Below are 56,124 nucleotides of genomic sequence, written 5' to 3'. Positions count from 1 at the left end.
TGCGCGGCACTGTACCCGCAGGGACGTCCCAAAGCTGCCGTATGGTGCAGCGGTGACCAGCGTTCCCACCCTCGATTGGGGGGTTCGGCTGCTCTACCTGCAGAGCGCCGGACTCGCCGCGCTCACCGCGTACCTCGTCGTCCTCGATCTGACCAAGGCCGAGGCCATCGCGATCGCCGCCTCGCTCACCGTGATGGCCGCCCTCGCCGCGGTCGCGGTCTTCTTCATCGCGCGCGCTCTCCGGCGCCGCGCCGTCCGGGCTCGCGGCCCGGCCGTCGTGGTGCAGCTTTTCCTGCTGGCCACCGGCGGGTTCCTGGTCCAGTACGGCACCCTCTGGGCCGGTGTCACGCTGCTCGTCCTGGGCGCGGCGACGGCCGCCCTGATCCTCGTCCCGCCGAGTAGCCGAGCGTTGGGCGTCGATTAGCGGGTCTCCGGAAGCGGATCAGGGCCTAACCTGGACGAGTGACCGGCTCAACGGTGCGCCCACCCGCCTACCAGCAGCTAGCGGACGAGTTGCGTGCGGAGATCACATCCGGCCGTCTGCAACCCGGCGAGCGACTCCCGCCGGAGCCCGAACTGTGCGTCAAGATCGGCGTGAGCCGCAGCACGGTCCGGGAGGCGCTGCGCCTGCTCGCCAGCCAGCACCTCATCGTCACCACACGGGGCGTCACCGGCGGCAGCTTCGTCGCCCATCCCGACGCCGAACAACTCGCCGACGGCCTCTCCACCGGCTTCGCCCTGCTCACCCACTCGGCGGCCATCGGCCTCGCCGACCTGCTGGAGCTGCGGCGCGCCCTCGAGATCCCGGCCGCCGGCCTGGCCGCCGTCCGCCGGGAGGAAGCCCACCTCACCGAGCTCCGCGGCACCCTCTTCGACCCCGACATCGACGACTTCGAAACCATGCTGGCCGCCCACTCCGCCTTCCACCGGGCGATGGCCAAGGCCAGCGGCAACCCGCTGTTCGAGCTGGTCGGAGGCCCGATCTACCAGGTCTCCTACGGCGAGGAGGTGATCGGGTCGCTGCCGGAGGGCTACTGGGCCCACATCGACGCCGATCACCGCGCGATGCTCGACTGCCTGACCGCCCGCGACGCCGACGGCGCCTCCCGGGCGGCGGCCACCCACCTCGACTTCATCGCCGCCGCGGTCCGCTGACGGTTGTCCGATTCCGATAACCCTTCGGCGGTACGCCGTCGGCCGTCCCCGACCGCGACCACAACGCCCGTGGCCGTCGGCGCGAGGGGTTGCCCACTCCCGGCCGAAACGCGCCCACCGGGCTGTATGCGCCACTCACCGGCTCCGCGCACCCTCTCTTTCGCAGCGGCTACCCGTTCGGCGGTGACCGCCGGTCTTGCGGTGACCGCCGGTCTTGCGGTGACCGCCGGTCTTGCGGTGACCGCCGGTCTTGCGGTGACCGCCGGTCTTGCGGTGACCACCGGTCTTGCGGCGACCATCCGTTTGGCGGCGACCACCCCCTTCGCGGCGAATGCCCGTTTAGCAGCGACTATCCCTTTCGCGTCAACTACCTCCTTCACAGTAACCGCCCCTTTCGCGGGTCCACCGTGTCGCGGCGACGACCGAAGGAGCGAAGTTGGCCGGCGGCCTCGGCGTGGTTATTGCGGCAGCGGCGGTGGGGCACAGTTCGGCGTGCGGGAGCTGAGCAGTCGCGGCGACTCATATGCGTGGCCGAGGCAGGCGCCGTTCGCCGGCGGACGTTTCAGCAGTATTGGCGTGGCAATTCATGGCCACGGACCAGGCACGGAGTGCCAGGCGAGCAGCTGAGCCGTGAGCATGGTTCGCGCTGATCGCATTCCGCGTAGATCAGGGCACTATCGGCGCGGCCGCATTTCCGCGAGCGGGGCAATTCTCCTGACCCGGGCGTGCGGCGGTGCCGATTCTGACCGACGCCGTGCTGTTCCGATTCGTGGTCTGCCGCTCGTGCGGAGCCACTGCGCCGACCGGATGTTCGGGCCGTCGAGCCAAGAGAGGGGTACCGGCCGGGTTTCGGCCTTGCTGCCAGGAGGTGGGCCGCCACGTCGTGGTGAGGAGACGGAGCGTCGTCGCGAGAAAGGCGGGGATCGCCCTCGGGAGGTCGGGGTCTCGCCGGGTGGAAGGCAGGATTTGTCCGGGAGGACGGGCATCGCCGGGAGAGGCGGCGCGCCGTTGCGTCTGCGAAGGGGCCCACCGGTGAGGCCACGCCGACCCGGAGGCGTTCGCCCGCGCCCGGTCCGACCGGGGCATCGGCGAGCTGGACAACCTGGGACCGGGTGGGGCGGTGACCAACGGCCTCGGCCCGGCGGGCGCGTGGCGGTCGGGAGTGGGCAACCCCTGGCGCCGGCCACCGCGGGCGGTGTGGGTGTGGGTGGGGGCGGCCGACGGCGTACCCCCAAGGGGGTTAGAACTCCGTGCGGCGGGTGAGCAGGCGGATCGTCGCGTGCCGGCCCGTCGCCTCGGCGGCGGCGGAGGTGGTGAGGGCGGTGAGGACCTTCCACGCGAAGGATGACTCGGAGGGCAGGCGTGCGCCGCGGACGGTGGCCACGGTCACCTCGACGGTGAGGGCGTCGTCGGTCACGGCGAAGCGGCACTCGAGCTCCGCGTTGCGGGTGGCGATGGCCAGCAGCATGGCGCAGGCCTCGTCGACGGCGATGCGCAGGTCCTCGATCTCGTCGAGGGCGAAGTGCAGGCGGGCGGCGAGGCCCGCGGTGGCCGTCCGGAGGACGCCCAGATAGCCGCCGTCGGCGGGCACCGTCAGCAATACGACGTCGTCCCCGACATCCGGCTCCGTCAACTGGGTCACCCGTGCCCTCCTCCCGATGGAGAGACTCTAGCGGCTGAACGGCGCGACCGGGCCATCCGGCCGGTCGCGCCGTCGACGGCGAACGCTCGGTAAGGAGCGGTCAGGCCTGCTTGGTCTCCCAGAAGATCTTGGAGATCTCCTCGATCTTGCCGAGCAGCTGGTCGGCGACCGCCGGGTCGACCTGGCCCTTGGCGCCCGCGGCGCCGGCCAGCTTGGTGGCCTCGTTGAAGAGCTGGTGCAGGTGCGGGTACTTCTCGAAGTGCGGGGCCTTGAAGTAGTCGGTCCACAGCACCCAGAGGTGGTGCTTGACCAGCTCGGCCCGCTGCTCCTTGATGAGGATCGCGCGAGTGCGGAACTCGGGGTCCGTGTTCGCCTGGTACTTCTCGGCGATCGCCTTGACGGACTCGGCCTCGATCCGGGCCTGGGCCGGGTCGTAGACGCCGCACGGCAGGTCGCAGTGGGCGCTGACCACGGTGCGCGGGGTGAGGAAACGCGGAAGTCGCATCAGGACTCCTCCATAGAGTTTGCGATGATCCGAGGTTGACACTACCCCTTACGCCCATGCGGTAACGCGACGGAGGCTTGATGCCGTGCGGTGGCAATTACCACTGTTCGCCGTACTCGTCCGGGGTCCTTCGATGGTCCCCACGCTGCGTGCCGGGGACGCTTTGATCGTCCGGCGCGGCGGCCGGGTGCGGCCCGGTGACGTCGTGGTGGCCGAGTTCCGGTCGCGGCCGGGTCTGCTGGTGGTCAAGCGGGCGTCCGCCGAACGTGACGGAGGGTGGTGGCTGCTGGGCGACAACGAATTCGTCGAGGACGATTCACGTGCTCACGGCGTCGCCGATGTCATCGGGCGTGTGATATTTCGCTACTACCCGAGACCGTTCCGGTTACGTTAGTGTCCTCTGATCCCCAGCGCACACCCGCGCTGGAGGTGGTTGTACCGGGTGATCCCCGCATCGCACCGCGGTTCCGGCGCATACTCGCGACCGGGATTCCAGCAGGTGCCACGTATCAATGTCGATGCAGTGTGGAGTTTCACCGTGTCATTCTTCAGTTTCGAACTCGATCCCGCCCTGGCCGCCGATCCCGTCTTCGACCTGCACCGCCGGGGCAAGATGACGATGAGCGCGACCGTCCCGCTGGCCAGCCGCGACGACCTGTCGCTGGCGTACACGCCCGGGGTCGCCCGGGTCTGTGAGGCGATCGCCGAGGACGAGGGGCTCTACCCCGACTACACCTGGACGTCGAACACGGTCGCCGTGGTCACCGACGGGTCCGCCGTCCTGGGGCTCGGCAACATCGGGCCCAAGGCCGCCATGCCGGTCATGGAGGGCAAGTCGGTGCTGTTCAAGCAGTTCGGCGGCGTCGACTCGATCCCGATCGTCCTGGACACGCAGGACGTGGAGGGGATCATCGCGACGGTCACGGCGATGGCTCCGTCGTTCGGCGGCATCAACCTGGAGGACATCAGCGCGCCGCGCTGTTTCGAGATCGAGCGCCGGCTGGACGCCGCGCTCGACATCCCGGTCTTCCACGACGACCAGCACGGCACCGCGGTGGTCACGCTGGCCGCGCTGCGCAACGCCGCCAAGCTGCTCGGGCGCTCGTTCGGTGAGCTGCGGGTGGTGATCAGCGGGGCCGGCGCGGCCGGTGTCGCGATCACGAACACGCTGATCGCGGCGGGTGTCCAGGGCGCCAACACGATCGTGGTCGACTCGCGCGGCATCATCCACGCCGAGCGCGGCGACCTGAGCGGGATGAAGGCGGAGATCGCGGCCGTCACGAACGTCTCGGGGCGTACCGGCGGCATCGCGGAGGCGCTGATCGGCGCCGACGTGCTCGTCGGCGTCTCCGGCGGAACCATCCCGGAGGAGGCCCTGGCCGGCATGGCGCCGGGCGCGATCATCTTCGCGCTGGCCAACCCGACTCCCGAGGTGCATCCGACGGTCGCGCACCGGTACGCGGCGGTCGTCGCCACCGGCCGTAGCGACTTCCCCAACCAGATCAACAACGTCCTGGCGTTCCCGGGGATCTTCCGCGGGGCGCTCGACGTCCGGGCCAGTACGATCACCGACCGGATGAAGGTGGCGGCGGCCGACGCGATCGCCGCGATCGTCGCCGACGAGCTCCGCCCGGACGCGATCGTGCCGTCGCCGCTGGACCCGCGGGTCGCTCCGGCGGTCGCCGCCGCCGTCGCGGCCGCGGCCATCGAGGACGGGGTGGCACGCCGGGCGGTCGCTCCGGCCACGGCCGTGCCGGCCACCGCCCGGCTCGCCTGACCGATCGACGACCGCCACGCCGCCCGCCCGATCGGTGCGGGCGGCGTGGCGCGTTAACGGTCGCTAAGGTCGGAAGATGCGCGCTGCCTATGCTTCCGCCCTGAACCCGGAGGAGCCGCTCAGCGGCCTGACCGTCGGCGACCTGCCACTCGCCGTGCCGGACGGCTGGGTGCCCGTCGACGTGCGGGCCGCCTCCCTCAACCACCACGACATCTGGTCGCTGCGCGGGGTGGGGCTGCCCGCCGACCGGCTGCCGATGATCCTCGGCTGCGACGCGGCCGGCGTGGACCCGGACGGCAACGAGGTCGTCGTCTACCCGGTGGTGGAGGACAAGGCGGACCCGCGGGGCTTCTCGCTCTTCTCCGAGCGGCATCCGGGCACGCTCTCCGAGCGGCTGGCCGCGCCCCGGGAGAACCTGATCCCCAAGCCCGCCGGGGTGTCGTTCGCCGAGGCGGCCTGCCTGCCGACGGCCTGGCTCACGGCGTACCACATGCTGGTCACCCGGGGCCGGGTCGCCGAGGCCGGCGCGGTGCTGGTCCAGGGCGCCGGCGGCGGTGTGTCGACCGCGGCGGTCGCGCTCGCCGTGGGCCTCGGCAAGAGGGTGTACGCGACCAGCCGCGACCCCGGTAAGCGGGAGCGGATCGCCGGTCTCGGAGCGACGGCGGTGGAGCCGGGCGCCCGTCTGCCGGAGCGTGTCGACCTGGTGATCGAGTCGGTCGGCGCGGCCACCTTCGACCACTCGATGAAGTGCTCGGCCCCCGGCGCGCGGATCGTGGTGTGCGGCGCGACCGCCGGGCACCGCGCCGAGGTCGACCTGCGGCGGGTCTTCGCCATGCAGCTGGAGATCCTGGGCAGCAGCATGGGCACCCCGGACGAGCTGGCCGCCCTGCTGGAGCTGGTGGCGTCCGGCGCGGCCCGCCCGGTCATCGACTCGACGTATCCCCTAGCCGAGGCCGATCAGGCGTTCGCCCGGCTGGCCGGTGGCGAGATCTTCGGCAAGATCGTCATCGAGCCCTAGAAGGTGCTGGTCAGGCCGCTCTCCGGGAGCCGCTGCCGGGCGGCCTGATCACCGTTCAGCGTCCAGCGCCAGAAGTCCGTGGTGGTGGACGCCACCAGGGCCGGCTCGTCACGGTGCGGCAGGTGTCCGGCGTCCGGGAGCTCCAGGAAGCCCTTGGGCCAGGGCACCTCGTTGTAGGCGCCGTACGCCTGCTCGTAGGTGACCGTCTTGTCCTGTTTGCCTTGCACGAACAGCAGCGGGGCGGCCGGCCCGGCGAACGGCGACGGCTGCTCCATCTGCCGGCCGGCGATCAGCAGCCCCGCCTTGAGCCGCACGTCACGGCTGCCGCTGAACAGGCCGACCGTGGTGATCGCGCCGGCCGAGTGCCCGGCCGCGGCGATCCGTTGCGGGTCGACGTGGCTGCCGAGCGACGTCAGCAGCTCGGTGATCACGTATTGCGCGTCGGCGGGCTGGTTGACCACGTCATCAGCGTCGTATTCGGGTGCTTCATACCACGTGTGTGGATATTTCGGTCCGGCCACCACGAAGCCGGCGGCGGCCCAGGCGGCCAGCAGGTCGGCGTAGTCGTTGGGCTGCGAGGTGAGCCCATGACTGAAATAGATCAGCGGGTGCGGGCCGGTCCCGGTGGGCAGCCAGACCCTCGTCGGCAGGGGCCGATCACCGCCACGGTTGAAAGCGAGCTCCGGCACGGGCGCCTTCGACGCCGGAGCCGCGGACTTCGCAGCCGTCGGCGCCGGAGCCGTGGGGGAGCCGGGCGCCGAACACGCGGTCAGGCCGGAGGCGGCGAACAGGGTGAGGAAGGAACGGCGTAACACCCGGGCCATTCTGCCGTCCGAAGATCAGAAATCCCTGGTAGCGAGGGGTTGCCGACATCACATGGGGTCCGCCGAACAGGTGCCGCGCTTAGCGTGTTCCGACCCTTTTGGCTAGGGTCGTGCCCATGTCCGATAACCAGCCCGACCCCAGTGGCAACACCGAGGCGTTCCGGGCGTTCACCCGCACGGGCTCCGACGCCGAGGCGCCCTCCAAGATTCCGTACGTGATCGGCGGGCTCGTCGCTGTCGTCCTCGTCGCGCTGATCGTGGTGTTACTCCTGCGCTGACCCGATCGCCTTCCGCGCCTCCGAGGCGATCTCCAGCTCCTCCTCCGTCGGCACCACGCACACGGCGATCGGCGACCCGTCCGGCGAGATGATCGTCTCGTTGCGCTCGTTACGGCCCGGGTCGACGGCGATGCCGAGCGCCTCCAGCCCGGCCAGCGTCTTCGCCCGGACCGGCCGCGAATTCTCCCCGACGCCGCCGGTGAAGGTGATCGCGTCGACCCGGCCGAGCACCGCCAGGTAGGAGCCGGTGTATTCGCGGATCCGCCGGCAGTAGACCTCGAACGCGAGCGTGGCGTCCGGGTCGCCGGCCTCGTAACGCTCCTGCACGGCCCGCAGATCGTTGTCGCCGGCCAGCCCCAGCATGCCGGAGCGCCGGGTCAGCAGCTCCTCGATCTCGTCGACCGGCATCCCGGCCACCCGGTGCAGGTGGAAGATCAGGCTCGGGTCGATGTCACCCGACCGGGTGCCCATCACCAGGCCCGGCAGCGGCGTCATGCCCATCGACGTGGCCACGCTGCGGCCACCGCGGACCGCTGTGGCGCTCGCCCCGTTGCCCAGGTGCAGGGTGATCACGTTGGTGTCCGCGACCGGACGGCCCAGCAGCCGGGCGGTCTCGCGGGACACGTACGCATGGGACGTCCCGTGGAACCCGTACCGCCGTAGCCCCCATTTCGAGGCCAGCCCCCGGTCGATCGCCCAGAGCGCCCCCTCCGGCGGGATCGTCGAGTGGAACGCCGTGTCGAAGACCGCCACCTGCGGAATCTCCGGCAGCAGGTCACGGGCCACCCGCAGCCCGGTCAGCGCGGCCGGATTGTGCAGCGGCGCGAGCGGGATCAGCTCCTCGATGGTGGCCAGCACCTCGTCGTCGACCACTGTCGAGGCGGTGAACCGGTCGCCGCCGTGCACCACCCGGTGCCCGACCGCGGCCAGGCCGGACAGGTCCAGCTCGTCCATCAGCCGCCGCAGCGCCGCCCCGTGGTCGGCCGCGTCGCCACCCGCCTCGCCGATCCGCTGCACCAGGCCCTTGGCCAGCACCCGCGCGCCGTCGAAGAGCCGGTAGCGCAGCGACGACGAGCCGCTGTTCAGCACGAGTACCCGAGTCATTGCGCTCCCGCCTGGATCGCCGTGATGGCGACCGTGTTCACGATGTCCTTGACGGTCGCGCCGCGGGACAGGTCGTTGACCGGCGCCCGCAGGCCCTGCATCACCGGCCCGACCGCGACCGCGTTCGCCGACCGCTGGACGGCCTTGTAGGTGTTGTTGCCCGTGTTCAGGTCGGGGAAGACGAAGACGGTGGCCTTCCCGGCGACCGCGCTGCCGGGCAGTTTCGCGGCGGCGACCGCCGGGTCGATGGCCGCGTCGTACTGGATCGGGCCCTCGACCGGCAGATCCGGCCGGCGCTCGCGGACCAGCGCGGTGGCGGCGGCGACCTTGTCCACGTCGGCGCCGGCCCCGGAGCTGCCGGTCGAATACGACAGCATGGCGACCCGCGGCTCGATGCCGAACGCCGCGGCCGTCTGCGCCGAGGAGAGCGCGATGTCGGCGAGCTGCTCGGCATCCGGGTCGGGGTTGACCGCGCAGTCGCCGTAGACCAGCACCCGGTCGGCGAGCAGCATGAAGAACACACTCGACGCGACGGTCAGGCCCGGCACCGTCTTGATGATCTCGAAAGCCGGGCGGATCGTGGCGGCCGTGGTGTGGGTGGCGCCGGACACCATGCCGTCGGCCAGGCCCGCCGCGACCATCAGGGTCCCGAAGTAGTTGACGTCACGGACCACGTCGTACGCCAGATCGAGGGTCACCCCGCGATGCCTGCGGATCTCCGCGTAGCGCTCGGCGAACTGCTCCCGCAGCTCGGAGGTGGCCGGGTCGACCAGATGTGCCCCGCCGATCTCCACGCCGATCTCGCGGGCCCGCCGGTTGATCTCGGACGGGTCGCCGAGCAGGGTCAGGTCGGCCACGCCGCGGCGCAGCAGCGTCTCGGCGGCCCGCAGGATGCGCTCCTCGGTCCCCTCCGGGAGCACCAGGTGGCGGCGGTCGGCGCGGGCCTTGTCGATCAGATCGTTCTCGAACATCAGCGGCGTCACCCGGCTGGACCGGGCCACGTCGAGCAGCCGGGACAGCTCCGCGGTGTCGACGTTCTCCTCGAAGACACCGAGCGCCGCCTCGATCTTGCGCGGGGTGCTCAGCTGCGCGGTGATCCGGTCCGCGGCGGCGATCGTGTGGTAGCTGTCGGTCTTGGTGACCAGCATCGCCAGGCCGGTGTTGAGCCGCTCGATCACCCGGATCGCCCGCTCGTCGGCCGGCTCGCCCAGGGTGAGCACCAGCCCGGCCAGCGTGACGTTGCCGGCGGCGTGCGCGGCGCTGGCGGCCACCAGCAGATCGGCCCGATCGCCCGCGGTGATCAGCAGCGCCCCGTCGGTCAGCGCGCCCAGCACGGTCGGCACCTGCCCGGCGCCGACGACGTAGTCGAGCACGTCGCGCTCCAGGGCGCCGGCCGATCCGGACAGCACCGTGGCGCCCAGCGCGGCGGACACCTCACCGACGGTCGGCGCGGCGATCGCCGCGACCTCCGGCACGGCCCAGAACGGCACCGGCAGCCCTTCGGGCCGGGACATCGAGATCCCTTGCGGCACCCGGTTCGCGATCACCGCGGCGACCGTCGCGCCGAGATCCACCAGCGAGTGGTACGCGCTCCGCGTGGCCGCCGCCAGCGACTCCGCCGACCGCCCCTCGCCGCTGACCACCGGGATCACGACACTGCCGAACTCCGTCGCGAGCCGGGCGTTGAAGGCCAGCTCCCGCGGCAGCTCCTCGCGGCCCTCCTCGGGTTTGTCGCTGAAGTCGCTGCCGATCACCACGACCGCGCTGCTGCGTCGCTCGACCTCGCGATACCGCTCGACGATCCGGCCGACCAGCTCCTCCCGGCGGCCGTCGGCGACCAGTGCGGACGCCTCGGCCACGGTGACGCCGGACGACTCCTCGACGCCGACCGGGCCGGGATAGCGCTCGCGCAGGACGGTGATCAGCGGATCGGGCCCGGCCCCGGCGACCAGCGGCCGGAAGACGGCGACCTTGGCCACCTGACGGGACAGCAGCTCGACGATGCCGAGCGCGACGGTCCCCTTGCCGACGGACGGGCCCAAGCCCGCGACGTACACACTGCGTGCCACGCCTTCAACCTACCGGCCCGGAACCTGACGGGCCGGGCCGAAAGTCCCGATCCGTGGATGACCCGGGTCACCGGATCATTCGTCGTCCTCGTCGTCGCGGGCCAGCCAGGTGGCCAGCCGCTCGATCGGGGTCTCGAACTCCGGGTGCAGGTCGACGAAGGTGCGCAGCTGCTCACCGAGCCACTCCAGGGTCACGGTCTCCTCGCCGCGCCGCTGGACCAGTTCCTCGATGCCACGATCGGTGAAGTACATGCCTGGATGGTAAGAGGGGCCGCTCCGGCTTTCCGGAGCGGCCCCTCGTCGATCAGCGCGTCACGGACGCGGCAGCGCGGCCTCGATCAGCGCGGTCTGCTCGGCGTCGTGCATCTTGGCCGAGCCGACCGCCGGGGCGGCCGCGGCCGGGCGGGAGATCCGGCGCAGCCGGACACCCTCCAGGTGCTCCAGCAGGTTGAGCGCCACGAACGACCAGGCGCCCTGGTTGGCCGGCTCCTCCTGGACCCACGCGAAGTCCTCGGCGTTCGGGTACTTCGCGAGCTCCGCCTTCAGCTCCTCGACCGGCTGCGGGTAGATCTGCTCCATCCGGATGATCGCCGTGTCGGTGATGCCACGGTCGGCCCGCGCCTGGAACAGGTCGTAGTAGACCTTGCCCGAGCAGAGCAGCACCCGCTTCACCGAGCCGGCGTCGAGCGGCTGGCCGTTGACCCCGGCGTCGCCGAGCACCGGCTGGAAGGCGCCCTGCGTGAAGTCGCTCACCTGGGACACCGCCAGCTTGTGGCGCAGCAGCGATTTCGGCGAGAAGACCACCAGCGGCTTGCGCTTGCTGGACAGGGCCTGGCGGCGCAGCAGGTGGAAGTAGTTCGCCGGGGTGGTCGGGTTGGCCACGCGCATGTTGTCCTGCGCGCAGAGCTGCAGGAACCGCTCCGGGCGGCCGGACGAGTGGTCCGGGCCCTGACCCTCCATGCCGTGCGGCAGCAGCAGCACCAGCGAGGACTGCTGGCCCCATTTCGCCTCGCCCGACGAGATGAACTCGTCCACGATCGACTGGGCGCCGTTGACGAAGTCGCCGAACTGCGCCTCCCAGAGCACCAGGGCGTCCGGGTTCTCCACCGAGTAGCCGTACTCGAAGCCCATCGCCGCGTACTCACTGAGCAGCGAGTCGTGGACGAAGAACCGGGCGCTGCCGGTGGCCAGCGTGGACAGCGGCAGGAAGTCCTTGCCGCTCTTCGCGTCGACGATCGCCGCGTGCCGGGAGACGAACGTGCCCCGGCGTGAGTCCTGGCCGGCCAGCCGGACGGTGACGCCCTGGCTGAGCAGCGAGCCGAAGGCGATCAGCTCGCCGAAGCCCCAGTCGATGCCGCCGTCGGTGGACATCTTGGCCCGCCGATCGAGCAGCTGCTGGACCCGCTTGTGCGGGGTGAAACCCTCGGGCAGCTCGACGTGCGCCTGGCCGACCGCGCGGACGACGCTCGGGTCGATCGCCGACTCGACCCGCGGCTCCGGCTCCTCCTCGATGATCCGCGGCCGCGGCGGGCTGCCGGCGGCGTCACGGGTGGCCTTGAAGACCTCCTCGAGGCGGCCCTGGTAGTCGCGCAGCTGCTCCTCGGCCTCCTGCACGGTGATGTCGCCGCGGCCGATCAGCTCCTCGGTGTAGAGCTTCCGCACGCTGCGCTTGGTGTCGATGATCTGGTACATCCGCGGGTTGGTCATCGACGGGTCGTCGCCCTCGTTGTGACCGCGGCGCCGGTAGCAGATCATGTCGATCACGACGTCCTTGTTGAACGCCTGCCGGTACTCGAAGGCCAGCTTCGCGACCCGGACCACGGCCTCGGGGTCGTCGCCGTTGACGTGGAAGATCGGCGCCTCGACCATCCGGGCGACGTCCGTCGAGTACATCGAGGAGCGGCTGTACTCCGGGGCGGTGGTGAAGCCGACCTGGTTGTTCACGATCACGTGGACCGTGCCGCCGGTACGGTACCCGCGCAGCTGCGACAGGTTCAGCGTCTCGGCGACCACGCCCTGACCGGCGAACGCGGCGTCGCCGTGCACCAGCACCGGGAGCACCGTGTAGCCGTGCAGGCCGAGGTCGAGGCGGTCCTGCTTGGCCCGGACGATGCCCTCCAGGACCGGGTCGACGGCCTCCAGATGGGACGGGTTCGCCACGACGCTGACGGTCGTCGAGAACTGGCCGTCCGGCGTCGTGTACTTCCCGGTCTGGCCCAGGTGGTATTTCACGTCGCCGGAGCCGTGCGCGGTCTTCGGGTCCATCTGACCCTCGAACTCGTTGAAGATCTTCTCGTACGGCTTGCCGACGATGTTGGTCAGCACGTTCAGCCGGCCACGGTGGGCCATGCCGATCACCATCTCGTCCAGCCCCGCCTCGGCGGACGACTGGAGCACCGCGTCGAGCAGCGGGATCAGCGACTCGCCGCCCTCCAGCGAGAACCGCTTCTGGCCGACGAACTTGGTCTGCAGGAAGGTCTCGAAAGCCTCGCCCGCGTTCAGCCGGTGCAGGATGTGCTTCTGCTCGTCGGCGTCCGGCTTCGCGTACTTGACCTCGATGCGCTCCTGGACCCAGCGGCGCTCCTCCGGGTCCTGGATGTGCATGTACTCGATGCCGATCCGGCGGCAGTAGCTGTCCCGCAGGACGCCGAGCACGTCACGGAGCTTCATCTTCTCCTTGCCGGCGAAGCCGCCGACCGGGAAGGTGCGGTCCAGGTCCCACAGGGTCAGCCCGTGCTGCAGCACGTCCAGGTCGGGGTGCTTGCGGATGGTGAACTCGAGCGGGTCGGTGTCGGCCATCAGGTGGCCGCGCACCCGGTACGCGTGGATCAGCTCGATGACCCGGGCGGCCTTGTCGATCTGCCCCTCGGAGGTCCGGGCCACGTCACGCACCCAGCGGACCGGCTCGTACGGAATCCGCAGCGAGGTGAAGATCTCGTCGTAGAAGCCGTGCTGGCCGAGCAGCAGCTCGTGCATCACCTTGAGGAACTCGCCGGACTGCGCGCCCTGGATGACCCGGTGGTCGTAGGTGCTGGTCAGCGTGGTGACCTTGCTCACGCCGTGCTCGGTGAGGGTCTCGTCGCTCATCCCGGCGTAGGGCGCCGGATACTCCATGGCGCCGACACCGATGATCGCGCTCTGCCCGCTCATCAGGCGGGGGATGGAGTGGACGGTGCCGATGCCGCCGGGGTTGGTCAGCGAGATCGTCGTCCCGGAGTAGTCCTCCATGGTGAGCTCGTTGCGCCGGGCCCGCCGCACGACGTCCTCATACGCCTGCCAGAAACCGCGGAAGTCGAGGGTCTCGCAGTTCTTGATGGAGGGGACCACCAGCGTGCGCGAACCGTCCTTCTTGGCCAGGTCGATCGCGATGCCGAGGTTGATGTGCTCCGGCTGCACCAGGGTGGGCTTGCCGTCGATCTCGGCGTAGGTGTTGTTCATCTCCGGGTGCGCGATCACCGCCCGGACCAGTGCCCAGCCGATCAGGTGGGTGAAGCTGACCTTGCCGCCCCGCCCGCGGGAGAGGTGGTTGTTGATGACGATGCGGTTGTCGACCATCAGCTTGGCCGGGACCGCCCGCACCGAGGTGGCGGTGGGGACCTGGAGCGAGGCCTCCATGTTCTGCACGATCTTGCCGGCCACGCCGCGCAGGGTGACCGTCTTGGCGCCGGCCGGGCTCGAGGTGGCGGCGGCGGCCGGCTTGGCCGCGGGCTTGGCGGCCGGAGCGGGCGCCGGGGCCGGTTTCGCGGCGGGCGCCGGCGTCACCGGCTTGGCCGGGGCGACCGTGGCGGCGGCCGGGGCATCGGTGCCGGCCTTGGCCGCGGTCGCTGTCGCGTTGGCCGCGGTGGCCTCGTCCGGGGTCGCGATCGAGCCCTGGGACGTCGCCGGCTTGTAGTCGGCGAAGAAATCGTGCCAGGCAGGGTCGACACTGGTCGGGTCGGCCAGGTATCGCTGGTACATCTCATCGACGATCCACTCGTTGGGACCGAAGTCCGCGAGTGGATTGTCCTGCGAAGTCTGCTGCGTCGACACTGCCGCGTTCGCCTCTTTCACCGTTTTTGTCATCGCGTGACTGCTCCGTCACGCGGGACGGGTAGGATTCGGTGTCCAGGCTACGCCGTGCACAGGCGCTGTCGGTGCGGACGTCCGCTCTGTGGCCAATCAGACCCACGACCGGCAGCTCTCCTGCCGCCTCGTCGCGACCCGGCGAGGGTACAACGCCGGGCAGCCGTGCGTCAGGCGATGTCCCGCTGTCTGGTGATGAGCGTGCCGAGCGCCCCGGCCAGCGCGGCGTAGGCCAGCAGCACCGCGGCGCCCACCCACCGGGGCAGATCGTCAGCGCTCTGCGGGCCGGAGACCAGCAGGTCCGAGGCGAGCGTCGGGATGATGATCCGCATCCTCAGGATCGAGTCGTCGACCAGGTTGGCGAGCAGGGCGAAGACCGCGGTGAGGATCTGCGTGCCGACCACGTAGAGGACGGTCAGGGTGATCGTCGCGCCGATCTGGCTGCGGATCAGCACGCCGCAGCCGACCCCGACGAGCGCCCAGAGCACGTGGACCAGCAGATTGAGCCCGATCGCCTGCCACACGTACGGCTCGCCGAGGTGCGTGTCCCCGACGGTCGAGGTGAGCGCGACCGGGGCGAGGACCAGGTTGAGCGCCGTGGTGAGAAGCCAGACCAGCACTGCGATCAGGACCGACACCACCATCTTGGCCAGGATGACCAGCTCCCGGCGCGGGGTGGTGAGGAAGGTGGCGGTCGCGGTGAGGTGGAAGAACTCGTTGGTCACCAGGATCGCGCTGAGCAGCAGCACCAGCAGCACCCCGCCGAACTGTCCACTGGTGTAGAGGTTGCCGACGATCCGCTCCACGCTGAAGGAACTGAACGAGATGTTCTCCGCCTCCGGCCCGAGCGCGCCGATCGCCCGGGCGGCCAGCCAGTTGAAGGCCAGCGCCACCCCGTAGAGCGGGACGAGGAGGAGGGCGAAGATCCACCACAGCGAGGTGGTACGCAGTTTCAGCAGCTCGGCACTGACGAGGTTCATCGCGCCCCCGCCTTTCCGGCCGTCAGGTCGAGGAACGCGCGCTCCAGGTCGGCGCTCTCCCCGGTCAGCTCGTGCAGCTCCACCCCCGCGGTGAAGGCGAGGTGCCCGACGCGGGCGGCGTCGGCGCCGGAGACCCGCAGCAGGCCGTCCGGCGTGGCGACGACCTCCAGCCGCGCGTCGCGCAGGGTGGCGGCGAGCTGATCCGGCTGCGGGGTGCGGACCCGCACCCGGGCCGTGCCGGCCGTCTCGCCGAGCACCTCGGCGACCGGGCCCTGCCGCAGGAGCCGGCCGGCCGCGATGATCACCACGTCGTCGGCCAACTGCTGCATCTCGCCGAGCAGGTGGCTGGAGACCAGGACCGTACGGCCCTCGGCCGCGAGCGCCCGGAGCAGGTCACGCATCCACCGGATGCCCTCCGGGTCGAGCCCGTTGGCCGGCTCGTCCAGGATCAGCACCCGCGGGTCGCCGAGCATCGCCGCGGCGATCCCGAGCCGCTGCCGCATGCCGAGCGAGAAGCTCTTGAACTTGCGGGTCGCCACGGTGCTCAGCCCGACCAGGGCGAGCACCTCGTCGGCGCGCTGGTCGGGCAGGCCGGACGCGCGGCAGATGATCCGCAGGTGGTTGCGGGCGCTGCGGCCGCGGTGCGCGCCGGACGCCTCCAGGACCGCGCCGACCTGGCGGATCGGGTCGGGCATGTCCACATAGCGCACCCCGCCGATGGTGGCGGCGCCGGAGGTGGGCGTCACCAGCCCCAGGATCATCCGCAGCGCGGTGGTCTTGCCCGCCCCGTTGGGGCCGAGGAAGCCCGTGACCCGGCCGGCGTGCACCGTGAAGGAGAGGTCGTCGACCGCCCGCATCCTGGCGTAGTGCTTGGTGAGGCGGTCGACGCTGATCTCCGCGTAGTTGGGCCGGCTCATCGTCACGGCATCGTTCCCCCGTCGGCTCGAAACGATCAACCTACTGGACCAGCGCGAGCCAGGTGGCGCGTGCCTGCGCCAGGTGACGGCCGTCCGGCCCGTACACCGAGGAGTCCACGACGGCCTTGCGCCCGCTCACCCCGGAGAGCGCGCCGACCACCACGCACTCGTCACCCGGGACGGGCAGCGCGGCGACCGTCGCGGTGATCCGGCCGAGCACGAAGGGACGCCCCGCGTCGCTGATCGCCGTCCAGCCGCCGGGACAGTCCAGCGCCGCCCACATCGTCTCGGCGGCCACGTCGCCCGGCACGGTCCACGGCGCCGCCGTACGCCCTCCGGGCAGTGGGCCGGGGAAGATCCGCAGGCCGTCGCCGGGCGCCCGGTCCGGCCCGCAGACGAAGCAGCCGGGGAACGGGTGGTCGGCGAAGCCGGGGTAGTCCCGCGCGGCCGCGGACGCCTCGGCGAGCGGGACCGCCGGCACCGGCACGCCCGTGTCCGCCTCGTCGTCGATCTCGGCGACCAGCACGTCGCCGGCCCGGACCACGCCGCCGTCGAGCAGCAGGCCGGTATCGAGCGGTGGCGGCACGCGCAGGGTCACCCGGACCGGCGGCCCGCCGACCCGGGCGCCCGCCGCGGTGGCGAAGTAGCCCGCGCACCAGCCTCCGTTCCCGGAGCCGGGCGGGCCGTTGAACCGAGCCGGAATACGCATCCTCCGACCTTCGCACACGCAGTTCATCAACCGGTCACGCATCGCCACCTGAAGCGACACGCCATCGGCAGACATCAGCCTTACACAGATCACATGGCAGTTCTCATGACGGCCGCCGCACCCACCGGGACCAGCGGCTACACGCTCCTCCTCGCCGACGGGCCCGGTCTGGTCGAGGCCGCGCAGCGCCTGCGCCACGACGTCTTCGCCGGGGAGCTCGGCGCCCGGCTCACCTCCACCGCCGAGGGCATCGACGCGGACGAGTTCGACGCCTACTGCGACCACCTGATCGTGCGCGACGACGCGAGCGGCGAGGTGGTCGGCACCTACCGGATGCTCCCGCCGCGCGCCGCCGAGCTGGCCGGCCGGCGCTACGCCGACTCCGAGTTCGACCTGAGCGCGCTGCGCCCGCTGCGCGACCACCTGGTCGAGATCGGCCGCTCGTGCGTGCACCCGGACCACCGCTCCGGCGCCGTGGTCAATCTGATGTGGGCCGGCATCGCCCGCTACCTGCACCTCAACAACCTGCGCTGGCTGGGCGGCTGCGCCTCGGTGCCGCTCGGCGACGGCGGCGCGCTGGCCGCCGGGGTGCGCGCCCGGGTCAACGCCAAGCACCTCTCGCCGCCGGCGCTGCGGGTCCGCCCGCGCCGGCCCTGGACGCCGTCCGAGGGCGTCGAGGCCGACCCGAAGGTGGCGCCGCCCGCGCTGCTGCGGGGCTACCTGCGGCTGGGCAGCTGGGTCTGCGGCGAGCCGGCCTACGACGCGGACTTCGACTGTGCCGACTTCTATGTGCTGTTCTCGATGGACCGGCTGGACCCGCGGTACCGCCGGCACTTCCTCGGCGCGTCCCGATGACCACGCCGGTCTCGATCGGCGGCACCCTGTGGCAGCCCGCCTCGGGGTGCGGTGACCGGTGCCGTGACGGCGGCGCCGGCCGGCGGGGTGCGGCGGGCGTCGTGGTGCGGGTGGGGGCGCTTGCCGCCGTACTCCTCGGTGGTCTTCTCCTGGTGATGCTGAGCAGTGCCGCGCTGCGGACCCTGTCCCGGGGAATCCTCGCGGTCCTGGGGGTCCGTCTGGTGTGGCGCGGTCCCGAGCCGCGGCCCGGCAGCCTGCTGGTCGCCAACCACGTCTCCTGGCTGGACGTGGTCGCCCTGACCGCGATCCGGCCGGTGCGGATGGTGGCCAAGCACGACGTCCGGGCCTGGCCCGGCATCGGCGGCACCGCGGTGCGGGCCGGCACGATCTTCATCGACCGCACGCGGCCGAGGGCGCTGCCGGAGACGGTGGCCGAGGTCGCCGGCGCGCTGCGGGCGGGGCGTTCGGTCGTCGTCTTTCCGGAGGGTACGACCTACTGCGGCGCCGAGAGCGGGCGTTTCCGGTCGGCTCTGTTCCAGGCGGCGATCGATGCCGGCGCGCCGGTGGTGCCGGTGTCGGTCGGCTACGACTCGACCGAGGCGGCGTTCGTGGGGGAGGACACGCTGGGCGGGTCGATCGTGCGGATCGCCCGGACCCGGGGGCTGACGGTGACCCTGGCGGCGGCGCCGGCGCTGCGGCCGGACCCGGGAGCGGACCGGCGTGAGCTGGCCCGGGCCGCACAGGCCAGCCTGGCCGGACGGGGTTACCGCCTGGCGGCCTGAGACACCTGAGAGTGGCTCACAGAATATTTTCAGCGAGTGTGCAGGCAAGGCGCAGCGGGCCGGACGAGAATGGCGCCATGGCCACCCAGACCCAGCCCAAGCAGAGCGAAGCGAAGCTGCTCGTCGTCGAGGACGATGCGAACATTCTCGAGCTCCTCTCCGCAAGTCTGCGTTTCGCCGGGTTCGAGGTGACCACCGCGATGAGCGGCAGCGCGGCCGTCAGCGCCGCCCGCAACTCCACCCCCGACCTGGTCGTCCTCGACGTCATGCTGCCCGACCTGGACGGCTTCGAGGTGATCCGGCTGATGCGCGAGGGCGGGCAGCGGACGCCGGTGGTCTTCCTCACCGCCCGCGACGGCACCGACGACAAGATCCGCGGCCTGACCCTGGGCGGCGACGACTACGTGACCAAGCCGTTCAGCCTGGAGGAGCTCACCGCCCGGATCCGGGCGGTGCTGCGCCGCACCAACGCCGGTGACGAGCAGCCCTCCCGGCTGGTCTTCGCCGATCTGGAGCTGGACGAGGAGACCCACGAGGTCTACCGGGCGGGCTCCCGGGTACAGCTCTCGCCGACCGAGTTCAAGCTGCTGCGCTATCTGATGCTCAACGCCAACCGGGTGCTCTCCAAGGCGCAGATCCTGGACCACGTGTGGAAATACGACTTCCGCGGTGACGACAACATCGTCGAGTCCTACATCTCGTATCTTCGCCGCAAGGTCGACAACGTGCAGCCGCGGCTGATCCACACCCTGCGCGGCGTCGGCTACGTGCTTCGTAAACCAGCCGTCTAGGGCCCGGCCGTGACACTGACCGAGCGGGTCCGCGAGCGGATGCCCCGCAACGGAGGGCTGCGCCGGATCTCCCTGCAGACCAAGCTGGTCGCGTCGGTCCTGGTGCTGGTGTTCGCCGCACTGACCCTGATCAGCGCCGCCAGCACCTACTTCCTGAACTCCTATCTGATCAACCGGCTCGACGCGCAGTTGTGGGAGATGGCCGACAGCGCGCCGAGCCTGAAGGACGTCAACTACCAGGCGGTGTACGCGCCCTCGGAGTACATCATCGCCTTCACCACCGTCGACGGCGGCGGCAAGGTGTTCCGCGACCTGCATCTGACGAACGCCGATCTGCCGCTGCTGCTCAAGGGCAACGACACGATCGCCGCGCAGGAGCGCAAGCCCTACACCGTGCGCGGGCAGAACGGTGAGTACATGTGGCGGATGCTGGTCATCCGCCTGCCCGACGACACGATCATGCACGTCGGCCAGCGGATGCGCGGCGTCGACGACGTGATCGCCCGGCTCGTGCTGGTCGACGTGCTGGTCGGCGTCGGTGTCCTGATCTGCCTGGCCCTGGTCGGCGCCGCGCTGGTGCGGCAGAGCCTGATCCCGCTGCGCCAGGTGGAGCGGACGGCGGCGGCGATCGCGGCCGGCGACCTGACCCGGCGGGTGCCCGATCCCGAGGAGGCCGGCGGCCACCCGACCACCGAGCTGGGCCGGCTCTCCGAGGCGCTGAACTCGATGCTCGCCCAGATCGAGGCGGCCTTCCAGGCGCGGGCCGACTCCGAGCAGGCGGCCCGGTTCGCGGCCGACGCGGCGCAGCAGTCCGAGGCCCGGGCCCTGGCGTCCGAGTCGCTCGCCCTGCAGTCCGAGGCGCGTGCGCTCCAGTCGGAGGGGAAGATGCGGCAGTTCGTCGCGGATGCCTCGCACGAGCTGCGCACCCCGCTGACCACGATCCGTGGGTTCGCCGAGCTGTACCGGCAGGGCGCGGTCTCCGACCCGGAGCAGGTGGCCGCCCTGGTGCGGCGGATCGAGGACGAGGCGGCCCGGATGGGTCTGCTCGTCGAGGACCTGCTGCTGCTGGCCCGCCTCGACCGGGAGCGCCCGCTCACCCTGGCGCCGGTGGAGCTGCCGGTGCTCGCGCTGGACGCGGTGGAGGCGGCCCAGGCGACCGCCCCGGACCGGGAGATCAACCTCGAGGTCCGTGACTCGCCGGAGCAGTTGGTCGCCTACGGGGACGACGCCCGTCTGCGCCAGGTGATCGGCAACCTGATGACGAACGCCCTGGTGCACACGCCGCCCGGTGCCGCGGTGACGCTCCTGCTCTACGCCGGCGAGGAGGGCCACGCGGTGATCGAGGTGTCCGACCGCGGTCCGGGGCTGAGTGAGGAGCAGACTCGGCGGGTCTTCGAGCGGTTCTATCGAGCCGACGAGGCGCGGACCCGTAACACCGAGCGGGAGGCCACCGGCACCGGGCTCGGCCTGGCCATCGTGGCGGCCATCGTGCGGGCGCACGAAGGTTCCGTGCAGGTGATCTCGGAAACGGGGGAGGGTGCGACGTTTAGGGTCACTTTGCCCACCATAAATAGGGATAAAAGGTTCACAGAAAACGTCCAGGAGTAACACAGTTCGGTACGAGTCCGACGGGGCAGAGTTAGCTACATGAACGAGAACGAGACCAACCCGCGGCCCGCGGACGCCGCCGCTGACAACACCAGCGCGGAGCGGGTGGAGTCTGAGCAGCCGACGCTTGCGCAGCCGCCGGTTGCCCCGCAGTCGGGTGCTCCTCAGTCCGCGGCACCCACCCAGCAGAGCACATGGGCGCAGCAGTCGCCCTGGCAGCAGCCCGCGGCCGCCCACCCGGTGTCGGCCCAGCCGGCTGTCGCCCACCCGGTGTCCGGGCAGCCGGTCACCGCCCAGCCCGCCAGCGGCGTGCCCTACGGCCACCCGCACTACGCCTACCAGGCCCCGCAAGCCGGCTACGGGCAGCAGGGCGGTGAGTATCCGGACTACTCGCAGCAGCAGGCGGCGTACCAGGCCTGGCACGCGGCCGCCGCGGCGCAGGCGTCCGGTGGCGGCAACGTCCCGCCGACCTGGCCCCCGACCCCCGGCGCCCCCGGCGGCGCCGGCCGGCCCCCGGGCCGCGGGCGGAAGGTGCTGCTGACCGGTGCCGCGGCCCTGCTGATCGCGCTCGCCTCGGGCGGGATCGGCGCCGCGACCGCGGTGGCGATGGGATCCGACAACTCCCCTGCGACCGTGCAGACCGGCAATTCCTCGGTCACCCGCGTCGTGGACCGTTCGTCGCTGGCCCAGATCGCCGCCGCCGTGCAGGACAACGTCGTCTCCATCACCACCGGCTCGGGTGAGGGCTCCGGAGTGGTGCTGACCGCCGACGGCTACATCGTCACCAACAATCACGTCGTCTCGACGGCCCAGGGCTCGACCGTGACGGTGATCTTCGCCGACGGCACCAAGACCTCGGCCACCATCGTCGGCACCGACGAGCGCACCGACCTCGCCGTGATCAAGGCGGAGAATGTGTCCGGCCTCAAGGCCGCCACCTTCGGCGACAGCTCCAAGATCGAGGTCGGCGACACCGTGCTCGCCCTGGGCAGCCCGCTCGGCCTGGAGGGCTCGGTCACGGCCGGCATCATCAGCGCCAAGGACCGCAGCATCCAGTCCTCCAGCGAGCAGGAGCAGCCGCAGACCCCCTGGGGCAGCGGCCAGCAGCAACAGCAGCAGTCGGCCCCGACCACGATGACCGGCCTGCTGCAGACCGACGCCCCGATCAACCCGGGCAACTCCGGCGGCGCCCTGGTCAACACCAACGGCGAGGTGATCGGCATCAACTCGGCGATCGCCACCTCCGGGCAGAACACCGGCAACATCGGCCTGGGCTTCGCCATCCCGAGCAACAAGGCCAAGCAGGTCGCCGACTCCCTGATGCAGGGTAAGAAGGTCAGCCACCCGGCCCTCGGCGTCAGCGTCACCAACGCGGAGAACGGCGGGGCGGCCGTCAGCGCGGTGGTCGACAACAGCGCCGCCGCCAAGGCCAAGCTCCAGCGCGGCGACGTCGTGACGAAGGTCGACGGCAAGGCGATCGACGACTCGGACGATCTGGTCGCGGCCGTTCAGGCGGGCTCGGTCGGTCAGCAGATGACCCTCACCTTCACCCGCAACGGCGCGGAGCAGACGGTCACCGTCACGCTCCAGGAGTCCGAGTAGGCATCGACCCTTCCGCTACGGCGGGTGACGCGGCCCGGGGGTGGGCGCGTCACCCGCCGTGATCGCTTCTTCGCGGGATTCCGGACCTTTCGGTGGAAGGGGACGGAATTGGCGCGCGGGACTCGCGTTCACGCAGGCGAGCGCCTAATCTCCATTCGCCATCGGCGAAGCCATCGTCCGTCGGTGCGGTCGCGCGGTGTTCGCCACGGCGGAGTGAAAGGCCCCCTCAGTTGACGTATGTCGAGACCCGGACGAACGTCTGGGAAGCCCTGGCCGGACGGGCTCCGGGTGCTCCGTCGGGTCCGGCCGACACCGGGCTCTGGCACACCGTCGCCGACCGGCTGAACCCGGCGAGCGCCCGGCCGGTCCTGCGCTCCGGCATCGAGGTCCGGCACCGTACGGCGGTCCGCGGCGGGCGGTATGTGATGCTCCGCTCGCCCGAGGACGGTGGGCGCAGCTCGTACCTGCGGCTCACCCCGGAGGAGTACCAGCTCGCCCTGATGATGGACGGTGACAGCACGGTGGCCCGGCTGGTCGCCGAGTTCGCCCGGATCGCCGGCCGTCTCGCCCCCGACCAGGTGCGCCGGGTGGTGGCCGATCTGGCCGCCAACCGGATGCTCGAAGAGCTCCCGATGGACGCCTTCCGCCCGCTGCGCGAGCTCCGCCACGAGCCGCTCGCGTCTGCCGGCCGTGGCCGTGTGGTGCTGTCCGTCCCGGTGGACGCTCTGGTCACGACGCTCTACCGGACGGTCGGGCGGTTCCTGTTCACCCGGGTCGCGGTCTGGCTCGGCGCGCTGCTCGCGATGGCCGGGCTGGTCCTGTTCGCGGCCGCCTGGCAGCAGGGCAGCCGCTCGCTGTTCCTGGTGGGCGACTCGTACCTGCTCGGCGCCGGCACCCTGGTGCTGCTGAACCTGTTCGTGCTGGGGGTGCACGAGTTCGGCCACGCCCTCGCGGCGAAACGTGTCGGGCGGGAGGTCCCGGCCGCCGGCCTGATGCTCCACTTCGGCATCCCCTCGGTCTTCGTCGACACCAGTGACGTCTGGATGGCCGGCCGCCGGGCCCGGATCGCGGTCACCGCCGCCGGGCCGGCCACCGCGCTGGGCCTCGCCGGGCTGCTGCAGGTCACCGGCTTCGCCGTGCCGTCCGTCGCGGGGATCGCCTTCAAACTGGCGTTCCTCTTCTACCTGCACACGTTCTTCAACCTCAGCCCGCTGCTGCCGCTGGACGGCAAGTACCTGCTGATGGACTGGCTGGAGATTCCGGACGTACGCGCCCGTGGCCTGTCCTGGCTGTCCGGCCGCCTGCGCTTCCGTGGCCCCCGGTGGCGGATGCTGGACCGGGAGGGCCGGCTCGTCGCGCTCTACGGCGTGCTGGGACTGCTCTGGCTGGTCAGCGCGATCGGCCTGGGCTACCGCCTGTGGACCGACCGGATCCACGGCGTCGCCGTCGGCCTCTGGTACGAGGGTCCCGGCTCCCGCCTGCTGCTGTTCGTGATCGTCCTGGGCGTGGTCGCCCCGCCGCTCTGGTTCCTGCTCGGCCGGCTGGCGCGGGGTGTCCGCCGGTTCCGGCAGCGGTCCGCCGAGCGCGACCGGGAGGCCGACCTGCCCCGCCGGGTGGCCGCCCTGCGCGCCTCCGAGCTGGGTGGCCTGCCCGAGCCGTCGCTGCAGGCCCTGGCCGTCCGCGCCCGCTGGATGCGCCCGCCGACCGGCCGTCAGCTGGTGCTCGCCGGCGAGACCCACGGCGCCGTCTATCTGGTGGTCGAGGGCGCGCTGCACGGCCGTCGCCCCGGCGATCCGGGCGGCACCATCCGCCACCACGTCGGCCCCGGCGGGGTCGTCGGCCTGGCCACCGCGCTCACCGGGCGCAGCGCCCAGCTCGACTGGCACACCGCGGGCGTCACCCTGCTGGCCATGCCCACCTCGACGGTGGCGAGCGTGGTCGGGCCGATGCCCGGCCCGCCGCCGCAGGAGCGGGCCGAGGGCGAGGCGCTGTTCGCCGACACCCCGGCGCTCGCCGCGCTGGAGGAGGACCAGCGGCTCGCGCTGATCGCCGCCGCGCACCCGGTCGATCTGGACCCGGGGGCGCCGGTCATCCTGCCCGGCCCCACCCACGCCGTGGTCGTCGAGTCCGGCGTGATCGCCATGCCGGACGGCGTCGAGCTGCGCCGCGGCACCCTGGTCGGCCCGGTCGGTGACGGCAGCCCCGGCATGGTGGCGCAGGCGCGGACCCCGGTCCGGCTCTGGATCATCCCGGACGCCTCCGACCTGCCACCGCTGATCGGGGCGTACGGGCCCGGCGTCCCGATGCCGGCGCTGCGGCACAGCACCCCGGCGGTGGGGCGGCCCGGCTCGGCGCACCCGCCGCTCGCGGTCCCGCCCGGCCCGCCGGACGCCGACGAGCAGTACGACGTGGACCGGCACTTCGAACGCCGGATGTGGGGCTTCGTCAGCATGCTGCTGGTGTTCGCGCTCGCGAGTCTGCTGATCAACGTGCGCAGTGGCCCGGCGTGGGCCGAGATGCCCGCCCAGCGCGTGATGCTGAGCATCCAGCGCGGCGCCGTCGTCGCGGACACCGGGCGTACCCCGATGACCCTGCAGGCCGGTGAGCAGCGCTACCTGGGCGCCGGCTCGACGGTCGAGGTGCCCGGCAAGGGGGTGGCTCTGCTGACCTTCCCCGGCGGCGCGGCGGTGGTGCTCTGCGGCACCTCCCGTCTCGTGATCAACGGGGTCGGCGTGGAGACCGGCCGGACGTCCGCCCCGTCCGGGACGCTGACCCTGGAGGGCGGCCGGCTGCTGGCCGACACGAGCAGCCCGAGCGGGGCGTTCGCGCCGCTCGCCCTGACCGTGCTGCGGAGCCAGGGCGACGTCGTCAGCGGCGGCCGGGCCTGGTATTCGGTCGACCCGGCCACGGTCGCGGTCTCGTCCGGGGCGGTCACCGTCGGCGGCGCCCAGAGCCAGGCCGACGGCAAGGAGCTGAACTGCGGTGACGGGGTGACGGTCAAGCCCCCGACCGAGGCTCAGCCGAGCGAGGGGCCGGGCGAGGTGCCCCCGATCGAGGAATCCACCCCTCCGCCCTCTGTGGATCCGTCGGTCTCCCCGACTAACGTGGAGTCGTCCTCCCCGGCCACCGAGACCTCGAGCGAGCCGACCAACGGCACCTCGACCAGCGCGACGCCGAGCGTCCGTCCGAGCCGTAGCCGGCCGCCCTCGCCGTCGTCGAGCCCGAGTGCCAGCAAGTCGACGTCGCCGAGCACCAGCCCGCCGACCTCGACGTCGCCGACACCCGACACGCCGTCCCCATCGCCGAGCATTCCCGAGCAGTCGGCGGATCCGTCCAGCGAGTGACAGCGGGCGGCCTCGCCCCGCGACACGTGAGGAGAGGCCGCCCATGCTCTGCTGGTTCTGCGCCGAAGGGGCACGCGCGACGTGCCGGTTCTGTGGGCGCGGGGTGTGCGCCGAACACGCGCGGTTCGGGCCGTACATCCTGGAGGTGACCCGGTCGGCGCGGCGGGACCGGGCCGAGGCGCTGGTGGTGGAGGACGCGGTGCAGTGCGGCTCCTGTCATCCCCGGCCGCAGCCGGTCGCCATGCCCGAGCTGGACTAGCTGTTCACGTACGGGCTGAGGGCGTTCGTCATGGCCTGCCGGAGCACCGTCCTCGGGCGGGCGCCGATGATCGTCGACGTGACCACGCCACCACTGAAGAACAGCAGCGTCGGCATGGACGTCACCCGGTACGCGATGGTGGCCGCCGGGTTCGCGTCGACGTCGAGCTGGGCGACGAGCAGCCGGCCGTCGAACTCCTCGGCCAGCTCGCCCAGCACGCGGGCCATCGGGCCGCACGGCGGGCACCAGGTCGCCCAGAAGTCGACGAGCACCGGGATCGGCGCCGCCAGCACGGTCTCGGCGAAGGTGGCGTCGGTCACCGTGATCAGGGCGTCATCTGGCATTTGATCTCCTCCAACTGGGTCTGCAGGCGGTGCCGGACCGCGGTCAGCTGATCGAGGTAGCCGTCCACCTCGGCCAGCCGGCGGCGCAGCACGGCGGCCGAGTCCGGGCAGACGTGGCCGGCGCTGTTCCCGGCCCGCAGGCAGGCCACGAACGGCTTGATGTCGTCCACGCCGAAGCCGTCGGCGAGCAGCGCACGGATCTCGTGCACGACGCGGAGCTCGCCGTCGTCGTACTGCCGATAGCCGTTGGCGTCCCGGCTCGGGTGGATCAGGCCGTGCTCCTCGTAGTAGCGCAGCGTGCGCGGGCTCGTGCCGGCCCGCTCGGCCAGCTCTCCGATCAGCATGGCCTCGACGGTAGGGCCTGACACCGGTGTCAAGGCAAGGTCGTGACCTGCGGCACGAGTGCAAGATCGTGCGAGGATGGACCCATGGTCGACGGTCCGGTGGCGTTCGTGCTCGGCGGCGGCGGCGTCCTCGGCGCGGTCGAGGTCGGCATGCTCCGGGCGCTCTTCCGCGCCGGGTTCCGGCCCGACGTGGTGGTCGGCACGTCGATCGGCGCGGTCAACGGCGCCCTGGTCGCGTCCGACCCGTCCGAGCCGGTCACCGAGCGTCTGGTCCGGCTCTGGACGTCACCGGAGGCGGCGGCCGTCTACGGCGACTCGATCGGCCGGCAGATGCGCCGGTTCGCGGCCCGTACCCATCTGCACTCGCCGCGCCCGCTGCGCCGCCTGCTGGAGGGTGAGCTGGGCGAGTCGGCGACGTTCGCCGATCTGAAGGTGCCGTTCCACTGCTGCGCGGCGAGCATCGAGCGGGCCGCCGAGCACTGGTTCGACAGTGGACCGCTGGTCGACGCGGTGCTCGCCTCCTCGGCCGTGCCCGGTCTGCTTCCGCCGATGGAGATCGGTGGCGAGCACTATGTGGACGGTGGCATCGTGAACTCGATCCCGATCGGCGAGGCCGTGCGGATCGGGGCGAAACTGATCTTCGTGTTGCAGGTCGGGCGGGTGGAGCGGCAGCTCAGCGTGCCCAGACGGCCGTGGGAGGTGGCGCAGGTGGCGTTCGAGATCGCCCGCCGGCACCGGTTCGCGCGCGAGATGGCGGGCCTGCCGGACGACGTTCGTGTGCACGTGCTCCCGAGCGGCGGTGGGGAGGGCCGGGACGACTCGCCCTGGGCGTACCGGGACATGGCCGCGGTGGGCCGCCGGATCAGCCGCGCCTACACGGCGTCGCGGCGCTATCTGGCCGCCAACGTCAATCCGCTGCCGGAGTCCTGATGGGCCTCCCTCCGGTCTGGGTCCGGCGCCTGGTGATCGCGCCCGTCGTCGTGCTCCTGGCGTTCACCCTGCTCACCACGCTCCCGATTTGGTTGATTTTGGCGCTCGCGGTCTCGCCGCTGGTGCCGGGGCGGCTGCGGGTGCCCCGGCTGGTCTTCCTGGTGATCGTCTACCTGGTGTGGGACGCGATCGAGCTGGTCTCGCTGGCGGTCCTCTGGGTCGCCTCCGGTTTCGGCCTGCGGATCCGCGGCCCGTGGTTCCAGCGCGCCCACTACGTGCTGACCGGCCGCTTCCTGAGCGTCCTCTTCTGGTTCGCGCGCTGGTCGCTGCACCTGGAGATCGACGTGGTCGGCACCGACCCGGACACCGCGCAGCCCGGGCGGCCGGAGATCGTGGTGAGCCGGCACGCCGGGCCGGGCGACTCGTTCACCCTGATCCACGCGCTCGTCAACTGGTTCGCCCGGGAGCCGCGGATCGTGCTGAAAGCCGCCCTGCAGTGGGACCCGGCGGTGGATGTGCTGCTCAACCGCCTGCCCAACCGGTTCATCTCGCCGGGGCGCACCCGGACGGCGACGCTCGAGGACCAGATCGGCGAGCTGGCCACCGGCCTGGACGACAACGACGCCTTCGTGATCTTCCCGGAGGGCGGCAACTTCACCCCGGGCCGTAAGGTCAGCGCGATCGCCCGGCTGCGGGCCCGTGGCCTGCACGACATGGCGGTCCGGGCGGAGGGGCTGCGCAACCTGCTGCCGCCGAAACCGGGCGGGCTGCTCGCCGCGATCGACGCCGCCCCGGACGCCGGTGTGATCTTCGTGGCGCACACCGGCCTGGACCGGATGGTCAGCGTCGCCGACGTGTGGCGCGAGCTGCCGATGGACAAACGCCTGGTGATGCGTTTCTGGAGCGTGCCGCCGGAGGAGGTGCCCACCGGCGAGCAGGAGCGGACCGAGTGGCTTTACGACTGGTGGGCCCGCATCGACGCGTGGATCGACGAGAACCGGCCCGCCCCTCGTCCGCTGTGGACACCTCGCGGGCGGTAGAGGCCCACCGCCGACGGTCACGCCTTGGCGGTCTGCCCCTCGGCGGCCAGGATCTTGACCATCTCCTTCGGCATGGGGGCCACCTCGCCCGCGGGTGGCGCGGCCACCTTGACCTCGGTGCCGAAGTCGAAGTACTTCGCGGTCATCTTGCCCGCCTTCGCATGCAGCACGGTCATGTCGAGGGAGAGCTCGGTGAGCCGCCCCTGGTCGTCGATCTCGGCGGTGAACGGGACGTTGATCCCCTTCTTGCCCAGCGCCCGCAGGCCAGCGTCGGCGCTGTCCGGCGCCTTGGCGAGATCGAGCTTGCCCTGGAACACGTTGCCGGCACGCGTCACATCGACGGCTGCGTCGGTGTAGAGCTGCGTGTTGACCATGTTCTTCGGGTTGAGCGAGTTGCCGGCCGGCAGCGCCGACACGTCGAGGGACATCCAGTCCGCCCCCGAGCCCTGCTCGAGCTTCATGTAAAGGGTCTTGCCGACGAGGCGGATCGAGAACTCCTCGCTGTCGCCGCCGTCCGTCACACGCATGGTCATGTCGGCCTTGCCGCCCGGAATGTCGAACGACCCGGAGGCCTCCAGCACAGACGTCATCGTCATCGAGACCTTCATCGACTCCTTCTCGAGCGATTTCGTCGCGGCGACGAAATCCTCGAGCGGGTCGGTGACCGGAGTGGCCGAGACGGTCGGTGCGGGCGCGGCCGGAGCCGTCCCGCTGGATCCGGTGGCGCAACCACCGATGCCGATGGCGGCGGTGAGCGTCACCGTTGCGGCGGCCAGCCGTTGGAATTTCATATGTCTCCCCCCGTCGATGTCTGAGCGGCGTTCACCATAGCGGGAGGGTCCGACAGATCGCGGCCCGATTTTCCGGGCGATCATGGGAGAGGCATGATGGTTCGGAGGGGTCCGGACGTGTACGTACAAGGGGAGGACTCGTGAGATTCGAGGTCAGCAAGGTCCTCGACGCCATCGAGGCCCGGCTCACCACCGATCCGGCACTTGCCCGGGCTGTGGTGGATCTGGGAGAAGTCGTCCGTTATGCGGATCTCGACGGGGGTCGCCCGGCGAGCCTGGTCCGGCTCGGGCTGCTGGTCGACGCGCTCGGCCGCTACGTCTCCGAGGAGAATGTCCCGGTCTACGTGGTGACGCCGCGTGGCCTGCTCTCCGACACCGACCTCACCTCCAACGAGCGCATGGTGGTCCGCCGCTGGGCCGACGACGGCAAGGTCGAGGTCGTGCCGCAGGTGGAGGACCGGGTGCTCGAGGTGGCCGAGATGCTCGGCCTGCCGGTGCTCACCCGTGACCGCGAGGACCGGTTCCGGGCCAGCCGCCCGTGGGTGACCGAGCCGGGCCGGCTGCTGGCGCTGGTGTCGGCGCAGGGCGGCCCGACCCTGGTGGCCCGGGTGGGCCGGGGTGAGGCGACGCCGCCGGTGCCACGGTCGCCGCTGGGCGAGCGGCTGCTCGCCCGGGTGTGGCGCTGCCCGTCACTGAGCTGCAACAGCTACGGCGACGGTGGTGACTCGGACAGCCCGTTCGCGGACATGAGGACCTATACGAGCCCGGTCTCGCAGCCGCCGCCGGCCCTGCGTGCCGGTGTGCCGACCTGCCCGCGGCACGGTGAGCGCCTCAAGGATGTCGGGCCGCGTCCGGCGACCGAGGTCTTCTCGGTCCGGATCGACGGCGTGATCCGGCAGCGGTTCGTGGTCTCCGAGGACCGGGCGATGGTGGTCGGCCGGGCGCCGGAGGGTGGCTCGGGCGTGATGCTGGGCCAGTGGCTCACCGATGACGCGCGGAAATGGATCAGCCGCGGGCACGTCCAGTTCACGCTGCGCGGCGGCCAGGTGACGGTCACCGACATCAGCATGAACGGGTCGGGGATCCGGCCGGGCGGCTCGATGGACGACGACGCGCGGATCACGCTGCGGCGCGACGAGAGCCGGGTGCTGGCCGACGACGACATCGTCGAGCTCTACCACGCGGTGCTCATCGGCCGGTCGAAACTCTGGGCCAGCGGCGGCAACGTCCAGCCCGAGTCGGTGATGGGCGAGGCCCCGACGATGGCGTTCCGGCCGGTCGGCCGCTGACACCGAGGGGCGCTGCCACCGGCAGCGCCCCTCGGTGTTAGGTGTCCGATCAGCCGCGCAGGACCGCCGCCAGCTGGGCCAGCGCGTGGTCCAGATCCTCCTCGGTGACGACCAGCGGCGGCGCCAGCCGGATCGTCGAGCCGTGTGTGTCCTTGGCCAGCACCCCGCGCTGCGCGAGCCGCTCACAGGCCTCCCGGCCGGTCATCAGCGCCGGATCGATGTCCACCCCGGCCCAGAGGCCGCGGCCGCGGACCGCGATCACACCCTGGCCGATCAGCGCCTCCAGCCCCGCGTGCAGCCGGGCGCCGAGCCGAGCCGACCGCTCCTGGAACTCACCGGTCTCCAGCAGCCGGACCACCTCGGTCCCGACCGCGCAGGCCAGCGGGTTGCCGCCGAAGGTGGAGCCGTGCTCGCCGGGCCGCAGCACACCGAGCACCGCCCGGTCGGCGGCCACCGCGGAGACCGGCACGATGCCGCCGCCGAGGGCCTTGCCCAGCACGTACATGTCGGGGACGACACCCTCGTGGTCGATGGCGAAGGTCTTCCCGGTACGCCCCAACCCCGACTGGATCTCGTCGGCGATCATCAGCACGTTGTGTTCGGTGCACAGCTCCCGGACCCCGGCGAGGAACCCGGCCGGCGGCACCAGCACCCCGGCCTCGCCCTGGATCGGCTCCATGAGCACGGCCACCGTGTTCGGCGTGATCGCGTCGCGGACGGCGGCCAGATCGCCGTACGGCACCACGACGAACCCCGGCGTGTACGGCCCGAAGTCGGCCCGGGCGTCCGGATCGGTGGAGAAGCTGACGATGGTGGTGGTGCGCCCGTGGAAGTTGTCGGCCGCCACGATGATCTCGGCCCGCTCGTCGGCCACGCCCTTGACCCGGTAACCCCACTTGCGGGCCACCTTGATCGCGGTCTCGACGGCCTCGGCGCCGGTGTTCATCGGCAGCACCATGTCCTTGCCGCACAGCTCGGCGAGCCCGCGGCAGAAGGCGCCGAACTGGTCGTGCACGAACGCCCGGCTGGTCAGGGTGACCCGGTCGAGCTGGGCGTGCGCGGCGGCGATCAGGCCGGGGTGCCGGTGCCCGAAGTTGAGCGCCGAGTATCCGGCCAGGAAGTCGAGGTAGCGCACCCCGTCGACGTCGGTGACCCAGGCGCCCTCGGCCTCGGCGACGACCACCGGCAGCGGGTGGTAGTTGTGGGCGGTCCAGCGCTCGGCGTCCGCGAGGGCCTCAGGGGTACGGAATTCCACGGTCGTCACGAGCGCACCTCCAGCGTGCAGCACTTCGGGCCGCCGCCGGCTTTGCGCAGCTCGGACAGGTCGACCCCGATGGTCTTGTAGCCGGCCGCGCACAGGGCGCCGGCCAGGTGGGTGGCCTGCTCCGGCAGGACGACGGTCTCGCCGTCGCTGACCGCGTTCAGCCCGAGCACGGCGGCGTCCTCCGGCGTTGCGATGATCGCATTCGGGAAGAGCTGCCGGAGCACGGATTGCGAACCCGGCGAGAAGGCCTCCGGCAGGTACGCGATGGTGCGCTCGTCGAGCACGCAGAGCGCGGTGTCGAGGTGGTAGTAGGCCGGGTCGACGAGCTGCAGGGTGATCACCGGGCGCTGCAGGAACTCCTGCGTCTCGGCGTGCGACGCGTGTGCGGTCCGGAAGCCGGTGCCGGCCAGCAGCACGTCACCGGCGAGCAGGATGTCGCCCTCGCCCTCGTTGGTGTGCTTGGGCTCGCGCACCTCGAAGCCGCGCTCACGGAACCAGGAGGCGTACGCCGGGGCCTCGTCGGCCCGCTCGGCGTCGCGGAACTGCACCCCCAGCACGCGCCCGTCGACGACGGTGCCGCCGTTCGCGGCGAAGACCATGTCGGGCAGCCCGGGCAGCGGGTCGATCAGCTCGACGGTGTGGCCGAGTCCGAGGAACGCCTGCCGCAGGTTCTCCCACTGGCTCACGGCCAGCGCGTTGTCGTACGGCGCCGTGGGGTCCATCCACGGGTTGATCCGGTACGTGACGGCGAAATGGGTGGGCCGGCACATCAGGTAGCGGCGCTTCAGGCTCATGAGCAGCAACGTTATGCGGGGGTGACCGCCGAACCCCATGGCGTAACCATGCGTGCACCGGCGGATCGTTGCGTGATCAGCAGGGCCTGCGGCGATTCATTGCAAAGGTCCCGGCGGGACGGCGAACCGCCGCCCGAGCCGGGGCCTCAACAAGCTCCGGCGCACCGCCGGAGGTGATCTCCGGCGAACCGCCGGAGGTATTCGGGGCGGGCCGGCCTGCGCCGTCCCGATTCCGAGGGGGTATGTCCGCCGCCACATCATCGGCGGTGAATGTCAGATACCCGTCAAATCCGCGTTTCAAACTGTGTGTCAAGCCACGTCCGGAACTCGGTGACGGTCGGGGTGTCGGTGCCCAGCCACCACAGCTGGCCGGCCAGCGCCAGCACGCCGATCACCACGGCGGCGAGCGAGAGCACCACACCGATCAGGGCGCCGGTCTTGCCCGCCACGTGGCGCTTGCGGGTCGCGAAGACACCGGCGAGGGAGAGGACCAGGGCCACCGCGGAGACGCCCACGCCGTACCCCAGAAGGGGGCCGGACAGCACGAGAAGCGCACCGGCGACCGAAAGGACCAGGCCGAGCGTCGCGACGAAGCTCGCCCGGGCCCGCGGAGCGGGCGTGGTGACGGGAACGGCGACCGGGTCGGAGACGGCTTTGGCGCGCTGGGTCTCGGAGACCGAGGGCTGCGGCGGGAACGTCTGCGGACGGGCCGGCGGGGGAGTGACGGTGGTGTCCGGGCGGACCGGTGTGAGGTTGGCGGTGGTGGGTTCGTCACGTCGCGGCATCACCGGAGTCCGCTCGGTGTCCGCGTCGTCGACGGTCGTCTGGCGAGGGAAGGTAGGGAGCCTCACGTCTGAACCTCCTTGGCAGGTTTGTCAGACCTACATACCCCCACCGCCCGGAAACGACACGAAGGGCACGTCCCGCGAAGGTGACGTGCCCTTTCGAGAACGGGTCAGACCAGCGAGGACACCGCGTTCACATCGGTGGCCTTGGCGATCACGTGGTCGACGAGGCCATACTCCTTGGCCTGCTGGGCGGTGAACCAGCGGTCCCGGTCGGAGTCGCGCTCGATCTCCTCCGGGGTGTGCCCGCTGTGGAAGGCGATCCGCTCGTTCATCACCTGCTTGATGTGCAGCATGCTCTCGGCCTGGATGGCGATGTCGGCCGCGGTGCCGCCGATGCCGCCGGAGAGCTGGTGCATCATCACCCGGGCGTGCGGCAGCGCATAACGCTTGCCGGGGGTGCCGGCGCAGAGCAGGAACTGGCCCATCGAGGCGGCCATGCCCATCGCGATGGTGGCCACGTCGTTCTTGATGTACTGCATGGTGTCGTAGACCGCCATGCCGGCGCTGATCGAGCCGCCCGGAGAGTTGATGTAGAGAGCGATGTCGCGCTCGGAGTCCTCGGAGGCGAGCAGGAGCATCTGCGCACAGATGCGGTTGGTCACCTCGTCGTTCACCTCGCTGCCGAGGAAGATGATCCGCTCCCGCAGCAGCCGGTCGAACACCTGGTCGTCGAAGGACGCGCCGCCGCCCCGCATGGTCGTCTCAATGCTCATGGGAACACTTTCTCCCAGCCGGGCCGTGGATCCCAGCGATTCGCCTCAGGGCGAATCCGCTCACGGCATAATGCCCGGCTACCTTTGGTGCGTGCCGGAGGGACATACCATTCACCGCCTCGCGATCCGCCATCGCGAGCTCTTCGCCGGGCATCCGGTCACCGCCACCAGCCCGCAGGGCCGCTTCGCCGCGGGCGCCGCGCTGATCGACGGGCGGACGCTGCTCGACACCGAGGCGTACGGCAAGCACCTGCTCCACCACTACGAGGGCGAGCACACCCTGCACGTGCACCTCGGCCTCTACGGCAAGTTCGCCGACGGTGAGCTGCCCGCCCCCGCGCCGGCCGGCCAGCTGCGGATGGTCCTGACCGGTTCCGGTCACTGGCTGGAGCTGCGTGGCCCGACCGCCTGCGAGGTGCTCGATCCGGGCGCCGTGGAGGACCTGCGGTCCCGGCTCGGGGCCGACCCGCTGCGTGACGACGCCGACCCGGCCGCCGCGTCCGCCCGTGTCCGGGCCAGCACCAAGCCGCTGTTCGCCCTGCTCATGGACCAGTCCATCGTGGCCGGGTGCGGCCTGATCTACGCCAACGAGACGCTGTTCCGGGCCGGTCTGTCACCGCTGACCCCGGGCGCCACGATCGACGCCGACCGGTGGACGGCGATCTGGGACGATCTGCGGTCGCTGATGAAGGAGGGCGTGCTGCGCGGCCGGATCGACACCGTGCACACGCAGCACACCCCGGAGGCGATGCGGCGGGCGCCGCGGGTCGACCGGCACGGCGGCGAGGTGTATGTCTACCGCCGCGCCGGCCGGCCCTGCCTGGTCTGTGACACCCCGATCGCGCGGGACGAGCTGGCCGGCCGCAACCTCTACTGGTGCCCGACCTGCCAGCCGCCGGTCACGCGGTCGCGGCGGCGTCGCTCGGGCTAGCCGACGGGGCCTGCGACGGCGTGGGCTCCGGGGCGGACGGGGTCGGCGTCGACGGCGCGGGCTCCGGGGTCTCGGCGCCGGGGACGCCGATCTCGAAGTTCTCCACCAGCCAGGGCAGCAACTGCTCGTACGCCGCTGTGGTGTCCGGCTGGTTGAAGTCGTGGGACAGCACGATCGCGCCGGGCCGGGTCTCCTTGCGGACCTGGGCGATCACCCGTTTCACGTGCTGCTCGGAGGTCTCCCCCTCGGGGTGCTCCCAGTCGCGCGGGTCGACCTCCCAGTAGAGGGAGGTCATGCCGTCGCCGTACGCCGTCTTGACCAGCCGGTCGGTGAAGTTGCCGCCGGGCGCCCGGAAGTACGGGATCTGGGCGCCGGGAACCGCCGCACGGATCGCCGCGTTCGTCCGGTTCAGATCAGCCTTGATCTGGTCGGCCTTCTTGCCGCCGATCTTCAGGTCGTGGTTCCACGTGTGGTTGCAGAGCACGTGCCCGCCCTCGACGATCTGCCGCACCAGGTCCGGGTGTCGCCGGGCCTGCGTGCCGACCAGGCAGAACACCGCCTTCACCTGGTACTTGTCGAGCATCGCCAGGATTTTCGGCGTCTGCACCGGGTCGGGACCGTCGTCGAAGCTGAGCATCACGACGCGCGAGCCGGTGGTGCGCAGCGAGTTGAACGGCCCGTCTCCGGCCGGCACCACGACCTGCTGCGGCGCGTTCTCGGTGGGTTTCGCGCCGGGGGTCGACTGTGGAGCCGACGGGGTGGGGTCGGCCGGTTTCTGCGCCGCCGGGGCGCCGGCGATGGCCTCCGGCTCGCGGTCCGGCGCGGGCTTCTTCCGCTCGCTCTTGTCGATCACGCCGACCGCCTCGGCGGCGGCGGTCATCACCGAGGTGCTGCCGCCGTCCTCCAGCGGGATCGTCGGCACGGCGGTGAGCAGGAGGCCGGCGGCGACCAGGGTGCCGAGCAGCACCTGTGGCCGGTTCTTCGCGGCCGCCACCCAGGCCTCGACCGGCATGGTGGAGGGCGCGCGGTGCGCGCCGCCGGTGGCCCGGTCCGGCGCGGTGCGGCCGTTCGGTGAGCGACGGCGGGCGGCGCGGCCGGATTCGGCACGGGCGGCATTGCGGGAGGCGCCATACGAGTCGTACGCCCCCGCGCGGTGCCGTGCCGACCGGGGAGCCGGGACGGTCGCGCCGGAGGCGGTGACGATCGCGGCGCGCAGGCTGGTCAGCCGGGACACCGTGGACTGTCCCGGGGTGTCGTCGGCGACCGGATCGGGCGCCCGGTGCCGGCCGGTGGCCGGTGTGCTCGCGCGGGGCGTCGGCGCAGGTGAGAGGGGGGCGTGCGGCGACATTCGTCATGCCTACCGTGCCGCAAGATCTCGCGCGATACCGAATCGGTCACCGACCGGTCACATAGGGCGATAGTCGCTGCTCACCCGCAGTGATGTCGATAAGTGCAATTTGTGATTGATTCCGCTTTGGGCGTCACTCATCCGTTGGGAGCGTGCTCATCGGTGGTGGCCCGGGCCAGCCAGTCGACCACGTCGCTGACCGAGGCCCCGCCCGCCAGCAGCGCCCGCTGCCGGGCCGCGCCGGTGCCCTGCTCGCGCAGCCGTCCCAGCAGGACGGTCGCCGTCGCGAGGTCGCCGTGCCGCTCCAGCTCCGGGCGCACGTAGTCGAAGAGCTGCCGCATCAGCCGCCAGGCCGGGCGCGGCTCGCGGGTCGCCATGTCGATGTTCAGGCCCTCCAGGCCGTCGTGCGCGGCCCGCCAGTGCGCCGCCATCAGCAGCGGGTGCTCGACGTCGGGCGCCTCGATCCCGGCCCGGACCTCGCGCAGCAGCGTGCCGACCAGCGCCCGGGCCAGCGCGGCCAGCAGCACCGCGTCGTCGGCGGTGGGCATCACGTCGCCCATCCGGATCTCCACGGTCGGATAGTTCGCCGACAGCCGGGCGTACCAGTAGAGCATCCCCTCGTCGAGCATCGCGCCGCTCGCCTCGAGGTCGCTGATCAGCGTCAGGTAGTGCTCGTACGAGCGCAGGTACGGGGTGGGGCCGACGGTGGGCCAGCGCTCCCACATCATCGAGCGCCAGCTGGCGTAGCCCGTCTCGCTGCCGCCGAACAGCGGTGAGTTGGCGGTGGCCGCCTGCAGGACCGGCAGCCAGGGTCGCAGGTGGTTGAGCACCCGTACGCCGGTCTCCGGGTCGGGGATGCTGACGTGCACGTGGGTGCCGCACATGCCGGGGCCGGGGGAGAGGTCGCCGAAGCGTTCCCGCATCCGGTGGTACCGCTCGTTGTCGACGACACGGGCGTTGTGGCCGGCGGCGGGTCCGGTGCCGACCGCGACGAGGCGGGCGCCGGCCCGCTGTGCCGCGGCGCCCACGTCGGCGCGCAGCCGGCGCAGCGAGGACGTGAGATCGTCCAGTTCGAGCTGGGGTGGGCTGGCCACCTCGATCTGGGTCCGGTAGAACTCGTGCTGCACCCCGTCGCGCAGGTCCCCGGGCAGCTCGGCGAAGACCGCGTCGACCGCCTCCGCGGCGCGTGGCTCGACCGCGTCGACGAGCAGGTACTCCTCTTCGACACCGAGGGTGAGCAGGTCGTCCCGCTCCGCCTTCGCGGCGAGTTCGGGCGAGATGGCCGTATCCATGGCACCCGCTTACCCGAGCGGATCTCGGCGGAAACGATCGGCTGTCTTCCATATTGACAACCCTTGGAAACAAGCGTGCAATCTCTGAGAGCGCTCTCTCGACTCCCCAGGAAAGGCGCGTCCCCCATGAGAATCCCCCGAAAACTGCTGGCCGTGGCCACGGCGATGCTCGCCGTCGGCGCCTCGGTGACCTTCGTGGCCAGCGCCGACGCCGCGGTCCCGGCGGCACCGGCCGGCATGTCGCTGGTCTTCAGTGACGACTTCACCGGCGCCTCGGGCACCGGGCTCAACCGGTCCAACTGGCTCTACTCCACCGGCACCGGATACGCCGGCGGCGCCGCCAACTGGGGCACCGGCGAGATCGAGACGATGACCGACTCGACGGCCAACGTCTACCAGGACGGCGGCGGCAACCTGGTGATCAAGCCGATCCGTGACTCCGCCGGCCGCTGGACGTCCGGCCGGGTCGAGACCCAGCGCACCGACTTCGCCGCCCCCGCCGGCGGAAAGCTGCGCATGGAGGCCCGGATCTCGCAGCCCAACGTGACCGGCGCCGCCGCTGCCGGGTACTGGCCGGCCTTCTGGGCGCTCGGCGCCGCGGCCCGCCCGGTCGGCGCGACCAACTGGCCCAGCATCGGCGAGATCGACATCCTGGAGAACATCAACGGCCGGTCCAGCGTCTTCTCCGCGCTGCACTGCGGCAGCAACCCCGGCGGGCCGTGCAACGAGACCACCGGCCTGACCAGCGGTGAGCGGGCCTGCAACGGCTGCCTCGGCAGCTTCCACACGTACGCCATGGAGTACGACCGGAGCGTCTCGCCCGAGCAACTGCGGTTCTACCTGGACGGCGCCAACTACTTCACCCTGACCTCGAACGCTGTCGACTCGACGACCTGGAACAACGCCCTGCACCACGGGTTCTTCATGATCCTCAACGTGGCGATCGGCGGCGGCTTCCCGGCGGCCTTCGGCGGCGGCCCGACCGCGGCCACCCAGTCCGGCGTGCCGATGCTCATCGACTACGTGGCCGTCTACCAGTCCAGCGGCGGCACCACCCCGACCAGCCCGACCCCGACCGCGACCGGCGGGACGAGCCGTGACGCGTACGCCCGGATCGAGGCCGAGTCGTTCAACAGCTCGGCCGGCGTGCAGCTGGAGACCTGCTCGGAGGGTGGCCAGAACGTCAGCTACATCGCGAACGGCGACTGGCTGCAGTTCAACAACGTCAACTTCGGGACCGGCGGCGTGAAGGACTTCGTGGGCCGGGTCGCGTCCGGTGCGGGAACCGCGGTCAGCGGCCTGGTCGAGGTACGCCTGGACAGCCGCAGCAACGCCCCGATCGGCAGTTTCGCCCTCGCCGGCACGGGTGGCTGGCAGACGTGGACCTCGGTCCCGGCCAACGTGTCGAACGTGACCGGCTCGCACACCGTCTACCTGACCTTCACCAGCGGCCAGCCGGCCGACTTCGTCAACCTCAACTGGATCCAGTTCCGCAAGTGAGTCAGCGTGCGCGGGCGGCGGCGCGCTGCCGCCGCTTGCGCACCTTCTTCACCACCCAGGACCCGATCGCGATCGCGAAGAACGCCCAGATCGCGTAGTCGAACCAGTGCGCATACTGCTCGACGTCCTGCCAGCGGGACCCGAGCGCGTAACCGGCGCCGATGAACAGCGCGTTCCACACCCCGCTGCCGATCGTCGTGCAGAGCATGAACTGGCCCATCGGCATGTGGTTGGCCCCGGCCGGGATGGAGACCAGACTGCGCACCACCGGGGCGCAGCGCCCGAAGAGCACCGCGGCCCGCTCGTGTTTCTCGAACCAGCGGTCCGCCTTGTTCAGATCGTCGGGATCGACGAGCGGGATCCGGTCGAGCCAGTGCTTCAGCCGCTCCTCGCCGAGCCCCCGGCCCAGCCAGTAGAGGGCGACCGCCCCGACAAGCGCGCCGAGCGTCGCGGTGACCCACACCAGCACCAGGTTGACCCGGCCCTCGCCGGCCAGGAAACCGGCCATCGACAGCACGATCTCGCTGGGGATCGGGGGAATCAGGTTCTCCAGCGCCACCAGCATCCCGACGCCGATCTCGCCGAGCGAGTCGATCACCGAGGCCACCCAGCCGGTCAGTCCACCGAGGTTGCTGAGATCGCCGTCGGCCATGCGCCCGCCCTTCAACTGTCGCCATCAGGTCCCCACACACTGTGCAGGCGGTTTCTGAGAGTTACCCGGGAGCGGAGCCGCGAACCCCCTGCCGCATATACCGATCATCGGTATATTCTTCCGGCATGACTGAGGCACCGATGCGGGAGCCGACGTTTCTCGTGCTCACCGCGCTGGCCGAGGAGCCCCGGCACGGTTATGCCGTGATCGAGGACGTGGCCGTCATCACCGGCGGGCGGGTGCGCCTGCGAGCCGGCACCCTCTACGCCGCCCTCGACCGGCTGCGCGCCGAGGGCCTGATCGCGGTCGACCGCGAAGAGGTCGTGCAGTCCCGGCTGCGGCGCTACTACCGGCTCACGGGGGCCGGCGAGCAGAGCCTGGCCGTCGAGACCGCCCGCCTGCGCGACCAGGCCGCCATCGCCGAGCGCCGCCTGCGCGCCCGCCACACCCGACTCGGGGGAGCCACCGCGTGACCAGCCTGGAGAGGCGATATCGCCGTCTGCTGCGGATCTATCCGGCCGCTCACCGGGCCGCCTACGAGGAGGAGATGATCGGCGTCCTGATGTCCGGTGCCGCGCCCGGCCGCCGCTTCCCCACCCCGGCCGATGCGTTCGACCTGGTCCGCGCGGGCCTCACGGCACGCTTCAGGCAGGCTCTCCACACCCATCGGGGTACGGGATGGCGCGCCGCCGCCGGAGTCACCGCCCTGTTCGCCGCGCTTCTGATGTCGGGCGCCGCGATCAACCGTCTGATCGCCGGCCTCGTGCTGTGGGGCGAGGGCGACCCGATGCGGCTGCACGGTGTGGACGGGTTGATCCTGCTCGACCCGGCGCTGCGTGCCGTGATCTGGCCGATCGTCGTGGTCGCGGCGGTGCTGGGCCTGCGCCGGGCCAACCCGGGCCCCCGCCCTGGACAACTTCTGGTTCGACGATCGGTTCGATGGGCTCTTCTTCCAGCCGGGAGAGGTGATGCAGGACTGGGTGCCGCTTCTGGTCCTGTCCGCCGCGGCATGGACCGCCGGTCCCTGGGTGCGTGGCCGGATCGCGGTTCTGTCGGCTGCCGCGCTCACCGTCGCGTATGCCTTTCCCGACCTGTCGGGCCTGGTGACCGTCGCGGCCTTCGACGATCTCGGTGGCGCCGACGTGCTGAGCCGGATCGTGGTGTTGCTGCTGGCGCCGGTGGTGGTCCTCGGCGGTGGTCTCGCCGCCCTGGCCGTGCGGGAGCGTTTGGCCGGTCAGGGCCACGGACAAGTAAAGGGGCATGAGTGACCGGTGGTATTCCAAGGCCGTCGTCTACTGCCTAGACATCGACTCGTTCGCCGACTCCGACGGGGACGGCTGCGGTGACATCCGCGGCCTGATCGGGCGGCTCGACTACCTGTCCCGGCTCGGGATCAACTGCCTGTGGCTCAACCCGATCCACCCGTCGCCGGGCAAGGACGACGGCTACGACGTGTCCGACTTCTACAACGTCGATCCCCGGTTCGGTACGCTCGGTGACTTCGCCGAGTTGCTGCACCAGGCGGCCAACCGGGGCATCAAGGTGATCATCGACCTGGTCGTGAACCACACGTCCGACCAGCACCCGTGGTTCCTCTCGGCTCGATCGTCGCCGGATTCGCCGTACCGCGACTGGTATGTCTGGAGCGAGACCGCTCCGCCGGACCGCAACCAGGGCATGGTCTTCCCCGGCGAACAGGACGAGACCTGGTCCTACGACCGGACGGCGAAGCTCTGGTATTACCACCGGTTCTACAAGTTCCAGCCGGACCTCAACATCAAGAACCCCGAGGTCCGGGACGAGATCAAGAAGATCTGCGCGTTCTGGCTGCAGCTCGGCGTCGCCGGTTTCCGGATGGACGCGGTGCCGTTCATCATCGAGGAGACCGAGCCGGGCAACCCGTCCTCGCCGATGGACTTCGGTTTCCTCAGCGAGCTGCGCCAGCACGTCCAGTGGCGACGCGGCGACGCGGTCCTGCTCGCCGAGGCCAATGTGGAGCCGGAGATGCTGACCGGCTACTTCGGCGACGAGGGCGGGTCCAGCAACCGGATCCACATGCTGTTCGACTTCATGCTCAACGCCAGGCTGGTGCTCGCCCTGGCCCGGCAGGACGCCGAGCCGATCATCGACGCGCTGCGCGACTCACCGAAGCTGCCGGACGGCGGGCAGTGGGCCACCTTCCTGCGCAACCACGACGAGATCGACCTGTCCCGGCTCACCGCCGAACAGCGCAAGGACGTGATCGAGCAGTTCGGACCGGAAGACCACATGCAGTTGTACGGCCGGGGCATCCGCCGCCGGCTGGCGCCCATGCTCGGCAACGACCGCCGGCGGCTCGAACTGGCCTACTCGCTGCAGTTCAGCCTCCGGGGGACGCCGGTGCTGCGGTACGGCGAGGAGATCGGGATGGGCGACGACCTCTCGCTCGACGGGCGCAACGCCATCCGTACCCCGATGCAGTGGTCGCTGCTGCCGAACGGCGGATTCTCCAGCGCCGACCCGAAGGACCTGGTCCGGCCGGTGATCACCGGGGGCGAGTTCGGGTTCGAGAAGGTCAACGTCACCGTGCAGCGGCACGACTCGTCGTCGCTGCTGTCCTGGTTCGAGCGCATGATCCGTACGCTCAAGGAGGCTCCCGAGATCGGCGAGGGCACCTGCACGCACGTCGACGTGCCCGCGCCCCGCGGCGTGCTGGCGCACCGGGCCGACAACGGCACCGGGACCATGCTGTTCGTGCACAATCTGAGCGACGAGCCGGCGGTGATCGACCTGAGCTCGCTGGCCGCCGACGCCGAGTTCCCCAACGACGTGCTCGCCGATCAGGACTACCCGGAACCGGACGGTCTGGACAAGATCAGCATCGGCGGGTACGGATACCGGTGGATCCGGATGCGCAGAACCGCCTGACCGGGATTAGCATCGGCTTCCAGCAGCGTGGATCACCACTCTCCAGCAGCGTTGATCACTACCGGAGGCCGCAATGTCGCAGTCCGTACGTCGTGTCGCTGTAGTGACCGGAGCCGCCCGCGGCATCGGCGCGGCGATCGCCCGCAAGCTCGCCGCCGACGGCATGGCGATCGCGGTCGTGGACCTCGACGAGAAATCCGGCGCCGAGACGGTCGAGGCGATCGTCTCGGCGGGTGGCTCCGCCATCGCGATCGGCGCGGACGTGGCCGACAAAGATCAGGTGGCGGCGGCCGTCGAGCGGACCGTGGCCGAGCTCGGCGCGCCGACCGTGCTGGTCAACAACGCCGGAGTGCTGCGCGACAACCTGCTCTTCAAGATGTCCGAGGACGACTGGGACACGGTGATGGCCGTCCACCTGCGGGGCGCCTTCCTGTTCAGCCGGGCCGTCCAGCAGCACATGGTCGCCGCGAAGTACGGGCGGATCGTCAGCCTCTCCAGCACCTCCGCCCTCGGCAACCGCGGCCAGGCCAACTACGCCGCCGCCAAGGCCGGTCTGCAGGGCTTCACCAAGACGCTGGCCATCGAGCTCGGCAAGTTCGGCATCACCGCGAACGCGGTCGCGCCCGGCTTCATCGTCACCGACATGACCCGGGCCACCGCGGCGCGCATCGGGGTGGACTTCGACGACTTCGAGAAGGCCACGGTCAGTCAGATTCCGGTCGCTCGCGCCGGCCGCCCCGAGGATGTGGCGAATACTGTGTCTTTCCTGGTCAGTGAGGGGGCCGGCTTCGTCTCCGGACAGGTCGTCTACGTCGCGGGCGGGCCGAGGGACTGACAGGCTAATGGTTGCTGGCAACTTGCTGAGAAGAGTTACAAAGAAATCATGAACCGACGCATGAGTTCCCGGACCGTGTCGTTGACCAGCACGTTCCTCCTGCTGGCAGCGGGGGGTCTGGCTGCGTGCGACAGTGACGAATATGTGGACGAGGGCTTCTACTGCGCCGACGCCAACGGCGTGATCGTCGACGAGGACTACTGCGACGACGACGGTGGCGGCGGTGGCGGTGGCGGCGGTTTCTTCATCTGGCACTCGTCGGGATATCGCTCGGGTTACCCGATCGGCTCGAAACTCCCGGCCGGCGGCAGTAAATTCGCCTACAACGACGCGGCGTCCCGATCCAAGTTCGGCCTCCCGTCCAGCGGGAAGATCGGCAACGGCACCGTGAAGACCAGCGTCGTGGGCAAGGGCGGCAGTGGCAGCAGATCGTCGGGGGGCTGACACTTGCGGCGGATTCCGCACGGACCGGTGCGCGACGGGTGGCGGCTCACCAACTACAGCCTCGGCCTGACCTACAACGACGACGTCCTCCCGGACGGGACGACGTATTCGTACTGGCAGGAGGGGCCGTACTACGACTTCACCGCGGCCGAGATCGAGGAGCTGGAGACAGCCTGCTCGACCCTCTACGCCATGTGCCTCGAAGCCGGCGACTGGATGGTCCAGCAGTGCCCACGGCGTACCGTCGAAGGCCGTAAACAGGGATACTTCGCTTCGGTCTGCACCGCCGAGTCGTGTTTCCTGACCCGCATCGGCATCCCCGAGTACACCCACGAGCAGATCATCCGGACCTGGTTCGACGGCGACGCCGACACGTGGACCCACCAGGACAAGGACCCCGACGGCCGGCTGCCCGTGCAGACACCGGACTACTCGCCGACCGTCTATGGTCGCTTCGATCTCTGGTACAACGGGGCCGGCACCATCCCCCGGCTGCTCGAATTCAACGCGCAGACACCCACCTCGCTCGTCGAAGCCGCCGTCATCCAATGGCACTGGATGGACCAGACCGGCGTGGCGCAGCACGAATGGCGCCAATGGAACTCCATCCACGAGCGACTCGTCGGCTGGGAGGCCACACCCGGCGAGCCCGGCGACCCCGGCGCGTGGCGGCGCAACATCGGCAAACTCCGCGAGGCTCGGCCCTGGCTCCCGGAAAAACCCAAGATCTATTTCGCGTACGAGACGTCCGAGACCTCCGGAGAGGACCGGATGAACGTCGCCTACCTGATGGCCACCGCGGAAGAAGCCGGTTACCCGGTCGAACTGATCGCCATGAGCCAGATCGGGTGGGACGTCGCCGGGGATCGTGTGCTGTTCGTCCCGGCGCCAGGGCAGGAACATCGCGCCGAACCGATCGACGTCATCTTCATGCTGTACCCGTGGGAATGGTTCTGGCACGAAGAAGGCGGGAAGGCCTTCTTCCGGAACATGGCCGATCCGCAGAAACGCGGGACCGTCTGGATCGAGCCGCCCTACAAGGCCGCCCTCCTGGGGAACAAAGCGTTGCTGCCGGTGCTGTGGAAGCTGTTCGGAGAGGATCCGGAGCGGGGGAAGTATCTGCTGCCCGCCTATTTCGGTGAATCGTCGGCGGCGGCCAAGCTGACGTCCTATGCGAAGAAACCCGTGTGGGGGCGTGAAGGCGGGTCGGTCAGTCTCGTCCGGGACGGGGTTCCGGTCGCCGACGTGCCGTCGGAGTACGGGGCGGACGGGCGGTATGTGGTGCAGGAGCTATGTGAGCTGCCCACTTTCGAAGGACTGGAAGGGCCTGTTCATCCGGTCATCGGGGCCTGGCTGATCGACGGGGAGCCGGCTGGGATGGGTATTCGTGAAGGTGTGGGGACAGCGGGATTGGTCACCACCAACACGTGCAACTTCGTGCCACATGTGATCAGTTAGCTGGACCTGCTGGCTTCGCTTCGCTCCGCGGGCAAAACGCCTCGTCACCGGCGGCGTTTTGCACGTGCTCTGTGGTGGACGTGCGCACTGGGAAACTACGGGGCATGCTGGGGTGCCGCTTACCCCTTTCCGTGGTCGCGGGGGGTGGGCTTGTGGCGGTGGATCCACCACAGGCCTATGAACGGCAGGACCAAGGGGACGTAGCCGTAACCGCTGCCGAAGTTGGACCAGACGGTGGCGTCGGGGAAATCGCCGGTGTCCAGGACGCTCAAGGTGCCGATGGCCAGGACGCCGAGCAGTTCGATGGTGCAACTGGCCAGGGCGATCCGGCGGCCGGTGGGGCCGCCCCGGGCCAGGCCCACGGTCGCCGCTATGTAGACCAGGCCGGCGAAGGCGGACAGCAGGTAGGCGAGCGGAGCCTCGGCGAAGTGGGTGGAGATCTGCACCAGGGCGCGGGCGCTCGCGGACAGGGCGAACACGCCGTAGACGAGGAGCAGGACGCGGCCGACGCCGGAGCCGAGGGCGGCGTCCGCCGGGCGGACAGTGGTCTCGGAAGGGGTCTTCTCAGGCACCGGTCACCGACGCGATCTGCTGCAGGCGCAGCACTAGAACGGGCACAATCAGGCAGCCGATGCCGAGGATCAGGTTCCCCCAGCGGGTCGGCTCCATCTTGGCGAGAATCAGCGCCGTCGGCATCAGGCCGATCGTCGTGACCAGATATCCGGCGAACGTGCCGGTGTCGGCCGGTCGATCCCCGCCGAACAGCCCGGCCACGGCGACCACCACGAGCACCGCGACCAGCACGCTGAGCACGACGCAGGCGATCAGATCGAGGCGGCTCGGCGCCCGGTCCAGGGCTGTCCGAACCAGATACCAGACCGCCAGGACGAGGGCGGCGACGATCGTAGTCGTCGACAGGACACCGTTCACCCGGCCAGGTTACTGAGGGCCTTCCGGCCTGGTAACTTCCGGCCTGGTGATCAACGAACGCGAGGGCGGGGCTAACCGGTGCGCTTCGGACTATTCGGTACGGGACCATGGGCTCACCTGGCGCACGCGCCGGGGCTGGCCGGACACTCCGGCGTGGAGTTCGCCGGCGTCTGGGGCCGGGACCCGCAGAAGGCCGCCGACCTGGCCGGCCGTTACGGCGTCACGGCCTACACCGACGCCGACGCCCTGATCGCCGACGTCGACGCGGTCGCGATCGCGCTCCCGCCCGACGTGCAGGCGCCGATCGCGCTCCGGGCGGCACGGGCCGGCCGGCACCTCCTGCTGGACAAGCCGATCGCGGTGCGTACCGAAGATGCCGAAGCCCTTGCCGCCGCGGCCGGTGACGTGGCCTCGGTGGTCTTCTTCACCCGCCGGTTCACGCCCGAGCTGGACGGCTTCCTGACCGAGGCGGCGGCGACCGGCGGGTGGGCCGAGGCGCGGATCGACCACCTCGGGTCGATCTTCGTGCCGGACAACCCGTTCGGGGCGTCGCCGTGGCGGCGCGAGCGCGGCGGCCTCTGGGATGTCGGCCCGCACGCGCTGGCCGCGGTGCTGCCGGTGCTCGGCCCGGTGGCTGAGGTGACCGCCGTGGCCGGACCCCGCGATCTGACGTTCGTGCTGCTCAAACATGTCGGCGGGGCGGTCAGCCGGCTCACTTTGGCGGTCGACGCGCCACCCGCGGCGGCCCGTGAGGAGGCCGTCTTCGCCGGCGACGCCGGACTCCGCGAGGTTCCGCAAGGCCGCTGGGAGCCTGCGGAGGCTCTCGGTCGTGCCATCGACCAGCTGCTCACGGCGGCGGCCGGCGGCCCGGCATCCGCCTGCGACGTCCGCTTCGGCGCCACCGTGACCGCGATCCTGGTGGCCGCCGAACGCTCCCTGACCGAACGAACCACCATCACCGTCACCCCCGGCTGATCGTGAGAGCTGCTCCCACGCCGTCGGCGCGGCTCTGAAGGCATGCCGAGGGGCCGGTGGCAGCCGTACCGGCCGGGCCGGCTGCCTACGCCCGGTGACGGCGTATTGATCTGTCCCTGGCCGAACTGAGCGCTAACTGGACAGAACTCGCGCGTTACGGATGGACGCATAGTAGCGAGCCGAATACATTTTCGCCTTGTCACGTGCACCGGGGGCCGAATCGCCCGGCGGTGGTGTTCGCGGGTCCGCGGCACGGCCGGGCACGTGTCGGGGTGAGGGGATGCACTGCATGACCGACCGCACAGCCAGAGGTATGGACGGTTCCGCCCGGCGCGGGGGAGCGCGAGCGTGACCGGCCTGTGGGATGCCGAGCGGGACGCCTCCGAAGCAGCGCGGGCGCTGGCCGGGCTGGCTGCCCTGCTGCGTGCGGAGACGCCTCCCGACCCTCGGGCGCTGCGGAGCCTGGCCGAGAACGGCGGGGCCGCGGCCGAGCGCGTCGTGGCGTACCTGCGACGGCGATGCGCCCCCGGGGACGGTGAGATGGCCGAGGCGCCGCCGCGGCTGGCGCCGTGGCGGGACTGGGTTCCGTCGCGCGGGCATCTTTTCGGGGTGCCGGGCGTGGATCGTCAGGCCGGCGGGGTGCCGCAGCCGCGGCGTTGCGGTGACCCCGGGGAGTGACACCCGTTCAGGTGGTCGTCCGCAGGGTCTCTGACGGTGACTCTCCGAAACGTTTGCGGTAGGCCGACGCGAATCGTCCGAGATGTGCGAACCCCCAGCGGTGGGCCACGTCGGCGACGGTGATAACGGCCGGATCTCCGGTACGGAGTGTCTCGTGCGCCCGGGTGAGCCGGACCTGCTGCAGGTACGTCATGGGCGCGCTGCCGACGTGCCGCCGGAACCCGGACTGCAGGGATCGGATGCTCATCCCGGCGATGGCGGCGAGCTCGCCGACGGTGAACGCCCGTTCCGGCTCGGTGCTGATCGTGTCGAGGACCCGGCGGATGGGCCGTGGAGGCCCGGTGCCGACCGGCGCCACCAGCTCGTCGGTGTACCGGTGCGGGACGCTCAGCAGCAGGCCGCTGAGCACGCTGCTGCACAGTTGCTCGGCGATCAGCGGCTCGAAGATCAGGCTGCTCTCGTGGTCGAGCTCGTCGCGGAGCAGCCGGATGAGCCGGCTCCAGCTGTGCGCGGGCCCCTCGGTGAGGTCGAAGGCGGGCGGCAGGTCGATCGGGCCGTCGATGGGGTGGCCGAGCAGCGTGACCAGCTCCGCTTCGAGCGCCCAGGTCTCGATCCGTACGTCCAGCTCCGCGGTGTTCGGCTCCTGGCGCAGCTGGACCCGGTCGCCGGGCCGGAACGCGAGCGCGGTGGCCGGCGTGGCGGTGACCTCGTGACCGTCGCGGCGGGCCCGGACCAGTCCGGTGGTGGGCACGGTGACGTGGTAGGCGGCCAGCGACGGGAAGTCGAGCGTCGAGCTGCCGGCGAAGGTGAGATGCCCGACGGTGAGCGGTCCGAGTCGGATCACCTCGACGCCCAGTTTGAGATCACCGTCGGCGGACACCGGGGGGTAGAAACGATTCAGGACCTGCCGGGCCCGCTCGCCGTCGACGCTGTCGAGGTAAACGGTGTCCCGCGCCGACGTGACGTGCGGCAGGGCGTCAACCATGCCGCCTGGCGCTCCAACGCATACGGTGAGTATTCGGTCAGGCGGGTGGACAGTCAACGTGGCCGCCACGGAGTGACCGTTCCAGCACATTCCGGCCATATGAACTACTCTGGCGTTCCGCGCCTACGTGGCGTAACTTGCAGACCAGCGGATTGTTGTAGGAACGCGGGTTCCGGTCGGCGTCATCAGCTAACGCCGCTCAGCGCACGACCCCACTTCTTCGGTCGGCGTCACCGTGTCCCGCGGCAGGATCGGCGTCGGCTCAGAAGGCCGGGACGCCAGGAAGAGGGCAGCTGTGTATCTGCCGATCACGACCCGCCAGCTGGCCGACGGCACCGTCGAGATCGCCCCGAGCGGTGAGATCGATCTGGACAACGCTCACGTCATGAGGGACGCGGTCAACGACGTCCTGACCGGTATGACGCCGGGCCGCATCTGCCTGGACCTGCAACGGGTCATGCTGATCGACAGCATCGGGATCGGCATTCTGGTCGCCTGCTTCCACACGGCCGCCGCGAGCGGCGTGAAGCTGGTGGTCAGCCACCCCAGCGCCACCGTCTACCGGCAGCTCTGGGTGTCCGGGCTGGTCGGTCTTCTCGGCTGTGCCGAGCCGCCCGCTCCGCGTACGTCGGTGGGTTTGCGCCCGTCCTGATAGCTTTTCACCCATTCGAGAGGACCGGCCGACCGAAATCGACCGGTCCCGGAAGGGTGAAGCCGGGCTCGGCTCCGGTGGGTCAGTGCAGGGCCGACTCCTGCTTCAGCCGTTCGTCACCGGAGAGGGTGGAGAGCGGCTTCTCCTTGATGAAGACCACCGCCAGCACCGCCAGGAACGCGATCGGCGCTCCGACGAGGAACAGGTCGGCGGTGGCCGTACCGTAAATCTCCTTGATCACCGCGAGGATCTCCGGCGGCAACGTCTCCAGGTCGGGGACCTTCGCCTCGCCGCCGCCCGACGCGGCGGCGCCGAACTTCTCGGTGAAGAGCGTGGTGACCCGGTTGGTCAGGACCGCGCCCAGCGCGCTGACCCCGATCGAGCCGCCCATGCTGCGGAAGAACGTCAGCGCCGAGGTGGTGGCGCCGAGCTCCGCGGCCGGCACGTCGTTCTGCGCGGCGAGCACCAGGTTCTGCATGAGCAGGCCGACACCGATGCCGAGGACCGCCATATAGGCCGAGATCACCGGTACGGCGGTGCGCGCGTCGATGGTGCTGAGCAGCAGCATGCCGACCGTCATCACGATCGAGCCGGCGACCAGGAACCCCTTCCACCGGCCGAACTTGGTGATCAGCGCCCCGGCCACGGTGGAGGAGACGAGCAGCCCGAAGACCATCGGCAGCCCCATCAGGCCGGCGACCGTCGGCGACTTGCCGAGCGAGACCTGGAAGTACTGGGACAGGAAGACGGTCCCGCCGAACATCGCCACACCGACCAGCACGCTGGCGACGATGGCCAGGGTGACGGTGCGGTGCCGGAAGATGCCGAGCGGGATGATCGGCTCCTTGGCCTTCGACTCGACCAGGACGGCGAGCGCGAGGATCACCACACCGGCGCTCACCAGCGCGGCGGTCTGCCAGGACGCCCACTCGAACTTGTCGCCGGCCAGCGTGGACCAGATCAGCAGAGTGCTGACGCCACCGGTGATCAGCAGCGCGCCGAGCCAGTCGATGCTGACCTGTTTGCGCACCACCGGCAGGTGCAGCGTCTTCTGCAGCAGCGCGATCGCGATCAGCGTGAACGGCACGCCGATCAGGAAGCACCAGCGCCAGCCCAGCCACGACGTGTCCACGAGGACGCCGCCGATCAGCGGGCCGGCGATGGTGGCGACGCCGAAGACCGCGCCGAACATGCCGGAGTACCGCCCGAGCTCCCGCGGTGGGATCATCGCGGCCATCACGATCATCGCGAGCGCGGTCATGCCGCCCGCGCCGACGCCCTGGATGATGCGGCTGACCAGCAGCACCTCGACGTTCGGGGTGAAGCCGGCCACCAGCGAGCCGGCCACGAACAGGCTGAGCGAGAGCTGGATCAGCAGCTTCTTGCTGTAGAGGTCGGCCATCTTGCCCCAGAGCGGGACGGTGGCCGTCATGGCGAGCAGCTCGGTGGTGACGATCCAGGTGTAGACGGACTGGCTGCCGTCCAGATCGGCGATGATCCGGGGCAGCGCGTTGGCGACCACGGTGGAGGCCAGGATGCTCACGAACATGCCGAGCATGAGGCCGGAGAGCGCCTGCACCACCTCCTTGTGGGACATCCGGCCGGAGGCTTCGGCGCTTTCGGGTTCGACTGCTGTCATCGGCTTTCTCTCAAATCGTGAAGGATGGCGAAGGCTTCGCGGACGTGTTCGATCAGCGGCCGGGCGTCGCCGGACTCGGCCCAGCGGATCAGCGCGACCCGTACGGCGGCGTTGGCGACGGCGGCGACGACCGCCGGCCGGGGGTGATCCGGGTCGAGGCCGGAGTGGGTGGCGATCGCCGTGGCGAGCCGGTGCTCGGCGGAGGCCGCCGCGGCGATGAGCAGCGGCAGCAACTGCGGGTTGGCGGCGATCACGCGCATCCGGAGCAGCCAGAGCTCACGGTCGTGCTGGATCTGCTCGAAGGCCGGCGCGAGCGCGGTCAGCAGGGCGTCCAGCAGCGGGCGGTCCGCCGGGAGGACCGGCGCGCCGCAGTCCTCGAGGGGGTCGCCGACGAGGGCGTCCTCCTTCGTGGCGAAGTAGTTGAAGAACGTGCGCGGCGACACCTCGGCGGCCGCGCTGATCTCGTCGGTGGTCACCCGGTCGGCGCCCCGCTCCTCGGTGAGGCGGAGCGCGGCCGTGATCAAAGCCAGACGGGTCTGGCGGCGCTTGAGTTCCCGGCGTCCGGGCAGGGGAGGGCTATCCGCGTGCACGCGGTGAGGTTAATGCCGAACTTGCAGTTTCTGCAAAGTTTTAATCGTTGAGCTGGGCCCGCTCGATCTCGGCCAGCGCCGCCGCCCACCACGGCCTGATCTCCCGGCCGGCCAGCAGATCGGCGATCAGCACCACGGCATTCCGGGCCAGCGCGTCCGGTTTCGGCGGGGTCGTCCCGTCCTCGTCGAGCACGCCCAGCGCCGCGGCCAGCAGCCAGAGCACCACCTGCGGATCCGCCTCCGGCCACGATCGGACACAGCTCGCCAGCGCGGCCCGCACGTCGTCGGCGGTCAGCCCGTCCGGATGCCCGTCCTCCAGCAGCAGGCGGACGGCCGTGCCGAGCACCAGGCCGGTCTGCGCCGGATCGAGCGCCGCCAGATCGGTCGTCGCCTCGTCGAGCGCGGCGTGGTCGGCGGCCCGGACCGCATCGACACCGGCGGTGGCCGCGGCCGCGATCGGGCGGGCCGGTGCGGGCAGATGCCGCCATTCGCTGGTCATGGGAAGACCCTACGCCGACGGTGATCAATGACGGGGATCAGCCGCCGGGAAATGCGAACAGGAAAGTGAGCGGCATTCGAGAATTGTTCGGATGTGCGAATCGGCGAGCATTTCGGCAAACTGCGTCGAGTGGAGGCGGAGCGGAAACTGGGCGGCCGGTACCGGCTGCAGAACGAACTCGGCCGCGGTGGCATGGCGGTCGTCTGGCGTGCGCTGGACGAGGTGCTGGACCGGCCGGTCGCGGTGAAGGTGCTGGCCGGGCGCTATGCCGGGGACGATCGCTTCCGGGCGCGTATTTTGCACGAGGCGCGGACCGCGGCCACCCTCTCCCACCCGAACATCGCGCAGATCTACGATTTCGGAGAATCCGCCGAGGACGGTTGTCCGGTCCCCTATGTGGTGATGGAACTGATCAACGGCCCGACCCTTCAGCAACGGATCTCACGGGGCCCCCTTCCGCCGCGTACCGTCTTCCGGATCTGCGGCGAGGTGGCCACCGCCCTCGCCGTCGCGCACTCCGACGGGCTCGTGCACCGCGACATCAAACTCGCCAACATCATGGTCACCCCGGCCGGCGCCAAGGTCGTCGACTTCGGCATCGCCGCCGTCGCCGGACCGGCCACCCCCGAGGACGTGCTGCTCGGCACCCCCGCCTACCTCGCGCCGGAGCGGCTCACCGGCGGCGCCATCGAACCGGCCTCCGACGTCTACGCGCTCGGCGTGCTCCTCTACCGGCTGCTCGCCGGGGTCGCCCCGTGGAGCGTCGAGACCACCACCCAGATGCTCAAGGCACACGTTTACCAGGAGCCCATTCCGCTGGCCGGGCCCGCCGGGGTGCCCGCCGAGATCATCGACATGGTCACCCGGTGCCTGGCCAAGGACCCGGCCGCGCGGCCGGACGCGGCGGAGGTGGCAGGCCTGCTGGGCGATGCCGCCGAGGCCGCGGCGCTGTCCAGGAGAGAGGAGGGGGTACGGTCGAACGCGCCCGATTTCGCACATGAGGCGTCCCCGCGTCCCGTGCCGGAGGGCGACCCGACCCACCCCGTGGCCCCGGCCATGACGATGTCCACACCACGGCCGCGCGAGACGGGTGCCCGCGACACCACGAGGCGGGTGGCCGTACCCCCTCGGTGGAAGAAGGCGCGGCTGCCCGCCGCAGCCGCCGTGGTGACCCTGGCCGTCGCCGTGCCGCTGGTCCTCGCCGCCGGAGACGGTGACCCGGACGGATCACCCGGAGTAGCAGCCCCGCCGGCCGCCTCACCCAGGGTGACCCGCAGCACGCACGCCGCGCCCGCCGCCTCCCGCCCGTCCGGGACGACAAGCCGGCCTGAGCGGGCACCGTTGAGCAGTGCGAACGCCGTTCCGCCGCCGAGCGGCCATCCGAACGCGCCCGAGTCGCGGGTGCCGTCGCAGCCCGGACCGCGACCCAGCGTCACCGTGCCGCCGTCGCCGTCCGCGGTGACGCCGACGCTGGGGACCCGGCTGGAGTCGCCGGGCGGATCGGTGCAGGCGACCTGTGTGACCGACGGCGCCGAGTTGCTGGCCTGGGAGCCACGCCCCGGATTCGTCGTCGAACAGGTCGACCCCGGCCCGTCGCCGGCCGCGATGGCGGTGTTCGGCGGCGACCTCACGCGCTACCGGATGTCCGTGACCTGCGTCGGCAGGCGGCCGTCCGCGGTGGTGCTGCCGCTGTAGCGCCGTTCGTCCGCTCACTGCCGGAGCGCGTCGGATGTCCGACTAAACTGCGGCGGCACGCTGCGAAAGGGACATCGATGACGGCGAACGCATCCGACGAGTGGCTCACCCGGTTCCGGGCGGTGCTCCGCCGTGCCCCGCAGCAGCCGGTGCCCGCTCCCGTCGCCTGGCCGTCGGTGCTCAATCTCGCTCCCGACCCCGGCTTCCGCGTCGCACCGGACGGTGTCGACGTGCCCGAGCAGGTGTCCGCCGAGCGCGCCGAGGTGCCCGGCCTGCCCGGCGTGACCGGCCTCCGGGTGACCGTGCCCGGCCGCGGTGGCGCCGCCGTCACCCCCGCCCTGACCAGCCTGTCGCCCGGCACCCACCACGCGAGCGTGTCGGTCTTCCTGGCGTCTCCGCTGGCCGGGCCGCCGCCGCGCCTGGCCGCCGAGTGGGTGGCCGAGGAGCCGGCGTCGGCACGATCCATGCCGGCCCGCAACGAGTACGGGCATCACCGGATCGGGGTCACGTTCACCGTTCCGGAGGGAGCGCGCGACGTCCGGGTCCGGCTCGGCGCGGGGCAGGGCGACGCCATCTGGTACGACTACGCCGTCACCGCCACCGAGGCGCCGGTCCGGCACTTCGACGGGGACACCCCGGCCGACGACGTGTACCGCTACGAGTGGACCGGCTCGCCCAACGCCTCACCGTCCCGCCGTACCTTCCAGCCGGACGCCCTCCCCGGCGCCGGGTCCGCCGTCGTGGAGCCGGAGACGCCGGCGGAGGCGGCGGTGTTGCGGGAACTGGTGGCCGGTGACCCGATGGCCGTCGCCCGGCTCGCGCTCGCCGCGGGCGACACCGCGGCGGCCGTCGACGCGCTGCGTCAGGTGGTCAAGGCCGGCGACCCGGACGGCGACGCGGCCTGGGAGCTGGGCCGGATCGCGCTGACCGAGGAACGCTGGGCGGCCGCCGAACAGTTGCTGCGCGGCGCGGTGGCGAAGCGGCCCGAGGCGTTCGAACGCGGCTACGCGCTGGCCCTCGCCTACGACAAGCTGAAACGCCGGGACGACAGCCGCCAGGCCTCGGCCGCGGCCCTGGCCCACGACACGAAACTGCCCTTCGACGGGACGGCTCTGCTCGACTCCGACGTCACCTCCTTCGGCGCCCGCCGTGAGCTGGGCATCTTCCTGGCCGAGCACCTGGTCCAGATCCGCACCCAGGCCGAGCAGCGTCTGGCCCGCCCCGCGGACAGCACCTTCGACCAGCCGATCTTCGTCTACTGGGCGCAGGGTTTCGAGGCCGCGCCCCCGGTGGTGAAGGCCTGCCTCACGGCGCTGCGCACGAACAATCCCGGCTCCCGCGTGCACGAGCTGTCCCTGGCGAACATCGGCGCCTACGCCGACGTGCCCGAGGACCTGGCCGCCGCCCTGGAAGGCGACCACTACCACTACTCCGACCTGCTGCGCATGCTGCTGCTGGAGAAGTTCGGCGGCATCT

General features: G+C 71.1%; 56 protein-coding genes (2 of these 56 only partly in view). 29 read left to right on the top strand and 27 right to left on the bottom strand.

What is annotated here, in order from left to right; translation table 11 throughout:
* Position 1, bottom strand: a 1-nt sliver of a protein-coding gene (locus BM290_RS29260; protein WP_093619130.1) for a diacylglycerol/lipid kinase family protein. Its footprint begins 950 nt before the window's first position; just 1 of its 951 coding nucleotides falls inside the window; the start codon is cut by the window's left edge — 1 of its three bases falls inside, at position 1; its stop codon lies beyond the left edge, outside the window.
* Positions 2-52: 51 nt separating this feature from the next.
* Here BM290_RS29260 and BM290_RS29255 point away from each other — a divergent pair, with 51 nt between their 5' ends.
* Together BM290_RS29255 and BM290_RS29250 are read left to right on the top strand one after the other, a co-directional pair.
* Positions 53-424 carry a hypothetical protein gene (locus BM290_RS29255; RefSeq protein WP_093619129.1) on the top strand — a complete coding sequence of 124 codons (372 nt, stop codon included), beginning with the start codon at positions 53-55 and terminating at the stop codon, positions 422-424.
* A gap of 38 nt (positions 425-462) precedes the next feature.
* Positions 463-1,155, top strand: a complete 693-nt coding sequence (locus BM290_RS29250) for a FadR/GntR family transcriptional regulator (RefSeq protein ID WP_093619128.1) — start codon at positions 463-465, stop codon at positions 1,153-1,155.
* A gap of 1,240 nt (positions 1,156-2,395) precedes the next feature.
* On the opposite strand, the gene BM290_RS29245 is transcribed toward BM290_RS29250, so the two are convergent.
* Both BM290_RS29245 and sodN read right to left on the bottom strand, forming a co-directional pair.
* Complete coding sequence (locus BM290_RS29245; protein WP_093619127.1) at positions 2,396-2,797, bottom strand: ATP-binding protein; 402 nt, start codon at positions 2,795-2,797, stop codon at positions 2,396-2,398.
* 100 nt (positions 2,798-2,897) lie between these two features.
* Entirely contained in the window at positions 2,898-3,302 is a 405-nt protein-coding gene (gene sodN / locus BM290_RS29240; protein ID WP_093619126.1) for a superoxide dismutase, Ni, read from the bottom strand.
* 85 nt (positions 3,303-3,387) lie between these two features.
* On the opposite strand from sodN, the gene BM290_RS29235 reads away from it, so the two are divergent.
* From BM290_RS29235 to BM290_RS29225, 3 genes are all read left to right on the top strand, one after another.
* Complete coding sequence (locus BM290_RS29235) at positions 3,388-3,696, top strand: S24 family peptidase (protein ID WP_275413305.1); 309 nt, start codon at positions 3,388-3,390, stop codon at positions 3,694-3,696.
* 144 nt (positions 3,697-3,840) lie between these two features.
* Positions 3,841-5,079 (top strand): NAD(P)-dependent malic enzyme, encoded by a 1,239-nt coding sequence (locus BM290_RS29230; protein WP_177319946.1) that lies wholly within the window; start codon positions 3,841-3,843, stop codon positions 5,077-5,079.
* A gap of 76 nt (positions 5,080-5,155) precedes the next feature.
* On the top strand, positions 5,156-6,097 hold the full coding sequence (locus BM290_RS29225) for a zinc-binding dehydrogenase (protein ID WP_093619124.1): 942 nt from the start codon (positions 5,156-5,158) through the stop codon (positions 6,095-6,097).
* Here the strand turns inward: BM290_RS29225 and BM290_RS29220 are convergent.
* On the bottom strand, positions 6,094-6,912 hold the full coding sequence (locus BM290_RS29220) for an alpha/beta hydrolase family protein (protein WP_177319945.1): 819 nt from the start codon (positions 6,910-6,912) through the stop codon (positions 6,094-6,096). The two genes, BM290_RS29225 and BM290_RS29220, sit on opposite strands and share 4 nt — an antisense overlap.
* Positions 6,913-7,037: 125 nt before the next feature.
* Here BM290_RS29220 and BM290_RS48650 point away from each other — a divergent pair, with 125 nt between their 5' ends.
* Positions 7,038-7,199: a hypothetical protein gene (locus BM290_RS48650; protein WP_177319944.1), complete on the top strand. Its 162-nt coding sequence runs from the start codon at positions 7,038-7,040 to the stop codon at positions 7,197-7,199.
* Here the strand turns inward: BM290_RS48650 and BM290_RS29215 are convergent.
* The 7 genes from BM290_RS29215 to BM290_RS29185 form a co-directional block, all read right to left on the bottom strand.
* Positions 7,185-8,303, bottom strand: coding sequence for an acetate/propionate family kinase (locus BM290_RS29215; protein ID WP_093619122.1), 1,119 nt, complete (start codon positions 8,301-8,303; stop codon positions 7,185-7,187). The genes BM290_RS48650 and BM290_RS29215 overlap by 15 nt on opposite strands.
* Complete coding sequence (gene pta / locus BM290_RS29210; RefSeq protein ID WP_093619121.1) at positions 8,300-10,372, bottom strand: phosphate acetyltransferase; 2,073 nt, start codon at positions 10,370-10,372, stop codon at positions 8,300-8,302. Before pta ends, BM290_RS29215 begins: the two co-directional genes overlap by 4 nt.
* 75 nt (positions 10,373-10,447) lie before the next feature.
* Positions 10,448-10,624: a DUF6104 family protein gene (locus tag BM290_RS48645; RefSeq protein WP_093619120.1), complete on the bottom strand. Its 177-nt coding sequence runs from the start codon at positions 10,622-10,624 to the stop codon at positions 10,448-10,450.
* A 60-nt stretch (positions 10,625-10,684) separates the two neighbouring features.
* The gene (locus tag BM290_RS29200; RefSeq protein WP_093619119.1) at positions 10,685-14,401 is read right to left on the bottom strand and encodes a multifunctional oxoglutarate decarboxylase/oxoglutarate dehydrogenase thiamine pyrophosphate-binding subunit/dihydrolipoyllysine-residue succinyltransferase subunit; all 3,717 of its coding nucleotides are present in this window, start codon (positions 14,399-14,401) and stop codon (positions 10,685-10,687) included.
* A gap of 203 nt (positions 14,402-14,604) precedes the next feature.
* Positions 14,605-15,414 carry an ABC transporter permease gene (locus BM290_RS29195; protein ID WP_093619118.1) on the bottom strand — a complete coding sequence of 270 codons (810 nt, stop codon included), beginning with the start codon at positions 15,412-15,414 and terminating at the stop codon, positions 14,605-14,607.
* A complete protein-coding gene (locus BM290_RS29190) occupies positions 15,411-16,331 on the bottom strand; it encodes an ABC transporter ATP-binding protein (protein ID WP_093619346.1) in 921 nt (306 codons plus the stop codon). The genes BM290_RS29195 and BM290_RS29190 overlap by 4 nt, the downstream gene beginning before the upstream one ends.
* A gap of 40 nt (positions 16,332-16,371) precedes the next feature.
* Positions 16,372-17,040, bottom strand: coding sequence for a hotdog family protein (locus BM290_RS29185; RefSeq protein WP_093619117.1), 669 nt, complete (start codon positions 17,038-17,040; stop codon positions 16,372-16,374).
* Between the two features lie 93 nt (positions 17,041-17,133).
* Here BM290_RS29185 and BM290_RS29180 point away from each other — a divergent pair, with 93 nt between their 5' ends.
* The 7 genes from BM290_RS29180 to BM290_RS29150 all read left to right on the top strand — a co-directional run bounded on the left by BM290_RS29180 (position 17,134) and on the right by BM290_RS29150 (position 26,281).
* Positions 17,134-17,895, top strand: coding sequence for a GNAT family N-acetyltransferase (locus BM290_RS29180; protein WP_093619116.1), 762 nt, complete (start codon positions 17,134-17,136; stop codon positions 17,893-17,895).
* A complete protein-coding gene (locus BM290_RS29175; RefSeq protein WP_093619115.1) occupies positions 17,892-18,677 on the top strand; it encodes a lysophospholipid acyltransferase family protein in 786 nt (261 codons plus the stop codon). Before BM290_RS29180 ends, BM290_RS29175 begins: the two co-directional genes overlap by 4 nt.
* Positions 18,678-18,754: 77 nt before the next feature.
* The gene (locus BM290_RS29170; RefSeq protein ID WP_093619114.1) at positions 18,755-19,468 is read left to right on the top strand and encodes a response regulator transcription factor; all 714 of its coding nucleotides are present in this window, start codon (positions 18,755-18,757) and stop codon (positions 19,466-19,468) included.
* Between the two features lie 39 nt (positions 19,469-19,507).
* The gene (locus BM290_RS29165; RefSeq protein WP_093619345.1) at positions 19,508-21,076 is read left to right on the top strand and encodes a HAMP domain-containing sensor histidine kinase; all 1,569 of its coding nucleotides are present in this window, start codon (positions 19,508-19,510) and stop codon (positions 21,074-21,076) included.
* Positions 21,077-21,115: 39 nt separating this feature from the next.
* Positions 21,116-22,678, top strand: coding sequence for a S1C family serine protease (locus tag BM290_RS29160; RefSeq protein WP_093619113.1), 1,563 nt, complete (start codon positions 21,116-21,118; stop codon positions 22,676-22,678).
* Between the two features lie 230 nt (positions 22,679-22,908).
* Positions 22,909-26,022, top strand: coding sequence for a cyclic nucleotide-binding protein (locus BM290_RS29155; protein WP_093619112.1), 3,114 nt, complete (start codon positions 22,909-22,911; stop codon positions 26,020-26,022).
* Positions 26,023-26,065: 43 nt separating this feature from the next.
* Complete coding sequence (locus tag BM290_RS29150; protein ID WP_093619111.1) at positions 26,066-26,281, top strand: hypothetical protein; 216 nt, start codon at positions 26,066-26,068, stop codon at positions 26,279-26,281.
* On the opposite strand, the gene BM290_RS29145 is transcribed toward BM290_RS29150, so the two are convergent.
* Both BM290_RS29145 and BM290_RS29140 read right to left on the bottom strand, forming a co-directional pair.
* Positions 26,278-26,625: a thioredoxin family protein gene (locus BM290_RS29145; RefSeq protein WP_093619110.1), complete on the bottom strand. Its 348-nt coding sequence runs from the start codon at positions 26,623-26,625 to the stop codon at positions 26,278-26,280. The two genes, BM290_RS29150 and BM290_RS29145, sit on opposite strands and share 4 nt — an antisense overlap.
* The gene (locus BM290_RS29140) at positions 26,607-26,969 is read right to left on the bottom strand and encodes a MerR family transcriptional regulator (protein ID WP_093619109.1); all 363 of its coding nucleotides are present in this window, start codon (positions 26,967-26,969) and stop codon (positions 26,607-26,609) included. Before BM290_RS29140 ends, BM290_RS29145 begins: the two co-directional genes overlap by 19 nt.
* Before the next feature lie 84 nt (positions 26,970-27,053).
* On the opposite strand from BM290_RS29140, the gene BM290_RS29135 reads away from it, so the two are divergent.
* Both BM290_RS29135 and BM290_RS29130 read left to right on the top strand, forming a co-directional pair.
* Positions 27,054-27,899: a patatin-like phospholipase family protein gene (locus tag BM290_RS29135; RefSeq protein ID WP_093619108.1), complete on the top strand. Its 846-nt coding sequence runs from the start codon at positions 27,054-27,056 to the stop codon at positions 27,897-27,899.
* Positions 27,899-28,939: a 1-acyl-sn-glycerol-3-phosphate acyltransferase gene (locus BM290_RS29130; protein WP_093619107.1), complete on the top strand. Its 1,041-nt coding sequence runs from the start codon at positions 27,899-27,901 to the stop codon at positions 28,937-28,939. The genes BM290_RS29135 and BM290_RS29130 overlap by 1 nt, the downstream gene beginning before the upstream one ends.
* 17 nt (positions 28,940-28,956) lie before the next feature.
* Here the strand turns inward: BM290_RS29130 and BM290_RS29125 are convergent, their stop codons facing one another.
* Complete coding sequence (locus BM290_RS29125) at positions 28,957-29,814, bottom strand: hypothetical protein (protein ID WP_143133996.1); 858 nt, start codon at positions 29,812-29,814, stop codon at positions 28,957-28,959.
* A 56-nt stretch (positions 29,815-29,870) separates the two neighbouring features.
* Between BM290_RS29125 and BM290_RS29120 the strand changes: the two genes are divergently transcribed.
* A complete protein-coding gene (locus BM290_RS29120) occupies positions 29,871-31,019 on the top strand; it encodes an FHA domain-containing protein (RefSeq protein WP_093619105.1) in 1,149 nt (382 codons plus the stop codon).
* A 49-nt stretch (positions 31,020-31,068) separates the two neighbouring features.
* Here BM290_RS29120 and rocD read toward each other — a convergent pair whose 3' ends face one another.
* The 4 genes from rocD to BM290_RS29100 form a co-directional block, all read right to left on the bottom strand.
* On the bottom strand, positions 31,069-32,283 hold the full coding sequence (gene rocD / locus BM290_RS29115; RefSeq protein WP_093619104.1) for an ornithine--oxo-acid transaminase: 1,215 nt from the start codon (positions 32,281-32,283) through the stop codon (positions 31,069-31,071).
* On the bottom strand, positions 32,280-33,077 hold the full coding sequence (gene ddaH, locus BM290_RS29110; RefSeq protein ID WP_093619103.1) for a dimethylargininase: 798 nt from the start codon (positions 33,075-33,077) through the stop codon (positions 32,280-32,282). The genes rocD and ddaH overlap by 4 nt, the downstream gene beginning before the upstream one ends.
* Positions 33,078-33,361: 284 nt before the next feature.
* Complete coding sequence (locus BM290_RS29105) at positions 33,362-33,928, bottom strand: hypothetical protein (protein ID WP_143133995.1); 567 nt, start codon at positions 33,926-33,928, stop codon at positions 33,362-33,364.
* Positions 33,929-34,032: 104 nt separating this feature from the next.
* Positions 34,033-34,638, bottom strand: a complete 606-nt coding sequence (locus BM290_RS29100; RefSeq protein WP_093619101.1) for an ATP-dependent Clp protease proteolytic subunit — start codon at positions 34,636-34,638, stop codon at positions 34,033-34,035.
* 91 nt (positions 34,639-34,729) lie between these two features.
* Here BM290_RS29100 and BM290_RS29095 point away from each other — a divergent pair, with 91 nt between their 5' ends.
* On the top strand, positions 34,730-35,569 hold the full coding sequence (locus BM290_RS29095) for an Fpg/Nei family DNA glycosylase (RefSeq protein WP_093619100.1): 840 nt from the start codon (positions 34,730-34,732) through the stop codon (positions 35,567-35,569).
* Here the strand turns inward: BM290_RS29095 and BM290_RS29090 are convergent.
* Positions 35,538-36,917, bottom strand: coding sequence for a polysaccharide deacetylase family protein (locus BM290_RS29090; RefSeq protein WP_239143756.1), 1,380 nt, complete (start codon positions 36,915-36,917; stop codon positions 35,538-35,540). The genes BM290_RS29095 and BM290_RS29090 overlap by 32 nt on opposite strands.
* Positions 36,918-37,054: 137 nt before the next feature.
* Positions 37,055-38,209 carry a carboxylate-amine ligase gene (locus BM290_RS29085; RefSeq protein WP_093619099.1) on the bottom strand — a complete coding sequence of 385 codons (1,155 nt, stop codon included), beginning with the start codon at positions 38,207-38,209 and terminating at the stop codon, positions 37,055-37,057.
* A gap of 126 nt (positions 38,210-38,335) precedes the next feature.
* Between BM290_RS29085 and BM290_RS29080 the strand changes: the two genes are divergently transcribed.
* On the top strand, positions 38,336-39,709 hold the full coding sequence (locus BM290_RS29080) for a carbohydrate-binding protein (RefSeq protein ID WP_093619098.1): 1,374 nt from the start codon (positions 38,336-38,338) through the stop codon (positions 39,707-39,709).
* 1 nt (position 39,710) lies between these two features.
* Here the strand turns inward: BM290_RS29080 and BM290_RS29075 are convergent, their stop codons facing one another.
* The gene (locus tag BM290_RS29075) at positions 39,711-40,361 is read right to left on the bottom strand and encodes a DedA family protein (RefSeq protein ID WP_093619097.1); all 651 of its coding nucleotides are present in this window, start codon (positions 40,359-40,361) and stop codon (positions 39,711-39,713) included.
* Positions 40,362-40,486: 125 nt separating this feature from the next.
* On the opposite strand from BM290_RS29075, the gene BM290_RS29070 reads away from it, so the two are divergent.
* From BM290_RS29070 to BM290_RS29045, 6 genes are all read left to right on the top strand, one after another.
* Complete coding sequence (locus BM290_RS29070; RefSeq protein WP_093619096.1) at positions 40,487-40,834, top strand: PadR family transcriptional regulator; 348 nt, start codon at positions 40,487-40,489, stop codon at positions 40,832-40,834.
* A 495-nt stretch (positions 40,835-41,329) separates the two neighbouring features.
* Positions 41,330-41,629 (top strand): hypothetical protein, encoded by a 300-nt coding sequence (locus tag BM290_RS29065; RefSeq protein ID WP_093619095.1) that lies wholly within the window; start codon positions 41,330-41,332, stop codon positions 41,627-41,629.
* Positions 41,622-43,268, top strand: a complete 1,647-nt coding sequence (locus tag BM290_RS29060) for an alpha-amylase family protein (RefSeq protein WP_093619094.1) — start codon at positions 41,622-41,624, stop codon at positions 43,266-43,268. The genes BM290_RS29065 and BM290_RS29060 overlap by 8 nt, the downstream gene beginning before the upstream one ends.
* A gap of 73 nt (positions 43,269-43,341) precedes the next feature.
* Positions 43,342-44,103 (top strand): 3-oxoacyl-ACP reductase FabG, encoded by a 762-nt coding sequence (gene fabG, locus BM290_RS29055; RefSeq protein WP_093619093.1) that lies wholly within the window; start codon positions 43,342-43,344, stop codon positions 44,101-44,103.
* Positions 44,104-44,151: 48 nt separating this feature from the next.
* Positions 44,152-44,547 (top strand): hypothetical protein, encoded by a 396-nt coding sequence (locus tag BM290_RS29050; RefSeq protein WP_093619092.1) that lies wholly within the window; start codon positions 44,152-44,154, stop codon positions 44,545-44,547.
* 27 nt (positions 44,548-44,574) lie between these two features.
* Positions 44,575-46,005 (top strand): glutathionylspermidine synthase family protein, encoded by a 1,431-nt coding sequence (locus tag BM290_RS29045; RefSeq protein WP_239143757.1) that lies wholly within the window; start codon positions 44,575-44,577, stop codon positions 46,003-46,005.
* A gap of 119 nt (positions 46,006-46,124) precedes the next feature.
* Here the strand turns inward: BM290_RS29045 and BM290_RS29040 are convergent, their stop codons facing one another.
* Both BM290_RS29040 and BM290_RS29035 read right to left on the bottom strand, forming a co-directional pair.
* Positions 46,125-46,577, bottom strand: a complete 453-nt coding sequence (locus BM290_RS29040) for a hypothetical protein (protein WP_093619090.1) — start codon at positions 46,575-46,577, stop codon at positions 46,125-46,127.
* Complete coding sequence (locus BM290_RS29035; protein ID WP_093619089.1) at positions 46,570-46,935, bottom strand: hypothetical protein; 366 nt, start codon at positions 46,933-46,935, stop codon at positions 46,570-46,572. Before BM290_RS29035 ends, BM290_RS29040 begins: the two co-directional genes overlap by 8 nt.
* Before the next feature lie 78 nt (positions 46,936-47,013).
* Between BM290_RS29035 and BM290_RS29030 the strand changes: the two genes are divergently transcribed.
* Positions 47,014-47,910: a Gfo/Idh/MocA family protein gene (locus BM290_RS29030; protein ID WP_093619088.1), complete on the top strand. Its 897-nt coding sequence runs from the start codon at positions 47,014-47,016 to the stop codon at positions 47,908-47,910.
* Between the two features lie 348 nt (positions 47,911-48,258).
* On the top strand, positions 48,259-48,588 hold the full coding sequence (locus tag BM290_RS29025; RefSeq protein WP_093619087.1) for a hypothetical protein: 330 nt from the start codon (positions 48,259-48,261) through the stop codon (positions 48,586-48,588).
* Positions 48,589-48,595: 7 nt separating this feature from the next.
* Here BM290_RS29025 and BM290_RS29020 read toward each other — a convergent pair whose 3' ends face one another.
* Complete coding sequence (locus tag BM290_RS29020; RefSeq protein WP_093619086.1) at positions 48,596-49,573, bottom strand: AraC family transcriptional regulator; 978 nt, start codon at positions 49,571-49,573, stop codon at positions 48,596-48,598.
* 295 nt (positions 49,574-49,868) lie between these two features.
* Between BM290_RS29020 and BM290_RS29015 the strand changes: the two genes are divergently transcribed.
* Positions 49,869-50,225 carry an STAS domain-containing protein gene (locus BM290_RS29015; protein ID WP_093619085.1) on the top strand — a complete coding sequence of 119 codons (357 nt, stop codon included), beginning with the start codon at positions 49,869-49,871 and terminating at the stop codon, positions 50,223-50,225.
* An 82-nt stretch (positions 50,226-50,307) separates the two neighbouring features.
* Here BM290_RS29015 and BM290_RS29010 read toward each other — a convergent pair whose 3' ends face one another.
* The 3 genes from BM290_RS29010 to BM290_RS29000 are packed head-to-tail and all read right to left on the bottom strand — an operon-like array spanning position 50,308 to position 52,953.
* Complete coding sequence (locus BM290_RS29010; RefSeq protein WP_093619084.1) at positions 50,308-51,864, bottom strand: MDR family MFS transporter; 1,557 nt, start codon at positions 51,862-51,864, stop codon at positions 50,308-50,310.
* A complete protein-coding gene (locus tag BM290_RS29005; protein ID WP_093619083.1) occupies positions 51,861-52,454 on the bottom strand; it encodes a TetR/AcrR family transcriptional regulator in 594 nt (197 codons plus the stop codon). The genes BM290_RS29010 and BM290_RS29005 overlap by 4 nt, the downstream gene beginning before the upstream one ends.
* Positions 52,455-52,494: 40 nt before the next feature.
* The gene (locus BM290_RS29000) at positions 52,495-52,953 is read right to left on the bottom strand and encodes a hypothetical protein (RefSeq protein ID WP_093619082.1); all 459 of its coding nucleotides are present in this window, start codon (positions 52,951-52,953) and stop codon (positions 52,495-52,497) included.
* A gap of 93 nt (positions 52,954-53,046) precedes the next feature.
* Between BM290_RS29000 and BM290_RS28995 the strand changes: the two genes are divergently transcribed.
* Complete coding sequence (locus tag BM290_RS28995; RefSeq protein ID WP_239143758.1) at positions 53,047-54,648, top strand: serine/threonine-protein kinase; 1,602 nt, start codon at positions 53,047-53,049, stop codon at positions 54,646-54,648.
* A gap of 77 nt (positions 54,649-54,725) precedes the next feature.
* Positions 54,726-56,124, top strand: partial view of a capsular polysaccharide synthesis protein gene (locus BM290_RS28990; RefSeq protein ID WP_093619080.1) — the 5' portion only. 458 nt of this gene lie beyond the right edge of the window; the window shows 1,399 of its 1,857 coding nt (coding positions 1-1,399); its start codon is at positions 54,726-54,728; its stop codon lies beyond the right edge, outside the window.

Origin of the sequence: Actinoplanes philippinensis (assembly GCF_900113015.1) — a bacterium.
Lineage (GTDB): Bacteria > Actinomycetota > Actinomycetes > Mycobacteriales > Micromonosporaceae > Actinoplanes > Actinoplanes philippinensis.
This window is presented reverse-complemented; position numbering and strand designations above follow the sequence as displayed.

What these genes read in the sequence shown, in the direction of transcription:
- sodN (WP_093619126.1), bottom strand. Translation starts at nt 3,302, where the DNA reads ATGCGACTTCCGCGTTTCCTCACCCCGCGCACCGTGGTCAGCGCCCAC.
- BM290_RS29225 (WP_093619124.1), top strand. Translation starts at nt 5,156, where the DNA reads ATGCGCGCTGCCTATGCTTCCGCCCTGAACCCGGAGGAGCCGCTCAGC.
- BM290_RS48650 (WP_177319944.1), top strand. Translation starts at nt 7,038, where the DNA reads ATGTCCGATAACCAGCCCGACCCCAGTGGCAACACCGAGGCGTTCCGG.
- BM290_RS29215 (WP_093619122.1), bottom strand. Translation starts at nt 8,303, where the DNA reads ATGACTCGGGTACTCGTGCTGAACAGCGGCTCGTCGTCGCTGCGCTAC.
- BM290_RS48645 (WP_093619120.1), bottom strand. Translation starts at nt 10,624, where the DNA reads ATGTACTTCACCGATCGTGGCATCGAGGAACTGGTCCAGCGGCGCGGC.
- BM290_RS29195 (WP_093619118.1), bottom strand. Translation starts at nt 15,414, where the DNA reads ATGAACCTCGTCAGTGCCGAGCTGCTGAAACTGCGTACCACCTCGCTG.
- BM290_RS29190 (WP_093619346.1), bottom strand. Translation starts at nt 16,331, where the DNA reads ATGAGCCGGCCCAACTACGCGGAGATCAGCGTCGACCGCCTCACCAAG.
- BM290_RS29185 (WP_093619117.1), bottom strand. Translation starts at nt 17,040, where the DNA reads ATGCGTATTCCGGCTCGGTTCAACGGCCCGCCCGGCTCCGGGAACGGA.
- BM290_RS29180 (WP_093619116.1), top strand. Translation starts at nt 17,134, where the DNA reads ATGGCAGTTCTCATGACGGCCGCCGCACCCACCGGGACCAGCGGCTAC.
- BM290_RS29175 (WP_093619115.1), top strand. Translation starts at nt 17,892, where the DNA reads ATGACCACGCCGGTCTCGATCGGCGGCACCCTGTGGCAGCCCGCCTCG.
- BM290_RS29170 (WP_093619114.1), top strand. Translation starts at nt 18,755, where the DNA reads ATGGCCACCCAGACCCAGCCCAAGCAGAGCGAAGCGAAGCTGCTCGTC.
- BM290_RS29165 (WP_093619345.1), top strand. Translation starts at nt 19,508, where the DNA reads ATGCCCCGCAACGGAGGGCTGCGCCGGATCTCCCTGCAGACCAAGCTG.
- BM290_RS29160 (WP_093619113.1), top strand. Translation starts at nt 21,116, where the DNA reads ATGAACGAGAACGAGACCAACCCGCGGCCCGCGGACGCCGCCGCTGAC.
- BM290_RS29150 (WP_093619111.1), top strand. Translation starts at nt 26,066, where the DNA reads ATGCTCTGCTGGTTCTGCGCCGAAGGGGCACGCGCGACGTGCCGGTTC.
- BM290_RS29145 (WP_093619110.1), bottom strand. Translation starts at nt 26,625, where the DNA reads ATGCCAGATGACGCCCTGATCACGGTGACCGACGCCACCTTCGCCGAG.
- BM290_RS29140 (WP_093619109.1), bottom strand. Translation starts at nt 26,969, where the DNA reads ATGCTGATCGGAGAGCTGGCCGAGCGGGCCGGCACGAGCCCGCGCACG.
- BM290_RS29135 (WP_093619108.1), top strand. Translation starts at nt 27,054, where the DNA reads ATGGTCGACGGTCCGGTGGCGTTCGTGCTCGGCGGCGGCGGCGTCCTC.
- BM290_RS29130 (WP_093619107.1), top strand. Translation starts at nt 27,899, where the DNA reads ATGGGCCTCCCTCCGGTCTGGGTCCGGCGCCTGGTGATCGCGCCCGTC.
- BM290_RS29125 (WP_143133996.1), bottom strand. Translation starts at nt 29,814, where the DNA reads ATGATCGCCCGGAAAATCGGGCCGCGATCTGTCGGACCCTCCCGCTAT.
- ddaH (WP_093619103.1), bottom strand. Translation starts at nt 33,077, where the DNA reads ATGAGCCTGAAGCGCCGCTACCTGATGTGCCGGCCCACCCATTTCGCC.
- BM290_RS29100 (WP_093619101.1), bottom strand. Translation starts at nt 34,638, where the DNA reads ATGAGCATTGAGACGACCATGCGGGGCGGCGGCGCGTCCTTCGACGAC.
- BM290_RS29090 (WP_239143756.1), bottom strand. Translation starts at nt 36,917, where the DNA reads ATGTCGCCGCACGCCCCCCTCTCACCTGCGCCGACGCCCCGCGCGAGC.
- BM290_RS29085 (WP_093619099.1), bottom strand. Translation starts at nt 38,209, where the DNA reads ATGGATACGGCCATCTCGCCCGAACTCGCCGCGAAGGCGGAGCGGGAC.
- BM290_RS29080 (WP_093619098.1), top strand. Translation starts at nt 38,336, where the DNA reads ATGAGAATCCCCCGAAAACTGCTGGCCGTGGCCACGGCGATGCTCGCC.
- BM290_RS29075 (WP_093619097.1), bottom strand. Translation starts at nt 40,361, where the DNA reads ATGGCCGACGGCGATCTCAGCAACCTCGGTGGACTGACCGGCTGGGTG.
- BM290_RS29070 (WP_093619096.1), top strand. Translation starts at nt 40,487, where the DNA reads ATGACTGAGGCACCGATGCGGGAGCCGACGTTTCTCGTGCTCACCGCG.
- BM290_RS29065 (WP_093619095.1), top strand. Translation starts at nt 41,330, where the DNA reads ATGCAGGACTGGGTGCCGCTTCTGGTCCTGTCCGCCGCGGCATGGACC.
- BM290_RS29060 (WP_093619094.1), top strand. Translation starts at nt 41,622, where the DNA reads ATGAGTGACCGGTGGTATTCCAAGGCCGTCGTCTACTGCCTAGACATC.
- fabG (WP_093619093.1), top strand. Translation starts at nt 43,342, where the DNA reads ATGTCGCAGTCCGTACGTCGTGTCGCTGTAGTGACCGGAGCCGCCCGC.
- BM290_RS29050 (WP_093619092.1), top strand. Translation starts at nt 44,152, where the DNA reads ATGAACCGACGCATGAGTTCCCGGACCGTGTCGTTGACCAGCACGTTC.
- BM290_RS29020 (WP_093619086.1), bottom strand. Translation starts at nt 49,573, where the DNA reads ATGGTTGACGCCCTGCCGCACGTCACGTCGGCGCGGGACACCGTTTAC.
- BM290_RS29010 (WP_093619084.1), bottom strand. Translation starts at nt 51,864, where the DNA reads ATGACAGCAGTCGAACCCGAAAGCGCCGAAGCCTCCGGCCGGATGTCC.
- BM290_RS29000 (WP_093619082.1), bottom strand. Translation starts at nt 52,953, where the DNA reads ATGACCAGCGAATGGCGGCATCTGCCCGCACCGGCCCGCCCGATCGCG.